This is a genomic window from Serratia sp. M24T3 (assembly GCF_000257645.1).
Taxonomy (GTDB): Bacteria; Pseudomonadota; Gammaproteobacteria; order Enterobacterales; family Enterobacteriaceae; genus Rouxiella.
Genome location: NZ_AJHJ01000011.1, coordinates 57,672 through 115,342, shown reverse-complemented (window position 1 = coordinate 115,342; position 57,671 = coordinate 57,672). Strand labels below are relative to the sequence as shown.

Sequence of the window (57,671 nt, the reverse complement as noted above, 5' to 3'; positions counted from 1 at the left end):
GGCCTCTCCAACGTGGTTACAGCGCCATGCCCCACAGGGGATCAACAGCCTGGCGCAGTTATCGCAGGCCAGGTGGATTGCCCATAGTCGGCTGCGTACCCCGCTGAGTTGGGTGGTGGTCACGCCAGATAAGCAGAGTTGCCTGTTCAACGTTGAGGAAGGAGCCGCCATCATGGCCGATAATGCTGCGGCGCTATTATCGTTTGCGCTTCACGGTGCCGGTGTTGCGCTGTTGCCGGAATGGCTGGTCGCGGAGGAGATTGCTCAACAGCGTTTGTCCGTTCTGCTGCCTGGTTATACTTTTCCACGACAGGGCATCTATGCGGTTTATCCAAATACTCGCTACGTTGCCGATAAAGTCAGGTTATTTATTGACCACTTGCGCGCTGAAACCTCGTTAAACGAAGTGTGATGCAGATCACATTTCATCGGTAATACTTATCCAATTCAAATAATGCATAGTTAATTCCTATTAGCCTGCTGTTAATTCCGCTTTGACAGAATAAATAATAGAAAATAATGACGATGTGAAGACCTTAATTACACATTATCAAAATTGCCGAAATCACTCAGCTTATGGCCGCTTGCAAAGATTGATTAAGCAAAATTATGTCGAATAATTGCCCGTTAAAAGGCGTTAGCGGTTACACCGAGAGCCTCTTTTAGCAATAAATAACCGGCTAATTGATAATGTTAAATCACGATTTAAAAATCCATCGCGGTTGGATGACTTAATTATGAACCTTTTGGTTCATAGTGAGAGGTGCGAAAGTGCATTCGATTGCTTAATTTTATGTATATGTTTTTATTTGATTTTTTAATTATTATCAATTGATATAACTTCGGTAATAATCCCTGTTTTTTAAAAGGAAATATAAAAATAATTGTTTTTAAAGGGTTGGTGTAAGCGATTACACTCTTGTGTTATACATAATAGAAACTTCCACATAACGTTAAAAATCAGCTCCGTTAACCCTGCGTGCTATATTTTTTAAAACAACGCGATTCTGTAAAGTTCTGTATATACTATCCGATAGATAAATTTTATATTATGCGCCGACGAAACACGGCTCTGGGGATTACGACTCTTCTCTGACTTATTAATAGCAGACAACGAAAGCGTAAGCAGGCTTAACTGACAAATCGAAATCTTTCCGTGAATAACAAAACTTCATTTTCAACTCTCGTGTTGCTGTCGATTTTTACACCACTCACAGCCAGCTATGCGCAAACCACTGCGATGGCTGAAAACGCTGTTGCCAAAGAAAATGACAGCACAACGAAAGACAAGAAAGCTGCGGCGAAAGACAGCTCAGTCAAGTCCGATTCTTCTCAGAGCAACACGCTATTGATTGTTGCGCAACAGCAGCAGGGCGGCTTGTCAGAACTCGACACGCCCGCAGCCGTCAGCGTGGTCGATGGTGACGATATTCGTAACAGCAGACCTCAGGTCAACCTTTCCGAAAGTTTGCTTGGCGTACCAGGTTTGCAGGTGCAGAACCGCCAAAACTATTCACAAGATCTGCAATTATCCGTGCGCGGCTTCGGTGCCAACTCAACTTATGGCGTCAGCGGCGTGCGCATCTATGTAGACGGCATTCCTGCGACGATGCCTGATGGGCAAGGGCAGACCTCCAACATCGATTTGGCATCGGTAGATAAAATTGAAGTTTTGCGCGGGCCTTTCTCAGCGCTGTATGGCAACGCTTCCGGCGGCGTGGTTAATGTCGAAACCAAATCTGGCAGCCAGCCGACCACGTTGACTGCCGGAACCTATTTCGGCAGCTATGGCTCATTTCGCAACAGTGTGACTGCATCGGGCGCTACCGGCGATGGCACTCACGCCGGTGACGTAAATTACACGATTTCTGCATCGCGCTTCACCACTCGCGGCTTTCGTGACGACAGTGCGGCGCGCAAGAATCTTGGCAACGGCAAGCTTGGCGTGCGTATCGACGATAAAAGTACCCTGACGCTGATGTTCAACAGTGTCGCGGTCGATGCCAACGATCCCGGCGGTTTGACCCAGTCTGAGTGGAAGGCTAACCCGACACAGTCGCCGCGTGCCGACCAGTACAACACTCGCAAGTCTATTGATCAGACTCAGGTCGGTTTGCGTTATCAGCGTGAGATAACCGATAACGACGAGCTGACCATCATGACTTATAAAGGTGTGCGCCACACCACCCAGTATCAGTCAATCCCCAAAGCAGTGCAGGCCAATCCGGCTTATCCGGGTGGGGTGATCGTGCTCGAGCGGCAGTATCAGGGAATCGATACCCGCTGGAAGCACGAGGACCAGTGGGGCAGTGTGCCGTTCACCATTATTGGCGGGCTGGATTATGAAACCATTACTGAACGTCGCCACGGCTATGAAAACTTTGTGGTGGACAACGGTGTGACCGATTATGGGGTCAAGGGTGACGAGCGTCGCAATGAAAGGAACAAGATGTGGAATCTTGACCCTTATTTGCAGACCACCTGGCATCTCACCGATCGCTGGACGTTGAACGCGGGGTTGCGCTACAGCACCGTGAGTTTCGACTCTAAAGACTATTACATCACCGCCGGTAACGGCGATGACAGTGGCAGCAAACGCTATCACAAAGCATTGCCGATGGCCTCGTTAAGCTACGCGCTAACCCCGGCCTGGAACGTTTATGTTTCAGCGGGGCGCGGCTTCGAAACGCCGACGATCAATCAGCTGTCGTATCGTCCTGATGGCACAAGCGGCCTGAACATCAATCTGAAACCTTCGACCAGTAACACCGTCGAGATTGGCAGCAAGACCCGTATCGGCTATGGCTTGCTGACCGCAGCACTGTTCCAGACCGACACTCAGAACGATCTCGCTGTCGCCACCAGCGGCAGCGGTCGCAGCAGTTATACCAACGTCGGTAATACCCGTCGCCGTGGTCTGGAACTGTCGTTTGACCAGCAGTTCGCCTCGGACTGGCGAGTACATATGGCCTGGACGCTTTTGGATGCAACCTATCGTGATGACGTGACCACTGCCGTCAGCTCGATCCCTGCTGGCAATAAAATGCCGGGCATTGCGCGAAATTCTGCCTATGCTTCATTGGCCTGGGCACCCGAGGAAGGTTTCCACGCGGGTGCAGAAATCCGTTACATGAGCGATATTCAGGCTAATGACGCCAATACCGCACAGGCGCCTGCTTATACGATTACCAGCCTGAACGCCGGTTACCGTCTGGACTGGCGTAACAACTGGTCGTTGGATTTATTCACTCGCGTTGACAACCTGTTCGACCGCCATTATGTCGGCTCGGTAATCGTGAATGAAACCAACGGACGCTATTACGAGCCGGCACCAGGAAGAAATTGGGGCGGGGGCGCAACACTTACCTATACTTTCGAATAATCGCCTAATAAAAGTACATTGGCACCCGCCAGGGAACAGGACAGGGCCTTTAAAGAACCTAGAGCAAGCCACTCTCAGTATTGTTTTAACCGGGTATTGAGAGGGCTTGTCCGAGGAAGGACATTCCGTGTGACGCCGAATGTTTTTAAGATCTCATCTCAGTGCGAGATCGAAGACAATGAAAATCTTGTAAGGTTAATAATATGCAAACTAAAGCTCCGTTATCGCGCATAGTCGTAATAATTACCGCTTTGTTCGCCGCGTTAAGCGGATTATATTTATTGGTCGGCGGAATATGGCTGACAGCAATAGGGGGCTCCCTCTATTACATCATCGCCGGTGCTGTTTATCTGGTGACGGCATGGTTGCTTTTACGCCGCCGTGCTTCTGTTTTGCTGCTTTATGCCGTGTTCCTTTTTGCGACCACCATTTGGGGTCTCTGGGAAGTGGGCTCCGACTTCTGGGCTTTAACGCCGCGTTTAGACGTGACGTTCTTCCTCGGTCTGTGGATCCTGCTGCCAATCGTTTATAACTACATGAGCAACAAGAATGGCTTCGCACGCGCTGCGCTGGCGACTTCTCTGGTGTTCACCGTAGTGGTACTGGTTTATTCAGTATTCAACGATCCACAGGAAATCAACGGGACAATCCCTGCAGCCGATACCACAGTTCAGTCTACTCCAGGCGTTGCCGACAGTGACTGGCCTGCCTATGGCCGTACTCAGGGCGGTACTCGTTACTCTCCACTGAGCCAGATTAACGACAAAAACGTTGGCCAGCTGAAAGAAGCCTGGACCTTCCAGACCGGTGATGTGAAAACAGCACACGATCCGGGCGAGTTCACCGACGAAGTCACGCCGATCAAAATCCGCGACACCCTTTACCTGTGTACTCCACACCAGAAGCTGTTTGCTCTGGATGCGGCTACCGGTAAAGAAAAATGGACTTTTGATCCACAGCTGAAAACTGACCCAACCTTCCAGCACGTAACCTGTCGTGGTGTTTCTTACTACGAAGATCCTGCTGTTGCACAGGGCAACGCGACCAACAGTACTGCTCCGGCAATCTGTTCACGCCGCGTACTGCTGCCAGTGAATGACGGTCGTATGTTTGCGCTGGACGCAGAAACAGGGGCTCGTTGTGCCGACTTTGGCAACAACGGTGAACTGAATCTGCAGAGCAACATGCCTTACTCTTCTGCCGGTCGTTACGAGCCAACTTCACCGCCAATCGTCACCAAAAGCGTGATCATTGTTGCCGGTGCGGTTACCGATAACTACTCGACCAAAGAACCTTCCGGCGTTATTCGTGGTTTCGACGTTCACACAGGTAAACTGCTGTGGGCATTCGATCCAGGCGCTGCTGAACCGAACAAGATCCCGGGTCCGGGCGAAAACTATACGCCTAACTCACCAAACTCCTGGGCTCCAGCGGCTTACGACGCGAATCTTGACTTGGTTTACCTGCCAATCGGCGTGGAAACTCCGGATATCTGGGGCGGAAACCGTACTCCGGACATGGAACGTTACGCGAGCAGCCTGCTGGCTCTGAACGCGACTACCGGTAAACTGGCCTGGGTTTATCAGACCGTGCACCATGACCTTTGGGACATGGACGTACCGGCTCAGCCTACCCTGGCAGACATCACCGACAAGAGCGGCAACAAAGTTCCGGTTATCTATGTTCCAACCAAAACCGGTAACATTTTTGTTCTCGACCGCCGTGATGGCAAGCTGGTTGTTCCAGCTCCTGAAAAACCTGTGCCACAGGGCGCAGCCAAAGGCGACCATACGTCTCCTACTCAGCCGTTCTCTGACCTGACTTTCCGTCCATCAGCCAAGCTGACCGGTAAAGACATGTGGGGCGCAACCATCTACGACCAACTGATGTGTCGTGTGATGTTCCACCGTCTGCGCTACGAAGGTACGTTCACGCCTCCTTCAGAGCAAGGTACGCTGGTATTCCCGGGTAACCTGGGGATGTTCGAATGGGGTGGTATTTCTGTTGATACCGATCGTCAGCTGGCTATTGCCAACCCAATCGCTCTGCCGTTTACCTCTAAGCTTATCCCACGTGGACCAGGCAACCCAATCGAGCCGCCAGCCGGTTCTACCGGTGGTAGCGGTACCGAGTCTGGTATCCAGACCCAGTACGGCGTGCCTTACGGTGTTGAGCTGAACGCATTCCTGTCTCCGTTGGGCTTCCCTTGCAAGCAACCATCCTGGGGCTATATCTCTGGTGTTGATCTGAAAACTAACGATATCGTCTGGAAAAAACGTATCGGTACCGTTCGTGACAGTTCACCAGTGCCATTGCCGTTTAAAATGGGTATGCCAATGCTGGGTGCGCCTACCTCGACTGCAGGTAACGTATTCTTCATCGCAGCAACCGCAGATAACTACCTGCGCGCGTTCAACATGAGCAACGGCGATCAACTGTGGCAGGCACGTCTGCCAGCGGGCGGTCAGGCGACTCCGATGACTTATGAAGTGAACGGCAAGCAGTATGTGGTTATTGCTGCAGGCGGTCATGGTTCATTCGGCACCAAGCTGGGTGACTACATCATTGCCTACGCACTGCCAGATGATGCTAAAAAATAAGTGACTTAACCGCAGCGCAAGCTGTAGACAAGTAACGCTCGAGGCCACTGAACATTCAGTGGCCTTTTTTTATGAAAAATTTTCAAATGATTGTTATTTATAAGATTAACTTACTTAAAAGCATTAGCGTATTAGCCCGATTCACTTTTGAAGCCCTGTCAGTGATGCTGATATCTTCACAGAGAGCTACCATGCCTAACTCGGTCACATCGCCTACTGTTGCTTTTATTCCTGTCGCATCCATGGGCCACACCACCCCATTACCGCCCGCAGGTAATCCGCTGATTACTCATTTGCAAGACGTCGACAACAGCGAAATCTACCCTGTTTCGAGCACCGAAAAGGTCCAGGCAGTTGCAATGCCAACGCTGCAACAATTAAAAGCGGCGGTTGGCGAGGCTCTGTTAACCTGCCGGGTACCCTTTTTATATACCCCCGATCTCAATCAGCTTTCTTCACAACAGGCTCTAGATGTCTTCATGTTTCCAGCAATGTACAACTCGATAAATAAGAATAAGTTATTGAAACAGGAAACACTGGATGCAATGCGGGCTTTTCCCAGAGGAGAAGGGGAAACTAGAACGTCTTATGCCACCAGGCTATGTAATACAATTCCAGGGTTTAGCAGAACTCAGGCCGCGGCCGCAGCCGGTCTTGGGATAGGCAGCATTAATAATGCCTTGGGGCTTCGCAGCGAGTCAGCTGGCACGACTGAACTTCGTAAGCACCCGAGTTACGTCGGGGAATCACCGGTAGACTATGGAAGGCGACTGAAACGCGATTTTCCTGATTTTCCTGGCGCTGATTATGCCATTGTCTCTGGGGCAGCAAGAACCACACTATGGAACTATCCCGAGTTTCAAAAGGAGACTATCGCCGTTGCAGAGGCTAGGCAAAACCCTGAATCTGCGAGAAAAACGGGAGAGTTAAACTTAGAATGGGGAGAAAGGCTGCAGAGGGATTTTAATCTGGACGTCACGGAGTGTTCACGTTTGACCGGGATAAATGTCGGTGTTTTCCGCAACGCACTCTTAACCAAAAGGCGTAGAGAAAAGGCTGAGCAGCAGAAAGCTAAACCTGTACAGCCAAGGGACATTGGCGCGGTAGAGCGTGGCACGGGTAATCCGGTGAATTTGCCAGCTGATTCAGCGCAGCCAATTGACTTTAGCGCGATAGATTATGCCGCCGGTACTCCGGTAAGTTCTCCTGCTCGGTCTTTACATGCTGATTCTATTGATGAAAACATATCGCTAACGGGCAGCTCTTCAACTCGGGATATCGATCAGCTATCTGTTGCTACCAGTGGGCTATCCCTTAATGAAGCCGGGCCCTCCCGTAGAAAAAACAGGCGCAGAGAAAAACTAAAACATGGGCAAACTGCCATGCTGCCGGAGCTGCTTGGCCAATTAAGACAGGTTGAAAAGGAAGATACGCTCTATGTTCTTGACTGGATCAGTGAACAGCAGCTGGTAGGACGCGCGTCAATGGGAATTATGAGTGCAGAAGCAGAAAGTGCCGGAACGCTGTTGATGCAAGAGGTCGTGACGGTGCTGTTAATGACCTTGAACAGTCATCCTCATTTGATCAGTAATGTTTATGAAGCATTTCTGCCCGATGATAATGAGGGACGAGCTGAAATAATCAATATGTTGCCCATTATCATGAATCGTTTAGCCGGATATAAAATGGCACAGTTGATTGCACGACTTAGTGAAAGTCCGTCGATTAAACAAGACATTCTTGAAACTCTAAGGCAGGAACATGTCGCCGATAGACCTTTACCCATGGCTTATATAGAAAGTAATAATTTTTTTGGCAGGGTAAATATTGCTTCTAAGAAAATTGTTGATTTATTTAAATATCATGTCGATGAACAGCCAGCAAACGACGCACTTAATCTACTTTTGGAGAGCTCGGAACGCCTGTTTAGAATGTCAGAAGAGAAATTAAAGGCTGCCGGCTTAACCGATAAGCCGAGCTGGCGAAATATGTTCTCATTACGGGGTAAAAAGCGTGCCAAGACTCACGTGGCAGTTGATACTCCGCATAACCAGGCTGTGATGACTGAAGGAAAACCTGAAATTACCGAAGACTTACTCCGCCAAGCACTGAGCATTGATCAAGAAAAACTGCAAAAATATCAAGATAATACCTTGAGGAATCGTGAAAGGTTTTCTCAAATGCGAGCTGAAATATCCAGAAAATCATCACAAAGCCTGCAACAGTTCACGGCTGTAGCGACATCAATGGCGGCGGTTAATGCTGTCGCGCAAAGTGCCTATCTCGCTGCATCCAGCAGTGCTGAAAAGCAAGCCCAATGGGAAGCTGATAAAGAAAGGCAGTCACTGGCATCGCGTATGGAGCGGGATAATTTCAATGAACAGTTGCGTATGTTGGCCCCAGATCCTGTGCGTTTAGGAATGAATATCGCAATGGAAGGAATGTATCAGGAAATGCGCGGCGATGTTCGGCCTTCGGTAAGAGATATCAGTGAGTTGACCCGAGAAGGCAATGCAAGAAGAAGTGAATATAATGAAAGAGTTGAAGAAAATAATGACAGAGTAAATGACAGGATTGCTGAAAATACAACCTTCGCGGAACAGCAGGTCGATATCATTAGCGCCAGAAATAATGAAATGGAAACCCATACAAAGCAGGTTTGGGGAGACAGAGAGAGCGATATGAATCGCGAGTATCGCCAACTCAGCGAGACTTTAAGGCCAGTTCAAGAATTTGCAGAGGCAGAGGCCTATGTCTCTGATAATGATGTCGAACTACAGCATGTGCTCGCTGAATTTGATTTCATTCGCTATAAAGAAATCCCAAGCGAACCTACAGCAGCGCCGTCCTTAAATTTACAGGATCAGCAAATTGCATTGATGAACACAATAGAAACGCCGTCCTTTAGTCTGCAAGAGGAACAAATTGCATTAATGAACACAATAGATACGCCATCTTTTAGTCTCCAGGATGAACAAATTGTATTTATGAACACAATAGATACGCCACAGGAGCAGCCATCTTCTTCGCAGGAGCCTGCTCGAGCTCATCGCCAGCGCGTGAAAATTGCCATGATGGACCCTATCTATTATCGTAAAAATCAGCCCTAAACTTTTCATTATTAGAGGACTCAGGGCGAGAGAAATAATATATCGTTTTCATGCCACGCCGATCCGGTTTTATACTATTTGCCGTCTACAGTTAAGTTAACTCAACCTGACTCACTATTGGCGAAAAATGAATTTACTGCATCCGCTCCAGCATTATTACCATTCCCGCCCAAGGCTGCTTGTCGCCCTGATATTGGCAATTGTCAGCTTCTTTCTTTTACCTGGCAATCAGCCGCTACTGCAGCGGCTGCTATTAAGCTGGAACGTGCTGGCCTGGCTTTATCTCGTGTTTCTGTGGTGGATGATGCTCAGAACACCCGCCGAGGGTATCGCAAACATAGCGCGTCGGCAGGATGAAAGCGCAAAAACCGTACTGGCACTGGTCTGCGTGGCCTGTCTGGTGAGTATTTTGGCTATTCTATTTGAACTTGGCGCGGTAAAAAATCTGACCGGAGCCAGCAAGATTGAGCATATTACGCTGACCGCCGCCACGCTGGTGGTGTCGTGGCTATTACTCCCCACGGCCTTTACCATGCACTATGCGCACATGCACTATCTCCACAGCAACGGAGAGGAAAAAGTGCTGCTTTTCCCGGATAAAATCAAGCTGCCGGGATACTGGGATTTTGCCTATTACTCTTTCACCATCGCAGTTGCCGCGCAAACTGCTGACGTCGGCACGGGCAATACTGTGGTCAGGAAAATCTCGCTGCTACAGGCGGTTTTATCATTCATTTTTAATCTGGCGATCCTGGGACTTTCGATCAACGTCGGTGCGGGTCTAATGAGTTAATATTTGCCTGATTGAAAAGATTCCGCTTGAAATTCAAGCTTTAAAAAAGGTATTTCTATTTATCTTTATTTTTTTCAGCGTATTTCAAGGCAGGGAAAGAATGAATCTTTGGGTTAAACACACCGTCGCGATTTTGCTGCTGGGATTTACCGTACAGGCGCTGGCAAAAAACTGTATCGAGGTACGAGCCGGGATTGATATGGGTTCAGGTACCACAAAAATTCAGGTCAGCGAGGTCAATATTTGCACCAAAACCTTGGGTAAATTGCTGTTCTCGCAGGATAAGCCGATAGGTTTCAACGAAGATCTGGCCGAGTCGACAAACAATCAGCTGAGTCCGGCGATTCAACAGCAGGGCGCTGCGGCTTTAAAAGAGCTGGTTTCTGCGGCACAAAAATATCATCCAGTGCGCATCACTGGCGTAGCGACCGCGGTATTCAGAACGGCTGCCAACGGCCCGCAGGTGATTAAGCAATTTAATAAACAGGCGCATATTTCGCTGCGGGTGATTTCGCAGGCTCAGGAAGCACAGCTGGGTTTCCTGTCGGCCAAGGCCGCGCTGAACAATCCTAAAATCAAGGATACCGACCTGCTGGTGTGGGATATTGGCGGTGGATCGATGCAGATGACGACCTATCAGCAGAAGAACGGCGTTAAAACGCCGGAGATTTATCTGGGAAAACTCGCCTCGGTCAGCCTGAAAGACATGGTGATTCAAGTGCTGATGGACAAAGATCTTAAGCAGATAAATTCGCCAAACCCGCTAGGCCCGCTAGCGGCCGAGATTCTGCGGTTTGTGAATTTTTATGCTCGTACCCACGTTAATCCACAAATCGTTCAGGCGGCAAAAAGTAAAAAAGTTATTGGAATCGGTGGGGTGCACGGCTATTCGATTAAAGATCAGCTGCATCCGACAAATAATCAGTACACGGTAGCCGACTTGCAACGAGTGGCGAAAGATAAAGTTAATCTGTCAGATGCTCAGTTGTCCGGCGATTACCGCGCGACTGATGTGACTAATCTTTTGCTGGTGGAAGGCTTTATGCAGGCGCTGAATATTTCAGACGTCACCATAGTGAAGGCCAATCTGATTCAGGGTATTTTGCTGCAATAACAACTCCTCCGAACGGCAAAATGTTTGCCGTCCGTTTTTTCCCCTCTCTTCTGTGGGGTATTAATCACAGGCACAAGATTAGTGATAACAATATTTCGCGCAATCAGCTTTTGGCTGTTGTGCACAGTGATTAGTTTTTGCAGCGGCTGCAGTACCTTATCCAAAATGAAAACTGACCCGACCTCGGCCCAGGGATTGCGGCTGGCCCACACCGGCAATCTGGATGCTGAAGTCAACGAGTTGGCACAACCGCTTGTCGATCAACACCAAACGCCGGGTTTAGTGGTTGGCGTACTTTTCCCTGACGGGCAGACCCACGTTTACAGTTATGGCGTGACCGGCCAGGCCGACGGCGGCAAAGTAGGCGGCTCGACGCTGTTTGCCGTGGCCTCGGTCAGCAAAGGATTTTTGGCGGAAATCACTACGCTGATGGTACAGAAGGGCACATTAAGGTGGGATGAAACGCTGGTAACGCTGCTGCCTCGCGGTACACCGTTAAGCCCGGATGCGCGCAAGATTACTCTGCTGCAGTTGGTGACTCATACTTCGGGATTGCCGCGCCAGATGATGACCACTGAGATGCTGGGCGGACTGGTGCAGTATCTGTTTACCGGTGACAATTTCTATCATGCTCTCGACCGGCATAGTCTGGTGGACTATCTCGCCAGCTACAGCGCGCCTGCCGACAAATCCCCGCGCTATTCAAATATTGGTTACGGCCTGCTCGATTATATTCTGGAGCTTCGCAGCGGTAAGCCCGTTCAGGCGCTGCTGGTGGAGAATATTACCGGGCCGCTGCGGCTGTCGCACACCGGCTATCAACCGATTTTATTACCGGGTTATGCGCAGCGGGCAATGGGCCACGCAGGCGATCAGCCAAAGTTTATCCGTCGCGGTAGCCCCGTTCCCGACTGGCATTTTTCCTCATTGATGGTGGGTGCCGCAGGGCTGTATACCAATGCCAATGACCTGCTTGTCTACGCCTGCGCGCATCTTCATGCCACCGGTTTTCCGGCACTGGATGATGCTTTGCACGACTCTCTTCGCGTTCGCTACCGGCGCAACAGCGAGGCGGCGGCCAGCGGCTGGATTGTAGACCGGGTAGGCACGCAAACTATTACCTATCAGGTTGGATTTATCGGCGGTTTCTCAAGCTATATCGGTCTCGACACCCGCCATAAAACCGCCGTTGTCGTGCTGCAAAACAGCTTTAACTGGACCAATAATATCGGCCATAAAGTTTTGCAAAGAATGGGCGAGGCCATGGATGCCAAAAGCGACTATGATGAAAACGGTAAGGTAGAAAGAGGATGCTACCAGGGCAAGGCATTGAATCATGTGATCTTCCCTGTTTATTGATTGCAGTGGCTTTGATTGGAACGCTTTCATCAGATTGCTTATATTTGCTAAAAACACGCAGGAGCAGGTTTTATGTCATCAGGCACTTTTACGTCATCAAATTCAGAGGATTTCCAGCAAGCCGCGGACGATTTTGTCTGGCTGGAAGAGATCAATGGCGAAACTGCCGTAGATTGGGCCATTCAGCAAAGTCAGCAAACTCGCCGTGAATTTGCCGAGAGCGATCGATTTGAAACTATCCGCAGCGATGTATTTGACTGTCTGAATGCTTCGACGCAAATCCCGATGGTCAACAAATGCGGGCACTATTTTTACAACTTCTGGCAGGATGAAAAAAATCCGCGTGGCGTGCTGCGTCGTACCAGTTTTGCCTCTTATCGTACAGAGTCACCCGTTTGGGAAACCGTGCTGGACATCGATGCTTTGGGCGCGGCAGAAGGCACCGACTGGGTTTATCACGGCATTCAGACTCTTGCGCCAGAGTATCGGCGCGGGCTGTTGCATCTCTCTCCCGACGGGGGAGACGCCTCGGCAATTCGCGAATTTGATTTAACTACGCTGAGTTTTGTCGAGGACGGTTTTAACCTGCCGTCGGCCAAAAGCCGCGTAACGTGGATTGACCACGACCGTTTGTTTATCGCTACCGATTTCGGTCCGGGTTCAATGACTACCTCGGGTTATCCGCGTATTGCCAAAATCTGGCAGCGTGGGACGCCCCTCGAAAGTGCGATAACCCAGTTCAGCGCCGAGCCTACCGATATGTCGGTGATGATCGTACGCGATGACACGCCGGGCTATGAACGTAATTTCGTCGGCAGAACCCTTGATTTTTATCATCGCGAAGTCTTTCTGCTCGACGAAACTCAGCAGGAACAAGAGAAAAAGCTGCTGCCGCTCGAGATCCCGCAAGATGCCCGTTTCAGTACCTGGAGGCAGTGGCTGTTGCTTTCTCTGTCATCAGAATGGACTGTCGGCGAGGAAACCTATTCTTCCGGCAGCTTGCTGGTTACTGAATTCGACCGCTTTATGGCGGGCGATCGCAAGTTCAAGATCCTGTTTACGCCGGGTGAGACCACGACGCTGTCAAACTTCTCGATGACCCGTGATTATCTGATCCTCAGCATTATGGATAACGTGGTCAATCGTCTGGAAGTGCTGAAATCCGAGGCCGGACTTTGGACCCGTCAGGGGCTGGGCGATGCGCCGGAGCTTAGCAAAATCAGTGCCTCGGGCATCGATGAAGACACCAACGAGTACTTTATGACGGTGACCGGTTTCTTGCAGCCGACCTCGCTGTATTACGGCGTGCTGGGTGAGCAGGACGGGAAGGCCGCGGAGATAATCAAGCAGGCACCGAGCTATTTTGATGCCTCGAAGTATCAGGTAGCACAGCATTTTGCCGCCTCGGATGACGGCACGGCGGTCCCGTATTTTGCCATCTCGGCCAAAGACATGGTTCTGGATGGCAGCAATCCGACTCTGCTGTATGGCTATGGCGGTTTCCAGGTTTCTCTCGATCCTTACTACCTCGGCGTGACCGGCACTGCGTGGCTCGAACGCGGCGGGGTGTTTGTGATTGCCAATATTCGCGGCGGTGGAGAATTTGGCCCGCGCTGGCATCAGGCTGCATTGAAAGAGAAACGCCTGCGCGCCTATGAGGATTTTTCGTCGGTAGCTAAAGACTTGATTACTCGTAAAATTACCTCGGCGGCGCATCTCGCGGCACAGGGCGGCAGCAACGGCGGCCTGTTAGTCGGCAATATGTTGACACTTTATCCTGAGCTGTTCGGGGCGATTGTCTGCGAGGTGCCATTGCTGGACATGCTGCGTTATACACAAATTTCTGCCGGTGCCTCATGGATTGCCGAGTATGGCGATCCGCAGAAACCGGAAGAGTGGGCGTTTATTAAAGCGTTTTCACCGTATCAGAATATCGATCCGCTAAAAACCTATCCTCCGGTGTTGTTCACTACCGCGACCAGCGATGACCGCGTAGGTCCGGGACACGCCAGAAAGATGGCCGCTAAAATGCAGCAATCTGGCATCGAAAATGTTTATTTTTACGAAAACACCGAGGGTGGCCACAGTGCTGCGGCAGACAAAGCGCAAAACGCCTTCAAGCGTGCGTTGGTCAGCGAGTTCTTATGGCGCTATCTCGGAGAGTAAAAACACTCAATTGTTTCCTAAAGGCTGTTTTTAATTAAAAACTGGCGCGAAATCTCGCGTCAGTTCTTTTTCTGCAATCACAAAATTATGTTGTTTAATCAGGCTAACTTCATGAATTTAATTGTTTTATGAATTTTTGGGACTTGCCAGTCAGTTTGACTTTTCCTAAAAACATTGCCCGCAACGCCGTTAAATGGTTATTATTTGCACCTGTTTGATAATGGTTATCAAAATCATTTCTATTTGTAAATCAACTGCCTGGATACCTTTATTTTGAATAAAATCCTGCTTAACAATGCCACGCGCGTACTTGCCGCAGCGGGTCTGATGGCGGCTTCATTCGCCTCCTTTGCCACGACTTATCCGCTGACTGTTACCGATCTTTCGGGCCAGAAAATCACCATTAATAAAGAGCCTGAGCGGGTGATCGTGCAGGATGGCCGTGACATTTTGTCGTTGGCGTTGTTGGATAAAAGCGATCCCTTCAAGCGCGTAGTGGCGTGGAATAACCTGCTGAAAACAACCGATGCCGGGACCTGGGATATGCTCAAAGGCAAATGGCCTGAATCGACCAAAATCCTCGACATGGGCTTTAGCGACCAGGGGCAGGTTGATTTAGAAACGGTGATTGCCAAGCATCCTGATCTGATGATTGCCCAGCTGCGGGCGAAAAAGTCACTGCAACAGGGCGGGGTGATCGACAAGCTGAATGCCTTGCATATCCCAATCGTTTTCGTTGATTACGATATCAACCCAGCCCAAGACACTGCGCCAAGTATCGATCTTTTAGGTAAGGTATTGAATCAGGAGAAGAATGCTTCTGCCTATACCACTTTCTACAAAGCGCATTATCAACACATTCAGGATGCGATTGCTGCAATCAAAAACCGTCCTAACGTGTTTATCGAACCGCTGGCGGGTCGTTCCGACTCTTGCTGTTTTACTCATGGTGAAACCGGCTGGGGGAAACTGATTGAAGCGGTTGGTGCGAAGAATATCGGTTCAGCGCTGCTGCCGGGTGCAACCGGTGAAGTCGCGCTGGAAAAAGTGATCAGCATGAAACCTGACGTCTATATCTTTACCGGCTCTATCCATCCGGGCAAAGGCCAGACGACCATGATGCCGTTTGGCTACTCCGCAACTCAGGCTGAGGTCGATAAGGAAGCTAAAGTGTTGACCTCGCGCACCGGTGTAGCACAGGTTCCAGCAGTTATGGACCAGCGCGTTTATGCGATTTATCACCAGTTCTATAACCATCCGTACAATATTGTCGGCATGGAATATCTGGCAAAAGATATTTATCCGCAGCAGTTTAAAGATTTGGATCCGTCCAAGACTTACCATGAAATTGTGCGTAATTTCACCCAGTTGCCGGACAAGAACTTTATCTTCGGCTGGCAGCCGAAGAAATAACCGTACACAACTTTACGCCGATCACATTTGTTGACACTCAGTTAATTCATAGATGAAACTATTTGTATTAGTGTGAGTGTCAACTTGGCCATGCTTTCGCGTGGCCAGTAATAAACAGTGATAAGGTGATTCTATGCAATCCGAAGAACAGCGTTTGATTGAAGGGCTATTCAGCCGTTTACAACAGGCAGAATCCAATACCGCACCGCGTGACGCTGAGGCTGAGCGCCTCATTCAGTCTTGTGTGAGCAAGCAGCCTTCCGCGCCTTATTACATGGCGCAGTCCATGATCATTCAAGAAGCCGCGCTCAAGCGAATGAATGCTCAGGTTCAGGAATTGCAACAGCAGGTTGCGCAGCTGCAAAGCCAGGCTCAGAACAGTAAACCGCAAAGTACCGGTTTCCTGGCTGGCCTGTTTGGCGGTGGTAACAGCCAGCCGCAAAATAGCCAATCTTCCGGTAATGCGCCCATTCCAGGCACCCAGAATAACGGCTGGGGTAACAATGCTGCACCGCAACAGCCGGCATATCAGCAAGCGCCTCAACAACCGGCATACCAGCAGGCCCCTGCTGCGCCAATCGGTTCTGGCTTTATCGGTGGCGCATTGAAAACTGCCGCAGGTGTCGCGGGTGGGGTAGTGCTGGCAGACATGCTGACCGGTATGTTCCATCACAGCCAGCCTTCAGAAATCGTCAACATCGTTGAAGATAACTCGGTAAACAACACGACCGAGAATTTCAACCCGGCAATCGATCCGTTGTTGAGCGGCGACAATTCCTGGGATAACCCGGTGTATAACAACGATAATGACAACAGCAATAGCAGTGACAATACTTATTCAGGCTTCCTGAATGACTCTGATGACAGCTTCTTTGGCGGGAATAACGACGACGACGACGATTCATTTTTCTAAAAAATGAAGCCTTGGCGCTCGGTAAAATTGGCATTGCACAATATTTATGTTTGTTCAAAATCGAAGAGTGAGAACTTTATCGCTTTTTGCAATCGGATTTCTGGACAAAACTTAAATCTATTGCTGTACTGTCAATGACACACTTTTTGTGTTTTACATTCACGTTAAGGTAAGTTTGATGTCTAAGATTAAAGGTAGCGTTAAGTGGTTCAATGAATCAAAAGGTTTTGGTTTCATTACCCCTGAAGATGGCAGCAAAGATGTTTTCGTTCATTTCTCTGCTATTTCAAGCAACGGTTTCAAGACCCTTGCTGAAGGCCAGCGTGTAGAGTTCGAAATCACCAATGGCGCCAAAGGCCCGTCGGCTGCTAACGTTATCGCTATCTAACTTTAGCCGAATTCTAAAAAACCCGCAGATGCGGGTTTTTTTTTTGCCTGTTGCTCAGATATCTCAAGTTTGGGGAATCAGGCTTTTTCGGAATGTCGGACGGGCCAGGAATACAAACATCAGGATTGCGATAAAGAAGCAGCCGCAAATGGTCAGCCCCATCGACAGCGCCGAGGTGCCGCCGATACCGGTAAACGGTACGGCGATTGCGCCCAGAGCAAACATGCAAACACCGAGTAAGGCTGAGGCGCTTCCCGCATTGCGACCTTGGCTTTGCATCGCCAGAGAACCGGCGTTAGGTCCAATAATCCCGATATTCATGATTGAGAAGAACAGCGGAACCAGCAGGGCAACCAGCGGTGCATGCACCATCCCGGCAATAACCAGCGCGACTGATGCAACCGCGGCAATACAAAGGCCAATCTTCACCATCATTAGCTCTCCCCACACCGCCGCAAGGCGAGTAGAAATCTGTGCGGCAATCACCAGCCCCATACCGTTGATGGCAAAACACAGGCTGAAGGCTATTGGGCTAAGGCTGTAAATCTGCTGAAGTACAAACGGCGATGCGCCAATGTAAGAAAACATTCCGGCCATAACAAAGCCCTGAGTCAGGCACAGCCCCATAAACTGACGTTCACTTAACAGCATCATTAATGATTTCAGCATCGCTCCGGCACCCCCTGAAGATCGCCGTTCTACGGGGAGGGTTTCGTGCAATTTTGCGTAGGATGCAATAAACAGCATTACTGAAATGACTGCCAATGCGCCGAAAATTCCGCGCCAGCTGAGGAAAGTCAGTAATCCGCCACCAAGAACGGGGGCAATGATCGGTGCCAATCCATTAACCAGCATCAGCAAGCCGAAGAACTTAGTCAGTTCGTGTCCGCTATACAGGTCACGCGCCACCGCACGAGACAACACTGCGCCACCCGCTCCGGCAATGCCCTGCAGCAAACGGGCAATAATCAGCTGGTCGATGTTAGGTGCCAGCGCACACCACAGTGATGCGGCCAATAGCAGAAACAGAGAAAATAACAGCGGCCGAATACGACCAAAACGGTCACTCAGCGGACCAAAAATTAGCTGACCCGCGCCTAACCCCAGCAGTCCGGTGGTGAGGCTAAGCTGGCTGGTTGCAGTAGTAGTATCTAATTCATGCGCCAAAGTGGGCAGAGCCGGAAGATAAAGATCGGTACAAAGGGGTCCAAGTGCCGCCAGTGACCCCAAAACCAAGGCATAGCCTAGGCGCTTGTTTACTAAATGATCGCTCATTAATTTTCCGCTGTGTTTGAAGGAGAATAGTCATTAAAGACTTTGCAAAATAATTGATTATAAATAGATTTTAATATTTCCGAGTCGGCGTGTTTATGCGTTAATCGACGAAATGCCGTGCCCTCGCATAATACCGCCATCATTTCCAGACGCGCCGTGAGTTCTTGTTCACTCATGTCGGGATAATAAGGAGTCATCATCGCCTTGGCTTCATTAAACAATTTTGCTTCGGCATCTCGTAGAATTTTAGCGACAACCTGATTGCGTGTGGCCTCGGCCGTTACTTCCAGCATCAGAGCGTGATCGATTTCGTTCTGTTCCGGGCTGAGTTCCGGGCAATCACCAAACTGACTGTGGTCAATGTTTTGAACACCAATCACTCGATACGCCAAGTTACTCGCCATTTGTTTCAGATTGTGCGCGCCACCGGTCATGATTTGTATTTTTTTGAAGACGATACGCCGTACTATTTCTTCAATAATGGCGTCTTTGTTTACGAAATAACGGTAGATTTGGCCCACGCTGAGTTGTGACATCTTAGCTATCTCAGCCATGCCTGCACCGTGAAATCCGTGCTTGCGAAAACAAAGTCGTGAAGCGGCGACGATCTGGTCCCTGCGCGCACAAACGCGTTGATCTTTAGTTTGGTTAGCGGGATGCATAGTGGCACCTGACAAGTAAAAAATAGCTTCTTGTCTCAAAATCAATAGGTTAACTATGAATATAAGCTTGAGATTAGAAGTGTGAACGTTCATTCTCAATTATAGGGAAGATAGAAGGTAAGGTAAATATTTGTATTATAAATGTAGCAAAAAGAGCTGCGATCGATTGACAGCAGCTCTTTTATATAAGGTTTACGCTAAAACTAGTGTGCGCTATACCAACTCACCAGCATAAACCCGAGCATGGTCATAGCAATCGAGCCGATAAGGTTGAGGGCGATGTTTAACAGCGCAGCGCCGAAGCGGCCGTCTTGCAGCATATACACCACTTCCAGCGAGAAGGTCGAGAAGGTGGTCAAGCCGCCGCACAAGCCGGTGGTGAGCAGCATTTTCCACACCGGATCCCACTGAGTCATGCGGTTAAACAGGGCGATCATCAGGCCGATAATCAACGCCCCGGTTAGATTCACGACTAGCGTCCCAATGGGGATTAGCGAGCTGGTCGGATTTAGTTTCAGGCTGATATACCAGCGCGACACGCTGCCCACGCCGCCGCCAATGAAAACTGCCAGGAGGGTATTAAACATAAATGCCTTTCAATATAGGAGTTAAAGTTTAGAAAGGTTCCGGCGTCATGCTACGAACCTCTCGCGAGATTGCGTAGACATCATTAGCCGGTCAGGGCGGTTTGGGAGGAATGTCATCTCCAGAAAACGGCACGCCAGACAGCGCGCCGCAGTGATTTTAGCGAAATCGAGTCTCAATTTGTAGTGTTATCTGGCCTCTATCCCATCGCTAACAGAATCGCATCGGCGATAGTCTCAACCTGCTCAAGACGCATCAGGCTAGTGCTGGCGCGAATAAACTGCCCCGGTCCAATGCGACTCCGCTCGCCGGGCAACACAGCAATACCGCGTGCCGCCAGAGTGACCAGCGCAAACTGTTCGGAAGGCACGGGGATCAGCACTGATAATCCCTCGCGCGTTGGCAGATGAATACCGCGCACCGCCAGCGCATCGACCAGTGCCTGACGTCGCTCGGCATAGACTCTTTTCGCCTCCACAATACCCGCTTGCGTCACCGGATCGTTAATCAACCACGCCAGTGCGTGTTGCAAGATGCGGCTCGACCAGCCTGCACCGAAATTGCGGAACGATTTGATTTGTTTGATTAAATCATGAGAGCTGGAAATAACCGCCATCCGCAGGTCAGGCCCATAGGCCTTGGAATAGGAGCGTACATGCACCGTGCGTTTTGGCAGATAAGTGCCGAGGCTCAAAGGCTCGGTACTGGCCAGTTCACCAATGCCATCGTCTTCGATAATCAGGGCCTGACTGCTGCGCAAAATCTCCGCCATTTCCGCCATGCGCTCGGAGTTAACGATATGTCCGCAGTGAGAATGGGTGCGCGGCTGGTAGATAAAAGCCGCCGGATTCTTGCCTAGCGCCAGCTGCAATGATTCGGGAATGGGGCCAAACTCGTCGCATTTTACTGCAATGACCTGCGCACCAATATTATCCAGCATGTCCAGCAAGCGCGTAGCCGTTGGGTCTTCGATAGCCACCACAGAGCCTTGCATGATCAGCGTTTGCAGCGTGAGATTCATGGCATCAAAACCGCCGTCGGCAGCCATAAATGCGTCTGCCGCATAGGGCCAACTGGGTAAAACCGCATCAACCAATACCTGCGAGATAGCCTCGCGTTGATAACTGTTAAGATTTTCGGCTTCTACGCTGCTCAACAGCGCCTGATTGAGACGTGGCAAAAGCTCGGGATCGGGGGAGGCCAGCGTCATATCGGCAATGATATGGTCGCCAAAATTGCCGATTTTTTCGAATCTTGCCGGGCGCGGAGAAAGAGTATCGCCGCAGACCCAGACACCGTTACGGCCTCGGCCAGCGATGACTTTTTGTCTTCTGAGCTGTCCCCAGGCGGCGGAAACGGTAGCCGGGCTGACCCCAAGTGCTTGGGCGAGTTCACGTACTGCAGGCAAATGGGTGCCAATCTCGATAACGCCTGAGCGGATCATGGCGGCGGTTTCAATCGCGATGCCGCGCATGGAGCGGTCCTGCAAATGGCCAGCGAACCACTCAGCATCAAGCGTTTTTTCTTTCAGGGTTTCACCCATCAAATCACCTTTTGTTCAGTAACAAAGATTCTATTGTACATATTAATTTATGCTATTAGTATCAAACTTAGTCAACGGAGGCGATAAAATAATCACATCTAGATGAATGTGATCACTCTCCGCTCGGGCATGCAGTATTTGTGAAGATGCAATTTTGCAGACATAAGGGGAAAAACGTGGCGATTACTATCAGGCTGGCCGTTCGTGACTGGGATTATTTTACGCCGCTGGCGTTGGGCGATATCAAACCTGAAGGCTTCAATCTCGAGATTGAACGCATCGGGACGCTGGTGGGTGATTTAGGCACCAGCGACAAATACGACGCCGCTGAGATCTCCTTCAGCCGTTACGCACAGGGTCGTGCCAAGGGCGAAGATGACGTGTTTGCCGTGCCGCATTTTCTGATGCGTGGTTTCCGTCAGCGCTGCATTATCACCCGTGATGACAGCCCATTGACCAAAATTTCCGAGCTGGCGGGTAAACGCATTGGCGTGACCGGTTGGCAAGATTCGGGCAATACCTGGACCCGCACAGTGCTGGGCGTAGACGGCGTGGGTATTGACGATGCTTATTGGTATGCCGGCCGACTGACCGAGGCACACCCGATTGTCGATCGCCTTAACGGCTTTGGTCGCGAAGGGCGTATCGAAGCCTGTCCGGGCGAACGTCCGATGATGGAGCTGTTGAAAGAAGGCTGGCTGGACGCGGTGTTCACGCCGTTTATGCCTGAAGGTTTCTTCAAGTCGGGCTCGGGTTTCCGCCAGTTACAGCCTGATTTCCGCCAGTCAGAGCTCGAATATTTTAATCGCGTTGGTTACGTGCCCGGCATGCACATCCTGGCTATCAAGTCCGATGTCGCCGCCGAGCACCCGTGGTTGGCCGCAGCATTGAGCGAAATTATCGACAAGTCTTATCAGGTTTGGATGGACAAGCGCGCGAAATATGCCGATACCACACCGTGGTTGCTGGATGATATTCGTCGCACTGTGGTGGATTTGCCAGTGACCTGGAATGACAACGGCTTTGAGCAAAACAAAAAAATGATCGACGATTTTGCTAATGAGCTTTATGTTCAGAAGATCACTGCAGTGCGTTTGACGCCAGCGGATCTCTTCCCGGCTTACGCCAAATAACCTGAGCAGGCCGTTTTAACCCTATAGGGCAGAGGAATTAGAATGAAAGTTGCAATGGGCCAATTTGCCGTTTCCCGCGAGTGGGAAACAAACGTCGAAACTTGCCTGACACTGATGGAAAAATCGCTGGAGGCTGGTGCCGATCTGCTGGTTTTGCCGGAAGGTATTTTGGCGCGTGATATCACCGATCCAGATTTGGTACTGAAAGCCGCACAGCCGCTCGACGGCCCGTTTGTCAGCAAACTCGTCGCCGCCAGTAAAGGCAATCAGTTGACCACCATGATGAGCATCCACACTCCGGCTCCAGATGGTCGTGCATGGAACGTATTGATTTCTATCCGTAATGGCGAAATTATTTCTGAATATCGCAAACTTCACCTGTACGATGCTTTTGCCAACAAAGAGTCAAAAAACGTCACTCCGGGCACTGAAGTGCCGCCGCTGGTCGAGGTGGCAGGCTATAAAATTGGCCTGATGACTTGTTATGACGTGCGTTTCCCCGAGCTGGCGCGTCGTTTGGTTCTTGACGGTGCCGAAGTGCTGGTTCTGCCTGCGGCCTGGGTTAAAGGTCCGCTGAAAGAAATGCATTGGGAAGTCTTGGTCACTGCTCGCGCGCTGGAGAACACCAGCTATATCGTGGCAGTCGGCGAGTGCGGCGAACGTAATATCGGTAACAGCATGGTGGTTGACCCACTGGGTGTGGCGATTGCTCGTGCCGCCGAAGCACCAGCACTCGTGTTTGCCGATATCAATCGCGATCGTTTGGCCTACGCTCGTAAAGCGTTGCCAGTACTTGAAAATCGCTGCTTTGGTGTTCCGCAGTTGAAATAGTTTTGGTGTTCCGCAGTTGAAATAGTTTGGTGTTCCGCAGTTGAAATAGTTTTGGCGTTCAGCAAATGAAATAATCTAAATATACTTCGCCATGGCGAGGCAATGAATAAGTAAACCGTTTAACTGAAAACAGTTTGCTCAAAGATAGCGGGTCGTTGGCGTCAACCTAACGATAGCGGCCAGCTAAGCAGGAAGAGTGCGAACCAACACCAGGGAGCACTTTCTCAAAGCCACGATATCAGCGCCGGAAATTGTGGTTAAAAAACTCTAAGGCGCCCAGGATTTCATCACCATGGAAGGTGCAAAAAAATAAGAAATTCACATTCACAACACCAACGCTTGCTTTTACACAGAGGAAATTAAGATGATGGTAAAACAAATTCGTCGTGCCGCCGTTCTGTCTGCTGCATTGCTTTCCGTAAACGCGTTTGCTGCTGAAACCGTTGCTATTCCGGTTGTAAAAATGGACCCGGCCCTGCACGCCAAACTCCCTGCCGATATCCAGAAATCGGGCGTGCTGACTTCGGTCAATAATGGTTCGTTTCCTCCTTATGAAATCGTTACCGGTACAAACTCTTTGGACGGTGCCAGCGCCGACCTGGCAACTTCTATGGGCCAGCTGTTGGGCGTCAAGGTTGAACACGCCTCTGTAAGCGGCCTTTCCGGTATTCTGACCGGGATTTCTTCGGGGCGTTATCAGATGGGCATCGGTCCGATTGGCGATTACCCGGAGCGCCAGGCGAAAAATGACTTCGTTGATTTCGTTAAAGAATATGTGGCCTTCGCGGTACCCAACGGTAATCCGAAAAACATTCAATCTCTGGCCGATACCTGTGGCTTACGCATTGCCGTGATGGCTGCCGGCTCTGCCGAGAAAGTGATTAAACAGCAGTCTGAAGACTGTGTGAAAGCGGGAAAACCTGCCGTTACCGTGCAGTCATTTACTGACCAGCCAACCTCCATTTTAGCGGTTCGCTCCAAACGATCTGATGCTTTCTTCTCATCTCAAGCCCCTTTGACCTATTTCATCAAAGAGTCCAACGGCCAGCTAACACTGGCAGGCGCTGGCAAGTCTAACGGCTTCAATGACATTTTCCAGGGAACCGTAGTGCCTAAAGATTCCGAAATCGGCAAAGTTGTCCTGGCTGCCTATCAGGAACTCTTTACCAACGGCACTTATGCGATAATCATGAAAAAATGGGGTCTCGAGGGCAACATGCTGCCAGCACCGGGCATTAACCTGGGAAAACCAACTAAATGACCGAGAAAACTACCCCTGACCCACGACGTAATGTTGAGTTTGCACACGCGCCGCGTAATTACGGTCGTTGGGTAGCCTGGATTGTGGTGCTGATCATCGCCCTTGATGTGATTATCAGCATCGCGCGCAATCCTAACTTTGAATGGCACGTTGTCTCGCAGTGGTTTACCGAGGCTTCGGTGATCCACGGGCTTGGCGTGACGCTCGGTCTTACTGTGGTATCGATGCTGCTGGGTACTCTTTTGGGCCTGCTGCTTGCGGTGGGGCGGTTGTCGCAAAGCATGCTGCTGCGTCGCCTGTCTGGCCTGTATGTCTGGTTCTTTCGCGGCACGCCGCTGCTGGTTCAGTTGTTATTCTGGTACAACATGTCAACGCTGTTTCCCCACGTGGCAATCGGTTTGCCGTTTATCGGGCCAACCTTCGCCAGCTGGAATACCAATGATCTGATCACGCCGTTAACCGCGGCAATTGCCGGTCTTGCGTTGAACGAAGCTGCTTATATGGCCGAGATTATCCGCGCCGGTTTGCTTTCCGTTGACAATGGCCAGGCTGAAACTGCACAGGCTTTCGGTATGAGCCGTGGCCGCGCGCTGCGCCGAATTATCATCCCTCAGGCAATGCGTTCGATTATTCCTCCGACTGGTAATCAGTTGATTAGCATGATTAAAGCGACGTCATTGGTGAGTGTTATCGCCATGGGTGATCTGCTTTACTCGGTACAAACTATTTATAATCGCACCTTTGAAGTGGTGCCGATGCTGATGGTTGCGGTGATTTGGTATCTGTTAATCACCTCGGTACTTAACGTCGGTCAGTCATTTATTGAACGCTTTTATTCTAAAGGAACTCGCCGAACCGTGGCGGCCAAGCGCCGTCAACCAGGCGCAGCCCAGAAAGCGGTCGTCTCCCACCCAAATCTTGCTCAGAAGGAGGACTTATGAGTCAGAGCCCATCCGATGCGCAAAATTTGCTGGTTACTGCGCGTAATGTGCACAAAAGTTATGGCGATAATGAAGTACTAAAAGGCATCGATCTTGATGTGAAACAAAGTGAAGTCGTGGTAATACTCGGGCCATCTGGCTCAGGTAAATCGACCTTTTTACGCTGTATCAATCACTTGGAAGATATCGATCGCGGTACGATTATGGTTGGCGGGGAGCAAATTGGTTATGAATTGCACGGCGATCAGCTGCGTAAACTCTCCGAGCGCGGCATTGCTCGCCAGCGTCGCGATATCGGCATGGTTTTTCAGCAGTTTAACCTTTATCCGCACATGACCGTGTTGCAAAACATTGTCGAAGCGCCGATTGGTGTGCATAAGCAAAGCCGTCATGAGGCCGAGAGTTATGCGCGCGCCCTGCTGGAAAAAGTCGGGCTGAGTGATAAAGCCCATGCTTATCCTCGGCATCTTTCCGGCGGCCAACAGCAACGCGTGGCAATTGCCCGAGCGCTGGCGATTAAACCCAAACTGATGCTGTTCGATGAGCCAACTTCAGCGCTGGACCCCGAACTGGTGGGGGAAGTGCTTGCTACCATGCGCAGCCTTGCCGATCAGGGCTTGACCATGATTGTCGTCACCCACGAAATAGGTTTTGCCCGTGAAGCAGCAGATCGCGTGGTATTTATGGACGGCGGTTATGTAATTGAAGAGGGACCACCGGAAGAGGTGCTGTTAAATCCACAGCATCCACGTTTCCAGGCTTTTCTGAGCCGTTTTATCTAAATAGTTGAAAAAAATAAAGGTGTGGGAAGATGGATGAAGTTTTTTCATCTTTCCTCGTCTTTTATTGTTGTAAATGTGTTGGTTTCTGGTTAAAGGTAGCACTCAAGGTTTGTTTCAACCAAGGTCACGGGCGTATAATCCCCCCACTTTTTATGTCCCATGGCGCTTTGTAAAATAAAATAATTAAACAAAGAAATGCTTTAACGTGCGGCCCTACAGGCTCATAATGGCTGTATGGTTATAATCCGTACAGGGATGGAATTCAGGTCGCCAGGCGCGGCAATTTTATTCTCCAGCTGTTTAAATCAGCAACCAGTGTAAAGAAGGTATTTATGGAAGGTTTGAGTATTACTAAACTGTTAGTTGTCGGCGTGCTGATTGTGCTGCTTTTTGGTACCAGCAAACTTCGTTCACTTGGCGGCGACCTTGGCGCAGCTCTGAGAGGCTTTAAAAAGGCCATGAATGACGATCCGGCTCCAGTAGCCAAAGCTGACGCGCAGGTTGAACAGCGTGTAGAGCATAAAGACTGATTCATTCTTGAATGAATTTGCTGAAAAAAAGCTGCTTTGATAAGCAGCTTTTTTTATGAGTTTGTGCCAATAGTTTTCAATTAATTTATTTTATAACTCACGGATGCGGTGATATTCTTCTGCGCGTAATTATATTTTACGTTGCGATTTAGGGTGAAAACCTTGCCACTGTAGTGAATGAGAACATTAAAATTATTGTCGGCTTCAATTTTATAAACTGTCCCGGTACCTTCCAGAATCAGAGTTTTACTATTTAACTGGCTAAGTATTGCTGAGTCATTGACCTTTAGATCTCCAGCCAGATAGTATCGATAAATAATGGGTAATGTGGCTCCGCCATGTGAGTTTTTAGTCATGTAAAGTCACATTTGGTCATTTATTTTATATCTTCTCTGAAGTTCTTCTTTAGCATAATTATTGGGATAACTAATTATTACCCAAGCGACGGTTAAGGGAAAAAGGAGCGACAAAGTTATTTTATATTTCCGCTTAATAGCCATTTTGTATTGCATACGCTATTCCATCTCTGATGTATCCTTGGTCGGTAGGATCGTCACCGAATGGCGGCTCGCTATACCAGCTGCCCCGTAATTGAAATTGCCAAATTTATCCCAGTATGGATCGAACTGTTTATAATCCCAGGGGCCGCGATTCCTGACCTTTTGATAGAACCAATAATAGGTTTCAGCAGTGGCCATATCTCGTGAGTTTCCGTTTTCACGTGCTTCACGCATATTATTATTTAAAACTTCCCCGTCAGGCCCTGATATTGGAGGATATGCCATTATAATCAGTATCCTTTCTAATTAATGGTGAGGGCGTTAGTGTATCAGTACTTTATTAATTTAACTGGCGTGAGTTCACATGATTAATATTGAGCTGGAAATGGGCTCGTGCAGTGAGTTAATGTAATTTGATTGTTTGGAATTATTGAAGTCTAAATGGAAAAGCTGCTTTGATAAGCAGCTTTTTTTATGGAGGCTCGATGATGAATTAACGAATCACCTAACTTCGATGCCTTTGGCTTGCAGGTCGGCGTGATAAGAGGAACGAACGAAAGGTCCGCAGGCGGCGTGGGTAAAGCCCATCGCCAGCGCTTCTTCTTTCATATATTCAAACTCATCGGGGCTGACGTAACGCTGAACCGGAAGGTGGTGACGGCTAGGCTGCAGGTATTGTCCTAACGTTAGCATGGTCACACCGTGACGACGCAGGTCACGCATAACCTCAAGAATTTCTTCATTAGTTTCGCCCAGACCCACCATTAAACCTGACTTGGTCGGTACTTCAGGATGCGCTTCTTTAAAACGTTCAAGCAGCTTCAATGACCACTCATAGTTGGCACCGGGACGAACCTGACGATAAACACGCGGCACGTTTTCGAGATTATGGTTGAACACGTCTGGCGGAGTTTCGTTAAGAATTTCCAGAGCGCGATCCATACGTCCACGGAAATCGGGAACCAGCGTTTCAATCTTGATGGTCGGATTCTTCTCGCGGATAGCACTGATACAGTCGGCAAAGTGCTGAGCACCGCCGTCGCGCAAATCATCGCGGTCAACCGAGGTGATCACCACATAACGCAGGCCCATATCGGCGATGGTTTGCGCCAGCTTGCCAGGTTCATTGGTGTCAGGGGCGATAGGGCGGCCATGGGCAACGTCACAGAATGGGCAACGACGAGTACAGATAGCGCCGAGGATCATAAAGGTTGCGGTACCGTGGTTAAAGCATTCTGAAAGGTTAGGGCACGCGGCCTCTTCACAAACGGAGTGCAGACCATTCTTGCGCAATGCCGCTTTGATGCCCTGAATACGAGAGGAGTCGGCAGGAAGTTTAATTTTCAGCCAGGCCGGTTTGCGAAGCATTTCCTGCCGGTCTGTGACCACGGTTTTCACCGGGATTAACGCCATCTTATCAGCATCGCGGTATTTGACGCCGCGTTCCATTTGGATCGGTTTACTCATAATCTTGCAGTTTCCAGTTTCGTCTCTCGCAGGCGAGATTTTTTATGACATTCAATGAACTAGCTGCTTCATTAAAAAATTGCTAGAAATTATATCATTGAAGCGGGGCTGCATTCAGCCCTCTCACGAAGATAAAGCGCGAAATTATGTTATTTATTTGTTGAAAAATTATTAATTTTATAAATTTACTTATAATTCATGAGGTTATTTTAAGGTTACTATTGCGAAATCGGCGAGTATTTTCTCCGTACTCGGGCCGCTTAAAACGCTGAGGTTGGGCTGAGTCGGCGCAACGAGAGGCAAAAGAGTGAGAGTAGGGGCGTAGGCAGAGCCGTTTAGCGTCCCGCTTATACCAATAGCTACGCTACCGACAGCAAAGCTGCTCTAAAAATCGTAGCCTATACCGTAAGTGGTGTTTTTCCACCTATTATTACAGTCGGTAGCGCTGTAATAATAAGTCTAAGAATACTCATATTGAAACAGTAAGCTTGCCATGTATAAAAATAAATCAATGCCACCTGCGGGCACATCTGCGCAAGTGAAACCGATAAAATTGTTTTATGGTATGGAAGCAGCCAGGGGAGATTATGAACATAAATATAAAAATCAGCACGGAAACCTTAATAATCCCAGATGGATTAGAATTGATGATTTAAATGCCGGTTTGGGCTTAACATCAACAGCTCTTATGACGGGTTATATAATCGATGATATCAAAAAAGGTATTGATGTTGGAGGTGCAAATGCAAGCGTTCTTATTAAAGAATACCCATGACTTACTGATAAAGAAGCTATAGATCTTTTAAAGAGTTGGTCTAAATATCTTAAAAAGAATTATGAATATCTAAGTTTTTCTCATATGGGTGAAACTAAAACTGCATTAGATTTTTTAGGTAAAAATGTTGATTCTACTGATATGGGAGCTAATGGTTCAATTAGGCATAAGTATCAAATAATTTTCGATACTTTAAAAAATAAATTTAAAGGCAGCAATAAAGCTGGACACAAATTAATGCGCGATAACCTTGTAATTTACAGAAATGAAAAATCTGTAATGCGCGTAACTCTTGCATTTATAAATGCATTTTTCAGAAAAACCTCTAAATTGGGGCTTGACTGGGCTAATAGTAATGGTTCTCAACTTTCAGGCGTAAGTTTTATGAACTATTATGTCGACAAAACAACAGGAACATATTCAGATATTATGGCAGAAGGGCAAGTAAAACGTGCAAGGTACACAAGCGCTAATATTCGAGATTTGAATCTATCTGATAAAGCTTACTACATAACCTTTTCCGAAATCAGGCATGCTATGAGGAAAAAATATAATTATGAAAGTGTTGACCATTTATAAAAATGATATTTCGCTATTTTAAAGCGTGCGAGTAAATATCCAACTGCGTAATTAAAAATTATATAGTTGGATATTAAACGCTTTTACTTGGTCGTAGTTTCTGTCGGTAATCCGAATGAATAATCTACCTGGTGATAACCCAGCTGCTTGTTAAATGCTTTGACTAAAACAGGCATCACTTCATCCACCGAAAGCCCGGGCTTTTCGAGACTGGCCTGCGTCATTTGCAACCCGGCATAGCCACATGGATTGATGCGCAGGAACGGCTCTAAATCCATATCAATATTCAGCGCCAGCCCGTGCAGTGAGCAACCTTTGCGGATGCGTAAACCTAACGAGCAAATCTTTTTACTGTTTACATAAACGCCTGGCGCATCGGCTTTTGGATAAGCTTCAATATTGAAAAAGGCCAGCGTATCGACGACGGTTTGCTCAATGGCGGTAACCAACTGACGCACGCCAATTTTTCTGCGTTTGATGTCAATCATCACATACATTACCTGCTGGCCTGGTCCGTGATAGGTAACCTGACCGCCGCGATCGCTTTGGACGACCGGAATATCGCCGGGGAAAAGTACGTGTTCAGCTTTACCGGCCTGACCTTGAGTAAAGACTTTAGGGTGTTCGACCAGCCAGATTTCATCTTGTGTTTCGGGAGTACGGAGATCGGTAAAGACGTGCATGGCATGCGAAACAGGCTCGTAAGGTTGCAGGCCAAGCTGGCGGAGGGTGATACGTTGTTGCAGTTTTTCTCGTTGCACGGCAGTTATCGTCATTCTGATAATAGGGCAATATAAAGAAAATCAGCGTAACGCGATGCGCTACGCTGACTCATTTTCTCTAATCTTAGAGAACCATACGTACAATTTCAATGTTACCCAGCTCATCGTACAAGGTTTCTACCTGATCGATATGCGTTGCCGTGATGGTAATTGAAACTGAATGGTAGTTGCCTTTGCTGCTTGGCTTCACCTGCGGGTTGTAATCGCCAGGCGCGTGACGTTGCACGACTTCCACAACCTGGTCAACCAACTCGGGCTGCGCCAGACCCATCACTTTATAAGTGAATGAGCAGGGGAATTCGAGCAGTTCGTTAAGTTTGGTTTTCATGTGCACTCCCGCGTAGTTACTGCTATTAAAATGTATAAATCACAACTCCCGACAAAGCGGGAGTTGTGATTAGAATTATATACTATTCATGTGGGGTTAAAGCGCACATTTTCAACCCCATTAGCAGGGTTTTAGCCAAACCAATGATGGAACATCAGTTTAATATAATCCACGATGCGGCTAACGAAGCCACCTTCTTTGACTTCGTTCAACACTACCAGCGGGCGTTGGTCGATAGTTTTGCCATCAAGCTGGAAGTTAATCGAGCCAACTACCTGATTCTTCAACAATGGTGCATGCAGCTCAGTATTATTAAGCACATAGCTGGCTTTCAGATCTTTCATCCGGCCGCGCGGGATAGTCAGGTAAGCGTCTTTATCTACGCCCAACTCTACGCGATCGGTATTGCCAAACCAGACTGGCTCGGAAGCGAAATCTTTCCCGGCTTTCAGCGGTGCAACAGTTTCAAAGAAGCGGAAGCCCCAAGTCAGCAGTTTTTTACTCTCGACTTCACGACCTTTGTAGGTATGACCCCCCATTACTGCAGAGATCAAACGCATCTGACCTTCAGTGGCAGAAGCAACCAGGTTATAACCGGCAGATTCAGTATGACCGGTTTTAATACCGTCAACCTGCAGGCTGGAATCCCACAGCAGACCGTTGCGGTTCATCTGGCGGATATTGTTGAAAGTAAACTCTTTCTCTTTATAGGTTGCATACTCTTCAGGCACGTCGCGGATCAGCGCCTGGCCAATCAACGCCATGTCGCGCGCCGAGCTGTATTGACCTTCTGCGTCAAGGCCGTGAACAGTGCCAAAATGAGTGTTTTTCAGACCCAACGCATTCACGTAGTTGTTCATCAGGCCAACAAAGGCGTCTTGGCTGCCCGCGACATAATCGGCCATCGCGACACAGGCATCATTGCCTGATTGCAGAATAATGCCGCGGTTAAGCTCGGAAACCGGTACGCGATCGCCAGGCTTGAGGAACATCAGAGATGAGCCTTTGAACACCGGATTGCCAGTCGCCCAGGCGTCTTTACCTACGGTAACCACGTCACTAGGAGTGATTTTTCCTGATTTAATGGCTTGCCCGATGACATAGCTGGTCATCATCTTGGTCAGGCTGGCAGGATCGCGTCGGGCATCGGCGTTCATTTCGGCAAGAACTTTGCCTGAGTTGTAGTCAATCAGAACGTAGGCTTCGGCATCGATTTGCGGAACGCCAGGGATCATCGTCTTCAGATTAATATCGTCAGCAAAGGCGGCAGACGCTGAGCTTAGAGAAATGACGGTGCCAAGCGCAATGCCCTTGACTAAACGAGAAGGAGTAGCAAGTTTCATGATTGAGACAACAACATCCGTAGGGTAAATTAAAAACGTGCCACACTATAGCAGAACAGACACAATCAGACATCTGGCAATACGTGGGGTTGCGGTAATTTACTGAATTTTACAACCGGTTACCCACTTCGTTCTTGGCACCGTGACTGCGTTGGCTGCGCGAATTTAGCCGAATTACTTACCTGTGTAAGCTCATCGGATAAACCCGCTACTTTCTTTTTTACATCGCCGAAGCTGAAACTACAAACGACTGCTGCTGGGCTTCGCTCGACAGGCGCTGCTGGAACTGGGCGGCCTGCTGGCGAGTAAACGGCCCTAACTGTACGCGATAGGTGCTGCCGTTAGGCTGTACTTTTCCCGGCACGCCAAAACGTTTGCTCAGGCTTTTCTGCCACAGCTCGGCATTTTGCGGATTGCTCAACGCGCCTACCTGTACCATGTAATTACCGCCGGAAACCGGTGCAGACTGGCGAGTCGCGGGGCGAGTCACCGCGGGTGCTGCAACTACCGGAGCCGCGGCTGCAACAGCCGTGGAGGAAGAACCCGAATCTGCTGCAGAATCATCGGCAACCGCAGCCGGTTCGCTGCTTTCCAGCACACCTGATGGCAACGGTTTCGGCGCTCCCAGGAAGCTGCTACCGCCGGTTGCCGCGGTGGTACCTTGCGCGCTGTCGCCACCGGATGAATCATCCTGTGTATTCAGCGTGCTGTTATCGATCGGGCGAACAGCCGCACCGATAGCCGGAGGAGCTGACTGCGTCGGCGTGCCTAAACCTGTTGCACCCAGACTCGGACGAGCGGGCAGGGCATAGGTTTGTTTGGCAACAGTCGTCCCGATGGTGCCGGGGCCAGACATCGTGCCGTCAGGCGCGACGTTGATAATATCGAGTTTGACGCGGGTGCTGGTGGTCAGATTCAATCGCTCAAATGCCGCCTGTGACAAGTCGATGATTTTGCCGGGAGTGAACGGGCCGCGATCGTTGATGCGTACGACCAGCATACGGCCATTGGCCATGTTGGTAACGCGCACGTAGCTTGGGATTGGCAGCGTCGGGTGTGCCGCGGTCATCGCCGATGGGTCAAACTCTTCGCCGCTGGCTGTAACATTGCTGCCGGCTTCGGTGCCATACCAGGTTGCGGTGCCGGTCTGGGTAAAACGCGAAGCATCCTTGATGATTTTGTAGCTGTTACCGTTGGCGCTGTAATCGTTGTTGGCATTCGCGTTCAACGGTTCATAGACGGGATCGGCACCGCCAATCTCAACTACCGGACCGTTGTAGGCGGGCTCTGGTGCGGCCTGCTGCGGTTGGTTGTCTGGAGAACTACAGGCACTCAATAACAGCCCGGCGATAATCGCCCCTACCCACTCCTTGCGCATTGCTCACCCCTATAGATTTTTTGATAACATTTTTCGATGAGTATGTATCGACATGACGATACCAAACCCAGCCATTAGCACGATTAGCGCTGACCCACCATAACTTACCAAAGGCAAAGGCACCCCGACTACCGGCACTATACCACTCACCATGCCTATGTTAACGAAGACATAAACAAAGAATATCAGCATCAACCCTCCCGACATCACTCGGCCGAAAGTCGTTTGTGCTTTGGCGGCGATCATCAGACCACGAGTGATCAGGCCCAGATAGAGCGCCAGCAGCACCAGTACGCCTTGCAGGCCTAGCTCCTCGGCCAATACGGCGAAGATAAAGTCGGTGTGGCGTTCGGGCAGGAACTCAAGCTGGGACTGAGTACCGTGCAGCCAACCTTTACCGGAAAAACCGCCTGAACCGATGGCAATTTTTGACTGAATAATATGATAACCGGCTCCGAGCGGGTCACTTTCCGGGTTGAGCAGCATCATCACGCGGTCTCGCTGATAGTCGTGCATCAGGAAGAACCATAGAATCGGAATAAAGGCGGCAACCAATACCGCAGCACAGGCAATCAGTTTCCAGCTCATACCCGACAGGAACAGCACGAAAATACCGGATGCGGCAATCAGTATCGCTGTACCGAGGTCGGGCTGTGCGGCAACCAGCAGCGTCGGAACAAACACCAGCACCAGCGCGATTGCGGTATTTTTTAACGACGGCGGGCAGATATCACGGTTGATAAAGCGCGCCACCATCAGCGGAACGGCGATTTTAGCCAGCTCCGAGGGCTGAAAACGCACGAAGCCAAGATCCAGCCAGCGCTGTGCGCCTTTACTGACCTGTCCAAAGACATCAACCAATACCAACAGGAAGATGCAAAAAATATACAGGTACGGCGCCCAGCTTTCATAAACCCGAGGCGGAACCTGCGCCATAACCAGCATGATCACCAGACCCCCGGCAATCTGGGCAAGTTTGCGTTCCATCATGCCGACGTCCTGACCGCTGGCGCTCCAGATAACGAAAGCGCTATAGGCCAGCAAGGCCAGTACAATCAATAGCATAGTAATGTCGATGTGCATCTTGTGCCACAGCGACCCTTGTTTTTGGCTTTCAGTCATTCTACGTTAATCACCTTCGATGCCGGGCGGAGCAGGAGCTTCGGCCGGTAATGTCGTCGTATTATCGCCCAATAGGATATGGTCGAGGATCTGTCGGGTAATCGTGCCCACTGCTGGTCCGATACCGCCGTTTTCCAACACTACGTTAACGGCAACGGTAGGGTTGTTATACGGCGCAAAAGCGTTCATCAGCTTGTGGTCACGCAGATGCTCTGCGATTTTATGTGCGTTATAGGTCTCATTGGCTTTCAGGCCATAAACCTGTGCTGTACCGGATTTCGCCGCCGCTTTGTATGGCGCATCCATAAAGTATTTGCGTGCCGTGCCGTTTGAACGGTTTGCCACCCCGAACATGCCGTCTTTGGCCAGTTCCCAGTAACCGGAGTGAATATCACCAATCTGTTTCACTTCCTGCTGCTGGTAAGGCACTTTCGTCGCGCCATCCTGGGTACTGAGCAACAGGTGCGGCGTTTTAACGTTACCGTCGTTGATAAGCGTAGTCAGCGCTTTGTTATTCTGAATTGGCGTGGCGGTCCAGTAACCCTGACCGATACCCACCGGGATGGTATCGCCTTGATACCAAGGCTTTTTAAAGCGTTTCAGTTTCCATTCGCGGGTCGGCATATTGCCGTTGCGCTCTTCGGAAAGATCGATACCGGTGTATTCGCCGTAACCAAACTTACTCATCCACTCCGACAGGCGATCAATCCCCATGTCGTAAGCCACCTGATAAAAGAAGGTGTCTGCAGACTCTTCCAACGCTTTGGTGACGTTTAATCTGCCGTGGCCCCAGTGTTTCCAGTCACGATAGCGTTTGTCCGAGCCGGGAAGTTGCCACCATCCGGGGTCAAACAGCGAAGTATTTTTGTTGATAACCCCTGCGGTGAGCGACGACACGGCGATGTACGGCTTGACCGTCGAGGCCGGAGGATAAAGCCCCTGGGTCGCCCGGTTAATCAGCGGACGATCCGGGTCGTTCAGCAACGTGTTGTATTCCTTGCTGGAAATGCCGTCAACAAACAGGTTCGGATCATAACTCGGGTTAGATACCAGTGCGCGAATGCTGGCATCTCGCGGATCGGTCACCACTACCGCCGCGCGGCTGCCACTGAGCAACTGCTCGATATACATCTGCAGCGGCAGGTCCAGCGTTAACGTAATGTCTTTGCCGGCCTGCGGTGGCGCTTCGTGTAGCTGCCGGATCACTCGGCCGCGATTGTTGACTTCAACCTCGGCATAGCCGGTTTTACCGTGCAGCGTGCTTTCGTAATAACGTTCTATACCGAGCTTGCCGATGTCATGCGTGGCGGCGTAGTTAGCAAGAATACCGTCTTTGTCCAGCCTTTCAACGTCGCGATCGTTAATTTTTGAAACATAACCAATCACATGTGTCAGGGAAGAACCATAGGGATAGTAACGGCGCTGATAGCCTTTGACTTCAACGCCGGGGAATTTGAATTGATTGACGGCGAAACGCGCCACTTGCACCTCGTTCAAACCGACCTTAACCGGGATCGACGTGAAGCGCCGAGCGCGCTTGCGTTCTTTATAAAAGTTATCAATATCTTCAGAGGTGAGATCGACAATCGCCGTCAACGCAATCAGCGTATTTCTGATGTCATCGACCTTTTCCGGCATCATCTCAAGTTGGTAGATGGTGCGGTTTAACGCCAGCGGTGTGCCGTTTCTGTCGTAGATAATGCCACGGCTGGGAGCAATGGGAACCAGCTTGATGCGATTATCGTTGGATCGCGTTTGATAATCCTCAAAACGCACCACCTGGATAGTGTACAGATTGTAAATCAGTATGCTACTAAGTAGCAGAATGCCAAAAAGCGCCACCAGTGCACGGCGCACAAACAGGGCTGACTCAGCCGTATAGTCGCGAAAAGGGTTACGATCTATTTTCATCCCACTACTTAATTTACTGTGCTGCTGATATTGACCAACCGCTTACTCGCGGTGATACGGATGATTAGTGGTAATACTCCAGGCACGATAAAGGCTTTCGGCTACCAGAACCCGAACCAGCGGGTGTGGCAGCGTGAGCGGAGACAGCGACCAGCTCTGTACCGCAGCCTCTTTACATGCTGGTGCCAGCCCTTCAGGACCGCCAATCAGCAAACTGACATCTCTGCCATCCTGCTTCCAGCGCTCAAGCTGTTGGGCCAACTGTGGCGTTTCCCAGGGCGTCCCGGGAATATCCAGCGTAACGATCCGATTGCCTTTTCCAACCACAGACAGCATCTGCTCGCCTTCTTTTTCAAGAATGCGTTTGATATCAGCGTTTTTCCCGCGTTTACCCGCGGGCACTTCAATCAGCTCAAACGGCATGTCTTTTGGGAAACGACGAAGATAATCGGTGAAGCCAGTCTGCACCCAATCGGGCATTTTCGTACCTACGGCGACGAGTTGCAGCTTCACAAATTAACCCCAAAGCTTCTCAAGTTCGTACAGCACGCGGCTTTCTTCTTGCATGACGTGAACGATCACTTCACCCAGGTCAACGACAACCCAGTCAGCTTCGTTAATACCTTTGATACCGTGCGCATCAAGGCCCGCGGCCTTTGCTTCTTCAACCAGGTGTCCGGCAATAGAAACAACGTGGCGGCTTGAAGTACCGGTACAAATCACCATGCAGTCAGTGATGCTTGATTTGCCAGCCACATCGATAGTTACGATGTCCTGGGCTTTTAGGTCATCAACTTTGTCGATGACGAATTCTTGGAGCGCTTTACCTTGCAAAGATTCCCCCTGGGGATATTGAGTAGTTCTGGAACCGAAAATGAAGCGGCGGAGTATAACACGCGATGCTTACACGCGTAATTTATTCACGACGTAAAGTGTTCGCTATACAGCCCCTGAGATTCGATATAGCGCTCAACCGAGAAGGGAAGTAAATCTGAGCAATCGCGGCCCTCGTGACGACGCTGACGAATTTCTGTAGCAGAAATATCCAGCAGCGGAGTATTGGCCTGATAAATAAAGCCATGAGGACGTTGCCTGAGCTGACCGGCATCTTCTATTTTGTGCGCATCGTACCAACGCTGTAACTCTGGAGTTTCCAGCTCGCGGGCATATCCCGGACGAGCTAGAACCGCCAGATGACACACGTCGAGTAAAGACTCCCAGCGGTGCCATTTGTAAAGCGTAAGTAATGAATCTTGACCAATGATAAACGCCAATGGCTGTTTTGTGCCATGTTCTTTACGTAACGTTTCAAGAGTTTCGATGGTGTACGAAGGGGTATCGCGCTGCAGCTCGCGTGAATCCACTGAAAACAATGGGTTACCTTCAACTGCCAGTTGAGCCATTCTCAACCTTTGCGCCGAAGTTGCCTCGGGTTGCGGGCGATGGGGCGGCACGTTATTAGGCAGTAAAATCACTTTTTCGAGCTGGATTTCATGGGCAAGCTGTTCAACTGGTCGTAAATGACCGTAATGAATGGGGTCAAAGGTGCCGCCAAACAGCGCCATCAGTTCAGTTTTATCACCAACAATGGGGGTCATCACAGGGTTCCTGAATCAATAAAGCTCGGCGGAAGCGGTTTTCCACACAGCAGCATTGAAAGGCTCTCAAGTTCGGGCCAGACCGATTGACCATAGTCCTGTTTCAAGCGGATTTCCATTTGCGTCAGCAATTGAACGGCCTTGTTGAGCTGTTGCAACGATAAACGCTGAAGCGCCTGAGTAACCAGTGCACGACGGTTTTGCCACACTTTGTACTGATCGAAAAGGTTACGCAGCGGCTGATCATCCATTTTACGACGCAGGTTGAGCAGCATTAGCAATTCGCGTTGCAGAGTACGCAGTAAAATTACCGGCTCGCTGTCTTCTTGCTGTAATTGACGCAAAATATGCCAGGCGCGTTTGCTTTTACCGGCAAGGACGGCATCAAGCCAATGGTAGGGCGTGAAGTGTGCCGCGTCGTTGACCGCCTCTTCCACGCGGGGCAGCGTCAGTTTGCCATCAGGATAAAGCAGTGCCAATCGTTCAAGCGACTGCGCCAGTGCCAGCAGGTTACCTTCATAGCAATAACACAGCAGCTGATTGGCCGGATCGTCAAGCTCAAGATCCAGCGACTTGGCGCGTTTGGCGACCCAGCGCGGCAACTGTGCCTGTTCGGGAGTCTGGCAGGTGACAAAAACTGTACGATCGCTGACCGTTTTAAACCAGGCGGCATTTTCCTGCGCTTTGGTGATTTTACTGGCCCGCAGAATCAGCAGAATATCGTCGTGCAGCAGGCTGACCAGCGTTTTCAGCTGTTCGGCGATAGGCGCGGTTGGCCCGTTTTCCGGGAGATGCAGTGTCAGGGTCTGGCGACTGGCAAACAGGCTTAGCGCCTGACAGCTGCTGAATATAGTGTCCCATTCAGTATGGGCATCGAGGATAAAGCTGAAATGTTCGTTAAATTCTGCAGCATTTGCGACCTGACGCACAGCGTCCTGGCTCTCCTGCAACAGAAGGGGATCGTTGCCACAAAGCAGATAACAAGCGCGCAGCCCCTCTCGGAGCTGCGCGGCAAGTTGTTCAGGGTAAATACGAATCATTGAACAGTAGTGCTGGCCGCAGGGGCTTTTCCAATACTGATCACTTCAGGCTTCTCGCTAACCTGCGCTTTTTTCGACATCTCGGCGGCGTGAACCGTCAGGAATTTACGAATCAATTGCTCGGAAGCCTGCTCGCGCATTTCTTTGTCGATGATATCCTGCTCGGCATCTTTTGCTAACGCTGCCAATGGGTTATCAAAGAACGCGCGGTATACGGTTACGCTAATCGGATAAATATCTCTACCCGGCATCACAACCTGAGCCCTGACGACCATCTGTTTCGAGTATTCAGCCGTTTTACCGTCTTCAAATATCGATGCCGTTACCTGACTCTCCGACGCGCCTACAATACGCAGCTCAGGGAGGCTTTTCTTCGTAGAAGCCGTTGGTTCAACTACCGTGACGTCGCTCAGTCTTAACTGATTGCGAATTTCACGTGTAAGCGGGCCATACGGGTCATAGCTGTTGAGCGTAATGGTTTTAAGCTCATCAGGTACGCTACCAGAACCGCGCAGGTGAAAACCACAGCCCGAAGTTACCAGAACGATAGCGCCTAACAACAGCATCAAAATACGATGTCGCATAATATTTTCTCGCAAAAAAAGCCTCCTTGGCTTAACCCACTACCAGATTAAGCAGCTTGCCTGGCACGTAGATTACCTTGCGGACTGTAACCCCATCCAGATATTTTGCGACCAGATACTCTTGTGCCGCCAATTCGCGAACCTGTTCTTCTGTCGCGTCTGCGGCAACGGTTATCTTGGCACGTACTTTACCATTTACCTGCACAACTACCAGTTTAGAGTCTTCGACCATGGCTTTTTCATCTGCCAGCGGCCATGGCGCGGTATCGACATCACCTTCGCCACCCAGAATCTGCCACAGGCTGAAGCACACGTGCGGAGTGAATGGATAAAGCAGGCGAACCACGGCCAGCAGGGCTTCTTGAATCAGCGCGCGATCCTGGGAAGTTTCCTGAGGCGCACGGCCCATTTTGTTCATCAGCTCCATAATTGCCGCAATAGCAGTGTTGAAAGTCTGACGACGGCCAACATCATCGGTCACTTTAGCAATGGTTTTGTGCAGATCGCGACGCAGGTCTTTTTGCTCGGCGGTCAGAGAGGCAACATCCAGAGCCGGTGCTGCGCCTTTTTCGCTGTGCTCGTAAGCCAGTTTCCACACACGTTTCAGGAAGCGGTTAGCCCCTTCAACGCCAGACTCTTGCCATTCCAGCGTCATTTCTGCCGGAGAAGCAAACATCATGAACAGACGTACGGTATCAGCACCGTATTTCTGTACCATGACTTGCGGGTCGATACCGTTATTTTTGGACTTGGACATTTTGCTCATGCCCGCGTACACCAGCTCGCGCCCTTCAGGGTCGGTGGCTTTAACGATACGGCCTTTCTCGTCACGCTCAAGGGTAGCATCGATTGGGGAAACCCAAACGCGTGCGCCGCCTTCGTTGAGATAGTAGAAGGCATCAGCCAGTACCATGCCCTGACACAGCAGGCGTTTGGCAGGCTCGTCGGAAGTTACCAGGCCAGCATCACGCATCAGCTTGTGGAAGAAGCGGAAGTACATAAGGTGCATGATGGCGTGTTCGATACCGCCAACGTATTGGTCAACCGGCAGCCAGTAATTGGCCGCGGCCGGGTCCAGCATGCCTTGGTCGTAGTCCGGGCAAGTGTAACGCGCGTAGTACCACGACGATTCCATAAAGGTATCGAAGGTATCGGTTTCACGCAGGCCAGGCATGCCGTTAACGGTGGTTTTTGCCCACTCGGGATCGGCTTTGATCGGGCTGGTGATGCCGTCCATAACGACGTCTTCCGGCAGAATAACCGGCAGCTGATCTTCTGGCGTTGGAATAACGGTACCGTCTTCCAGTGTGATCATCGGGATTGGCGCGCCCCAGTAACGCTGGCGTGAAACACCCCAATCGCGCAGGCGATAGTTAACTTTACGCTCACCGACGCCCAGGCTAACCAGCTTGTCGGCAATGGCGTTGAAGCCTTGTTCGTGGTCCAGGCCGTCAAACTCGCCGGAATTACACAGCACGCCTTTCTCGGTCATGACTTCAGCCTGAACATCAGGCACGCTGCCATCGGCGTTCAGAATCACAGCTTCGATCGGCAGATTGTATTTGGTAGCAAATTCCCAGTCGCGTGCATCGTGGCCAGGAACGGCCATTACCGCGCCGGTGCCGTATTCCATCAATACGAAATTGGCGACCCAGATTGGGATATTTTTGCCAGTCAGCGGATGCACGGCGAACAGGCCCGTTGGCATGCCTTTTTTCTCCATGGTCGCCATTTCTGCTTCGGCTACCTTGGTATTACGGCATTCATCGATAAAGTCGGCCAGCGCTGGCTGTGAAGCCGCTGCCTGCAATGACAAAGGATGACCCGCCGCAACGGCTGCGTAAGTGGCACCCATAAAGGTGTCAGGACGCGTGGTGTAAACGGTGAGTTTTTCATCGCTGTTCTCAACGTCGAAAGTGATTTCGACGCCTTCGGAGCGGCCAATCCAGTTACGCTGCATGGTTTTGACCTGTTCAGGCCAGCTCTCAAGCGTATCCAGATCGTTCAGCAGTTGGTCGGCATAAGCGGTGATTTTGATAAACCACTGTGGGATCTCTTTGCGTTCCACCTTGGTATCACAGCGCCAGCAGCAGCCGTCAATAACCTGTTCATTAGCCAGAACGGTCAGGTCGTGCGGGCACCAGTTAACCGCCGAGGTCTTTTTATAAACCAGACCTTTCTCGTAAAGCTTGGTGAAAAACCACTGTTCCCAGCGATAATATTCTGGCTGACAGGTCGCCAGTTCGCGATCCCAGTCATAGCCGAAGCCCAGCAGTTTAAGCTGGTTCTTCATGTATTCGATGTTTTCGTAAGTCCACGGAGCGGGTGCCGTATTGTTTTTAACGGCTGCGCCTTCAGCAGGCAGACCAAATGCGTCCCAGCCGATCGGCTGTAGAACGTTTTTACCAAGCATGCGCTGATAACGGGAAATCACGTCACCGATGGTGTAGTTACGCACGTGGCCCATGTGTAGACGGCCTGATGGATAAGGCAACATGGAGAGGCAGTAGTATTTCTCTTTGCCTGGCTGCTCGGTAACTTTGAAGGTCTGCTTCTCTTGCCAGTGAAGTTGAACCTGTGACTCTATATCTTCTGGACGGTATTGCTCTTGCATGGCGGCCGATGGTCCTGTGAGTGAAAAACAGCTACATCCGTAGCCCTATTTCGTTAATCAATTAACAAATGATGCGTTAATAACAAAAGTTTCAAACAGATCCGCATAGCATAGCTGATAAGCGGCAACGGCAACAACACCAAGCGTTGTGCCAGAGACTTTTTATCCTGATCTGTCGGGATTTATTTTTAGGACAAAACGGAAACTGTGCTCTGCCTCCGCCTGATTCAGTTATTCACGACTAAAATAAATTGATGAGGTTCAAAGTGAAAGCATTGTTTTGAGCCACAAACCGTTTTATGAGCATTAAAAGTATGTGTGTGCAACAAAACGGTACGCGTTAAGCCGCACTCAAAGGAGAAGCTATGACTACTGAACAACAGGACTATCGCCAACTAATGGCATCATTGACTGAACGCCTGCGGGGCGGGGAGCGCGATATTGACCTGTTAGTGCGTGATGCGCGAGAAAGTCTGATTAACGAGGACAAACTGTCATCGGTAGAAATTGACCGCCTGACTTTGTCAGCACGGCGCGATCTGCAAGAGTTCGCCCGCATCTATGGCGAATATGCACCCAGTCGTCGTGCTGCGCCGCTAGCCTCAGTGCAACAAAGTGAAGAGCAGGACAGCGTTTTTCTGCGGGTCATCAAGGAAAGTCTATGGCGCGAACTGGCCGATATTACCGACAGAACCCAGCTTGAATGGAAAGAGGTGTTCAAGGACGTCAACCATCATGGCGTATATCACAGCGGAGAAGTGGTCGGGCTGGGGGAATTAATCTGCGAGAAATGTCACTTCCATCTGGCCGTTTACACTCCAGAAATACTTAGCAAATGCCCGGAATGCGGGAATGACGAGTTTTCCCGCAGACCATTCGAACCTTAAAATATCCTTCGTAATTGACGCTACAGCCGCGTTGGATACTCCCGCTCACCCCAGTGACTTACTTATGTAAGCTCCTGGGGATTATCAAGCTTTCCGCCTTGCTGTAGCGCCAATAACTTTGGAGATTTTTGGAGCAAGCGCTGCGTTAGATGCTTCTGCTGCAACTTTAATGCATTTAGATATCAGTGCAGGATCTTCGCCAGGAAGTCCCGCGCGCGCTCAGATTCAGGATTGTTGAAGAAGTCGTCTTTATTGCGATCCTCAACAATTTTTCCTTCGTCCATAAAGATCACTCGGTTGGCCACTTTACGTGCAAAGCCCATCTCGTGGGTTACCACCATCATCGTCATGCCTTCATTGGCCAACTCAACCATAACGTCGAGTACTTCGTTGATCATTTCTGGATCCAGTGCCGAAGTCGGTTCATCAAACAGCATGGCAATAGGGTCCATACACAGCGCGCGGGCGATAGCCACACGCTGCTGTTGGCCACCGGAAAGTTGACCAGGAAACTTATGGGCGTGAGCAGACAGGCCAACGCGTTCAAGCAGTTTCAAACCTTTCTCTTTGGCAGCCGCCTTGTCGCGCTTGAGCACTTTGACCTGCGCCAGCGTCAGGTTTTCGACAATCGACAAATGAGGAAACAGCTCGAAATGCTGGAATACCATTCCGACTTTGGCACGCAGCTGCGCCAGATTGGTTTTTTTGTCATTTACCGGTGTACCGTTGACCAAAATCTGGCCTTTTTGCACCGGCTCCAATCCGTTGACGGTTTTGATAAGCGTCGATTTACCCGAACCGGAAGGACCGCAAACGACGACAACTTCACCTTTCTTAACTTCGGTGCTGCATTCGGTCAGTACCTGGAAATGACCGTACCACTTAGAGACATTTTTCAGCGAAATCATGAAAGGGTCCTTTTCTTCAAATAGCTCACCAGCAACGAAGCAGAGAGGCTGATAACAAAATAGACAAAACCGGCAAACAGGATCATTTCGACCTGTGTTCCGTCACGCTCGCCAATGTTGGTTGCCGTGCGGAAGAAGTCCGCAAGACTGAGAACATACACCAGAGAGGTATCCTGGAATAAAACGATCGCCTGAGTCAGCAGCAGCGGCACCATGGCGCGGAAAGCCTGTGGCAGAATAATCAGCTGCATCGATTGCCAATGGGTCATGCCCAGCGCCAGCGCGGCGGAAGACTGACCGCGAGCGATACTTTGAATACCGGCGCGAATAATTTCCGAATAATAGGCTGCTTCAAACAGTGCGAAAGCGATCATTGCCGAAATCAGGCGAATATCCGTTTTTGGCGACAACCCAAGCACCTGTTGCAGGAAGTTTGGCACCACCAGATAAAACCACAACAGCACCATCACCAGCGGAACGGCGCGGAAAAGGTTAACGTAAATTCTTGCAAACCAGCTTATTGGCTTGAAAGACGACAGACGCATTACCGCTAAAACGGTACCCCACAGAATGCCGAAGACGATAGCAATCGCCGTAATCTTGACGGTAATCACCATACCCTGCATCAGGTAGGGCAGGCTTGGGACCACCGAACTCCAGTCGAATTGATACATAAATTATTTACTCCCCACATTGCCCGGCAGGCGGATCTTGCGCTCAACCTGTTGCATGATCAGCATAATAACCGCATTGATGAGGACGTAAGCCAGCGTGATAGCGGCGAAAGATTCATAGGCATGGGCCGAGTAATCCAGCAGTTTGCCAGCCTGTGCTGCCATATCAACCAGTCCGATAGTGGAGGCGATGGCCGAGTTTTTTACCAGGTTCAGCATTTCGGAGGTCAATGGCGGAACAATGACGCGATAGGCGTTGGGCAACAGCACGTAGCGATAAGTTTGCGGCAGCGTCAGCCCCATCGCCAGGCCAGCAGCCTGCTGGCCTCTTGGTAAAGACTGGATCGCGGCCCGCACTTGCTCGCAAACGCGTGCCGCGGTAAACAGGCCGAGGCAAACCATTGATGAGACGAAGAACTGCACGTTGGGGTCCAAATCCTGCTTGAACCACATTCCAATATTTTCGGGCAGCAGCTCGGGCACCACCAGATACCAGATGAAGAATTGCACGATCAGCGGGACGTTACGAAATAACTCTACGTAACAGGTGCCGAGGGTGGAAAGAAAGCGGTTAGGCACGGTACGCAGGATGCCAAATACCGAGCCGACGATAAAAGCGATAACCCAGGCGCAGACTGACAGCGCTACGGTGACCTGAAAACCAGACCAGATCCAGCCGAGATATGTGGTGTTTCCAAAGGGGGCTTGTTCAAGAAAGATGCCCCAATTCCAGCCTGAAGACATAAAAAACTCCAATTATGTATTGCCTTGGCAAGTGATGACGTTAGCAGATGAGTATTGCTTGTTATAAAGAATGGCGGGGTGGGGAACGACCACCCCGCATTCCTCCTGCTTTCGCAGGTTCCTGTGCCTGTCTGCACGTCGAACACTGTTGTATCTATTAAAGCGCTTTATCGTTTGGCGCTTTGAACAAGGCTTTCATGTCATCGGACAGTTCGAAGTTCATGTTCAGATTTTTTGGTGGAATAGGCTTTTTGAACCAGGTTTCAAACCATTTTGAGGCCTGACCTGAGTTTTCGGCCTGCACCACGGTGTCATCAACCAGTTTCTTGAACTCTGGATCGTCTTTGCGCAGCATACAGCCGTAGGCTTCTTTCGACTGTGGCGTACCCAGAATTACCCAGTCATCAGGCTGCTTGGCTTTGGCACGTTCGCCGGCCAGCAGGGCATCGTCGAGCATAAAGGCCGCAGCACGACCCGTTTCCAGCGTGCGGAATGAGTCACCGTGGTCTTTGGTGCTGATGATTTTCATGCCCATTTTCTTCTCGTCGTTCAGCTTGTTAATCAGAACTTCAGAAGTGGTGCCGGAAGTAACAACAACTGTCTTGCCTTTCAGATCGTCGAAGTCTTTGATAGGAGAACCTTTCTTGACCAGCAAACGGGTGCCGATCACGAAAATGGTGTCAGAGAACGCCGCCTGCTTCTGACGCTCGAGGTTATTGGTGGTTGAACCACACTCAAAGTCATAGGTGCCGTTTTGCAACAGCGGAATACGGTTCTGTGAGGTGATTGGCAACATCTTCACCTGTAGATTTGGCGCATCGAGTTTCTTCTTGATGGCATCAACAATGGCATTTGAGAAGTCCTGCGAATATCCCACCACTTTCTGTTCGTTGTTGTAATAAGAGAAGGGAATCGATGATTCGCGGTGACCGACAACGATCAAACCGCTGTCTTTAATTTTTTTCAGCGTACCAGTCAGGTCTTCGGCATGGGCTAGGCTACTTGCGGCGACACTTGCCAGCAGTACCGACAACACCAGTTTGCGCATTTGCATGGTCCAACTCCTTTGCTTAGTGATGGATCCTTTTAACAGGATCAAAGATGAATCCGACGGTAATTAAGAATCTTTTTATCAGAGTGCTGCGTCATTGCTTACGATCTCTGCACTGAGAAGATAGCGTAATGTGAACATTGTGAAATCGTTATGTTTCTTTTTTGAGACGAAGCGCGCACCAAATTCAAGCAATGAAAGCCTGTTGCACCGTGATGGTGACTATTAAATGCTCAAAATGTGTCAAAACGATGCGATCAGCGAAAAAAAGTTTATAAATAAGATATCTTTCAACAAGATGTAGCAAGATGCATGCCAGTTGAAAGTATTAGACGAATTTATAGTCAGCTTTGCCCGGTAAGCACGGTGAATGTAAGTGAGAATTTAAAGGTAAAACGGTAGCTTAAAGCGAGGGAGCAAAAATAGGCTGCACTGAAAACAGGCAGAGACACCGTTAAGTGTCCCTGCCTGGTTAAATTGCAATGATTAGCAAAGTTGAATTAGCTTTTACGTCGACCCAGCACCACGGTGGCAGCCGCAAACAGCAGGGTTAAAATCCACACCGGCCAAGACCCGACGCGAGCATAAGGAGTTATTCCCTGCGTTGGCGTGACTTTGACTTCAAGCACCTGGCGAGTGAACTGTGGAATTTCGGCAATTACGTTACCTTCGGCATCAACTGCGGCTGTAACACCATTGTTGGTGCTACGCAGCAGCGGGCGACCCAGCTCCACTGCACGCATGCGTGCCATTTGGAAATGCTGCCACGGACCGATTGAATGACCAAACCAGGCATCATTGGAAACGGTCAGCAACAGGTTGGTTTCCGGATGGAAGTTCTCTCGCACCTGTTTACCCTCAACAATTTCATAGCAAATTGCGGTGGTGATATTTAGCCCGGCTACGTGCAGCGGTGGCTGGATATAATTACCGCGACTAAATGACGACATCGGCAGATCAAAGACGCCTGACAGCGGGCGTAGCAGGCTTTCCATCGGGACATACTCGCCAAACGGCACCAGGTGATACTTGTTGTAACGGTTAGGATCAGGATAGCGATACTGTTCCGGCTCGCCCAATGCAATCACGCTGTTGTAAGTCTTCTCACCGCTCTCGGTACGCTGATAGTCCACAATACCGGTAATCAGATTGCTGTGATGCGAACGGGCCAAGTCATCCATCATGGTTAAGAACTGCTGCTGATCCGATTCGATATCCGGGATAGCAGATTCAGGCCAGATAATAAGCTTTGCCTTGCCTAAGTAAGGGCGAGTCTCATCAAGATACGTCTGCAACGTTGATATCAGAGCTTTTGGATCCCATTTCATCGATTGCGGAATATTACCCTGCACCATTGCGACATCCAGGGTTTTATCGGGCTGTGGCGTGAACCAGTGAACTTTGGTCAGCGGCCACGGCAACAGCAGCATTGCTAGCGCTATTACCGCAGGAATGGCCTTGCGCTGATGCGCTGCATACACCAGCAAACCGCTAAGAGACATCAGTACAAAGGTGATGCTTTCGACGCCGCCCAGCGGAGCGAGGCCTTTCAGAGGGCCGTTAATCTGACTATAGCCAAACTGCAACCACGGGAAGCCGGTTAAAACCCAGCCGCGCAGGAACTCGGTGACCTGCCACAAAGCCGGGGCCGCCAGGGCAAGTTTCCACCAGGTAGTTTTTGGCCACAGCCTGGCGAGCAGGCCGCCAAATAGCATGGTGTAAAGCGAAAGGTAAACCGCTAGCAGCACAACCAGGAAGAGGTTGATAGCTTCCGGCATCCCGCCGAAGGTGGCAATGCTGACATATACCCAGTTTACGCCGCTGCCAAATAGCCCCATTCCCCAGAAGAAACCCAGCATGGCGGACTGGCCAGGGCGTCGGTCAAGAGTAAGCAGCAGCAGACCAAACAGCGACACAATGGCCGCAGGCCAGAAGTCATAGGGGGAAAATGCCAGGGTGCCGCAGGCACCAAAGAGTATCGCCAGCAGGATTCTCACCCGCTGACGTTCATATAAACCCTTCATATCTCAGACCAAAATTGTGCGAGTAGTAAAGGCGACAAGAATCGTATTGCCATGAATAAATTAATCTTCCAGTTTCGGTTGCGGCGCTTCGTCCGGTATTTTTACATGAACCTGAATGATACGGCGGCTATCGGCCATGGCAACTTTGAATGAGTAACCGTCGATTTCGATAGTTTCACCGCGGGCAGGGAGGTGCCCAAAAGATTGCATGACCAGGCCGCCAATGGTGTCGACTTCGTCATCGCTGAAGTTGGTATTAAACACTTCATTAAAGTCTTCGATTGGAGCCAGGGCACGAACGGTATAGGTATGGCGGCTGAGCTGGCGGATGTCGAGATCTTCCTCGTCATCGTATTCGTCTTCGATTTCGCCGACGATAAGCTCAAGAATATCTTCAATGGTCACCAGACCGGAAACGCCACCAAATTCGTCAACCACGATGGCCATATGGTAGCGCTGCGAGCGGAACTCCTTGAGCATGCGGTCTACGCGCTTGCTCTCAGGCACAACGACTGCAGTTCTCAGCACTTTGTCAATGCTGAATGGCTCAGACTCTGTGCGCATGAACGGCAGCAGATCTTTGGCCAGCAGAAGGCCTTCAATATGGTCTTTATCCTCGCTTATCACCGGAAAACGAGAGTGGGCTGACTCGATTATGACGTCGAGACACTCTTCGATAGGCTGGTTACGTTTGAGCGTAATCATTTGTGAACGAGGGATCATGATGTCACGCACGCGCTGCTCGGCAATATCCATCACGCCTTCCAGCATGTCACGGGTATCGGGATCGATCAGATCGTTTTGTTCGGAATCACGGATCAGCTCTACCAGATCGCTACGGTTTTTGGGTTCACCGTGGAAAAGCTGGCTGAGCATAAGAGAAAAGAAGCCCTTCTTGGGACTGGGACTGTCGCTGTTTTGTGGATGGTCATCGCTCATGGCGTTGGGGTGGTGATCTCATATTTAACGGATAAAAATGTCCATCTTGATTGACGCCGCTGCTGTGTTGGCGGCGGTGCGAAAAAATCAGGACATACGATACTGGCTAACTTAATGCTTTTATTGCTGTTCGTCGAGCAGCCTGTTTATCTAAAAAAGCTATTCGGCGGGCAATAAAAGTTATTCATCTAATAATAAATACGGGTCCGGATGCCCCAGAGATTGCATAATTTCAATCTCGATGGCTTCCATCTCTTCGGCTTCTTCATCAACGATGTGGTCATACCCTAGCAGATGCAGACTGCCGTGAACAACCATATGCGCCCAATGCGCATTAAGCGCCTTGTTTTGCTCGCGGGCTTCCAGCTCGACGACCTGGCGACAAATCACCAAATCGCCCAGCAGTGGCAGCTCCATGCCCGGAGGGGCTTCAAACGGAAAAGACAGCACATTGGTTGACTTGTCTTTACCGCGATAGGTCATGTTCAGCTCATGGCTCTCCGCTTCATCAACGATGCGGATAGTCACCTCTGACTCTTCCTGAAACTGTGGAAGCACGGCTTCCAGCCACTGCTGGAAGTCGCTTTCTGCCGGCAAACCTTCACTGCTCTCGCTGGCTATCTGTAAATCTAGAATTACCTGATGACTCATGTATTGCTCTGTTCAGGGGTGGGTTGGGATGTATAGCTTTGTGATTCATGTTTACGCTGTTTTGCTACTTCATCGCGGCGTTTTTGATCTTCTTCTTCCCAGGCTTCATAAGCGATAACGATACGAGCAACCACCGGATGGCGCACCACGTCTTCGCTGTGGAAGAAGTTAAAGCTCAGTTCTTCAACCCCGGAAAGCACCTCGATAGCGTGGCGCAGGCCTGACTTCTGATGACGAGGCAAGTCAATTTGCGTCACGTCACCGGTAATCACCGCTTTAGAGTTAAAGCCGATACGGGTCAGGAACATTTTCATCTGTTCAATCGAAGTATTCTGGCTTTCATCCAGGATGATAAAGGCATCGTTAAGTGTACGCCCGCGCATATAGGCCAGCGGTGCAACTTCAATGACATTGCGTTCGATCAGCTTTTCGACTTTTTCAAAGCCGAGCATTTCAAACAACGCGTCATACAGCGGACGCAAATATGGATCAACTTTCTGGCTCAGATCGCCAGGCAGGAAACCGAGTTTTTCACCCGCTTCAACCGCCGGTCGAGTTAGCATAATACGGCGCACTTCCTGACGTTCCAGCGCGTCAACCGCTGCTGCAACTGCCAGATAGGTTTTACCGGTACCCGCCGGGCCAATACCGAAAGTGATATCGTGGTCGAGAATATTGGCAATATATTGCGCCTGATTGGGCGTGCGTGGCTTGATCATACCGCGTTTGGTTTTGATGATCACTGCCTTGCCGTAGTCAGGTACGCTTTCTGCGGTTTGTTCCAGCACGCGGCTCTCTTTGATAGCCAAATGTATCTTCTCGGGATCGATGTCCTGAGTTTCGCCGCGCAAAGGAGCCGTGTCGACGTACAAGTCGCGTAAAATAGTCACGGCTGCGTCAACAACCAGATTCTTGCCAACCAGTTTAAAGGCGTTATCACGACGATTGATCTCGATGCCCAACCGGCGTTCCAGTTGTTTGATGTTGTCATCAAACGGCCCGCAAAGACTCAGCAAACGCTGATTGTCCTCGGGCTCCAGCAAAATCTCTTGTGTTACAACGTTCAAACTATTCCTCTGGGCCACTTTGGACCTGTTGAATGTGTATCTTGGCAACGGGGCTGCAACCACCGCCTGATTAACTAATCATACATGCCCTTGGGAAAATATTCCCTGTACCGCATGTGCTGTATTAAACAATATGCGGCCTGTCTCGAAAAAATAAACCCTGGCTGTCATCTTTCATCCCACAGTATTGCCGGTTTCTTGGGTTTGCCCCGTTCATTTCATTAGTCAGCTCGCGAAGATTTGCTCAGTTGTCTCCTATCTGTGTAATGAAATCAAAAGATCGCCAGTCTTTAAAATAAATAAAGGGCGCCGGAGCGCCCTTTGCAAAAGTAAGGCCGAATTAAGGCTGATAGATGCCAACGCCGATGTCGTTTTCTTTGCGGGTGCGAGCAATGATGACCTGTGGAGAAGCATGCTGGCGCAGGTCCATCTGCTCTTCGGTGCGCACCACAATCCCGCGCAGCGAGTTGGTCAGCACGTCAACGATTTCGAGGTCTACGAATTTACCGACCATCTCTGGAGTGCCTTCGAAGTTAACCACCCGGTTGTTTTCGGTACGCCCGGTCAGCTCCATGATGCTCTTGCGTGAGGTGCCTTCAACCAGAACGCGCTGTACGGTGCCGATCATTGCTCGGCTGATGCGCAGAGACTGTTGGGTTATACGCTCCTGCAGCTGATAAAGGCGCTGTTTTTTCTCTTCTTCGCTGACGTCATCGACCATGTCGGCCGCCGGCGTGCCGGGACGGGCAGAGTAAATAAAGCTGTAGCTGACATCCATGTTGACGTCGGCAATCAGTTTCATGGTCTGCTGGTGGTCTTCGTCTGTTTCACCCGGGAAGCCGACGATGAAGTCAGAGCTGAAGGTAATGCCCGGACGCGCCTTGAGAATTTTGCGCAGAGTGGATTTGTACTCAAGCACTGTGTGCGCGCGTTTCATCATGGTCAGTACGCGGTCTGAGCCGCACTGTACCGGCAGGTGCAAGAAGCTCACTATTTCTGGCGTATCTTTATAGACCTCGATGAGATCGTCAGTAAACTCGATAGGATGGCTGGTTGTGAAGCGAATACGATCGATGCCGTCAATGCTGGCCACCAGGAGCAGAAGCTCGGCGAAGGAGCAAATACCGCCGTCGAAGCCCGGGCCGCGATAGGCGTTTACGTTCTGACCCAACAGATTGACCTCGCGCACGCCTTGTGCCGCCAGCTGGGCGACTTCGAACAGTACGTCATCGCTTGGACGACTGACTTCTTCACCTCGGGTATAAGGCACCACGCAGAAGCTGCAATATTTGTTGCAGCCTTCCATGATGGAGACGTAGGCGGTCGGGCCGTCGGCGCGCGGTTCGGGCAGGCGATCAAATTTTTCAATTTCCGGGAAGCTGACGTCAACGATCGGACTTTTGCTACCGCGCACGTGGTTAATCATTTCTGGCAGACGATGCAGGGTTTGCGGGCCAAAAACAATGTCAACATAATGGGCGCGCTGGCGGATCAGCTTGCCTTCCTGCGAGGCCACACAGCCACCTACGCCGATAATGATATTCGGATTGGCCTTTTTAAGCAGCTTCCAGCGCCCAAGCTGGTGGAACACTTTTTCCTGTGCTTTTTCACGAATTGAACAAGTGTTGAGCAGCAGCACATCAGCCTCTTCGGCATTTTCAGTCAGTTCGAAACCGTGAGTACTGTTAAGCAGGTCGGCCATTTTGGATGAATCATACTCATTCATCTGACAGCCCCAGGTTTTAATATGCAGTTTTTTCTTCATTGACATGCCATTACTCAAAAAGCGTTAAACAAAACACCCCTATACTCTACTTCAGGAGTGGGGCCTTAGAGCCTATTAGAAAATACGTTGGGTATGTGGTTGCGAATAGACTCTACGAAATGCCGGAGTTTACCGGACTGCGTAGTTCTGGAGAGGTATTGTAATCCCACATTAACCGAGTGGCTAGTGCGGGGGAGCAGGTTACGGCCTGATACTCACTGAAAAATCGGGTACACTTCGCAAAATTCAGAGTGAGTGCAACCTCATTTAATAATGTTAAAGAAGAATGTGATGGAAACTGTCGTGGTGAATTCTGAGGGTGTTAACACAGAAAGCGAAAATCCTTTTGCAGGGCTGGTGGATGAAGGTAAGACTTTCGACGTCATCGTGGTCGGTGGAGGCATGGTCGGTGCGGCAACAGCTCAGGGATTGGCTTTACAGGGATTAAACGTCGCAGTCATCGAAGATAAGGCTCCTAAGGCTTACGCGGCCGATGATGCCATCGATCTGCGCATTTCTGCCATCGGATGTGCTTCGGCCCGCCTGCTGGATAAACTGGGTGCCTGGGAAAATGTCAGGCAGATGCGCCACACGCCGTATCGCCGGTTGGAAACCTGGGAACAGCCTGGGTCCGAGGTGTTATTTGATGCTCAGTCGCTAGGCCTGCCGGAGCTGGGCTTTATGCTCGAGAACCGCGTATTGCAACTGGCTCTGTGGCAGCAAATGCAACAGCAGCGCAATTTGACACTGCTTTGCCCGGATAAACTCAAACAGTTAAACCATCAGGCTGATGGCAGCTGGTCGCTGGAACTGGTTAGCGGACAGCGGCTCAATGCGCGTCTGGTCGTTGCCGCCGACGGTGCGAATTCTTTGGTGCGCCAACAGGCGGGTATCGGCATTGACGGCTGGCAGTATCGCCAAAACTGTATGCTGATTAACGTCCAGACTCAGTCTCAGGATCTCGATGTCACCTGGCAGCAGTTTTTCCCGTCAGGCCCTCGCGCCTTCTTGCCATTGTGGGGAAATCACGCCTCGCTGGTTTGGTACGACAGCCCGCAGCGAATTCGCCATCTGCAATCGTTGAATATGCAACAGTTGACTCGAGAGATCACGCAGGCCTTCCCGGCTCGGCTGGGGGCGGTTCAGGCGCTGTCAGCGGGCTCCTTTCCACTAGTGCGCCGCCACGCGCAGCGTTACGTTTCTCCGGGACTGGTTTTAGTGGGCGACGCAGCGCACACCATTAATCCGCTGGCCGGGCAGGGCGTTAACCTCGGTTATCGTGATGTCGAAGCTTTGCTGGACGTGATCGCGCAAGCCAGAGAGAAAGGAGAGGATTGGGGAAGTGAGCGAGTATTGCTACGCTATCAGCGCCGTCGCCGGGTTGATAACCTGATGATGCAAAGCGGCATGGATCTTTTCTATACCGCATTCAGTAATACTCTGCCGCCGGTGCGGATGCTGCGCAATCTCGCGTTGATGGCCGCACAGCGCGCAGGTAAGCTGAAATCCAAAGCGCTGGAGTATGCTTTAGGGTTGTAACCTCTCCAGGACCGTGGGAAAGGGCAGCAGGGCTTTGGCTTTGTTGCCTTTTTTATTGCCGACTATTTATCAGAAAGGGATAGCGAATAAGGCGGTATGTAGTTTCAAAACGCATAAAAGCAAAAAGCCCGCCGAAGCGAGCTTTTCTAAATTTGGCTGGGGTGCCAGGATTCGAACCTGGGTATGCTGGTATCAGAAACCAGAGCCTTACCGCTTGGCGACACCCCAATGGTGTTACTACATACTTCTTACTGATAATTACTCTTGACTCATAACCATTTAGACTTAAATGGTGGCTACGACGGGATTCGAACCTGTGACCCCATCATTATGAGTGATGTGCTCTAACCAACTGAGCTACGTAGCCAATTTTTAACTATCTCAATCGTTATTGCAAGCTGTTTTCAACATTAGTTTCTAGTTTAACTAATAGATTTCAAACAGTTAACAAACTGAAAGTGGCTGGGGTACCTGGATTCGAACCAGGGTATGCTGGTATCAAAAACCAGTGCCTTACCGCTTGGCGATACCCCATCTTATTACTTTCAAATTGTTTTATTTTCACTGTGTCGTTCAAAGAACAGGACAATGAAAAAATTGGCTGGGGTACCAGGATTCGAACCTGGGAATGCTGGTATCAAAAACCAGTGCCTTACCGCTTGGCGATACCCCATCCGTGCAAACCGAGTGAAATGGTGCGGGAGGCGAGACTTGAACTCGCACACCTTGCGGCGCTAGAACCTAAATCTAGTGCGTCTACCAATTTCGCCACTCCCGCAAACATGAAAGAAGAATGGTGGCTACGACGGGATTCGAACCTGTGACCCCATCATTATGAGTGATGTGCTCTAACCAACTGAGCTACGTAGCCGTCTTCTCTCTGCTCAACCTTCATCGGCGTTGCGGGGCGCATTATGCGTATATGGCAGTTTTGCGTCAACAAGTTTTTTGCCAAAAAACCGCAGATGAGGTCCATTTGTGCAGGTTATGACCGCTACGGCGATAAAATCGACAAAAGATAGTATTTTCAATCAATTTAAACTAAAAAAAACGGGCCACCTAGGGCCCGTGATATTCATAAAATGTCGGTTATTTATAAGCGGATGAATGAACGCCTACAGCACGACCAGACGGATCGTTCATGTTTTTGAATGACTCGTCCCACTCTACCGCTTTCGGCGAAGAACAGGCTACGGTCGGGCCACCTGGCACACATTCAGCTGCGTTCGGCACCGGGAACAGCTCTTCAAAGACGGTGCGGTACAAATACCCTTCTTTTGAGGTCGGGGTGTTGTACGGGAAGCGGAAATGCGCAGTTTCGAGCTGTTGATCGGTCACCTGCTGCGCCGCCACTTCTTTTAAGGTATCAATCCAGCTGTAACCCACGCCGTCAGAGAACTGCTCTTTCTGGCGCCAGGCCACGCTCTGTGGCAGATAAGACTCGAAACACTCGCGCAGGATGTGTTTTTCCATTTTGCCGTTGCCGCACATTTTATCTTTCGGGTTGATGCGCATCGCTACGTCGAGGAATTTTTTGTCCAGGAAAGGTACGCGAGCTTCTACACCCCAGGCTGACATCGCCTTGTTGGCGCGAGCGCAGTCATACATGTGCAGGGCCAGCAGTTTACGCACGGTCTCTTCGTGGAACTCCAGCTCGTTGGGGGCTTTATGGAAGTACAGGTAGCCGCCAAACACTTCATCGGCACCTTCGCCCGACAGCACCATTTTGATGCCCATTGCCTTGATTTTACGTGACATCAGATACATTGGCGTAGACGCACGAATGGTGGTCACGTCGTAGGTTTCGATGTGATAAATCACGTCACGAATTGCGTCGAGGCCTTCCTGCACGGTGAAATGAATTTCATGGTGCACGGTGCCCAGATGGTTTGCCACTTCCTGGGCAGCACGCAAGTCTGGTGAACCTTCAAGTCCCACCGCAAACGAGTGCAGCTGCGGCCACCAGGCTTCGCTTTGATCTTTATCTTCAATACGGCGACCGGCAAATTTCTTGGTAACGGCAGAGATAATAGAAGAGTCCAGACCGCCAGACAGCAGCACGCCATAAGGCACGTCAGACATCAGATGGCTTTTGACTGCTTCTTCCAGTGCTTCTTTCAGCTCGACTTTATCGGTCACGTTGTCTTTAACGTTGTCGAATTCGAACCAGTCACGCTGGTAATACTCAACAATTTTACCGTCCTGACTCCACAGATAGCTGCCCGCCGGGAATTCTTTAATGCTGCGGCAAACTGGAACCAGTGATTTCATTTCTGAAGCTACATAAAGGTTGCCGTGTTCATCATGACCCATATAAAGAGGGATGATGCCGAGATGGTCACGGCCAATCAGGTAAGCGTCTTTTTCTGTGTCATACAGAATAAACGCGAACATACCCTGCAGCTCATCAAGGAACGCCGGACCTTTTTCCTGATAAAGTGCGAGGATCACTTCACAGTCAGATTCAGTCTGGAACGCATATTTGTCGCCGAGAGCGGCACGCAGCGCCTGATGGTTATAGATTTCGCCGTTAACAGCCAGAACGTGAGTTTGTGCTTCGTTGTACAGTGGTTGCGCGCCGTTGTTGACGTCAACAATCGACAGACGCTCGTGACAAAGA

Annotated in this window: 49 protein-coding genes, 6 tRNA genes and 1 riboswitch (2 of these 56 cut by a window edge); of the genes, 21 read left to right on the top strand and 34 right to left on the bottom strand. The window is 50.1% G+C overall.

What is annotated here, in order from left to right; translation table 11 throughout:
• The 11 genes from SPM24T3_RS11505 to cspE all read left to right on the top strand — a co-directional run.
• Window positions 1–412, top strand: partial view of a LysR family transcriptional regulator gene (locus tag SPM24T3_RS11505; protein ID WP_009636922.1) — the 3' end only. Its footprint begins 497 nt before the window's first position; 412 of the gene's 909 nt are visible here — the last part of the coding sequence; the start codon falls outside the window, past its left edge; it ends in the stop codon at window positions 410–412.
• A gap of 744 nt (window positions 413–1,156) precedes the next feature.
• Window positions 1,157–3,382, top strand: a complete 2,226-nt coding sequence (gene pqqU, locus SPM24T3_RS11500; RefSeq protein ID WP_009636921.1) for a TonB-dependent receptor PqqU — start codon at window positions 1,157–1,159, stop codon at window positions 3,380–3,382.
• A gap of 203 nt (window positions 3,383–3,585) precedes the next feature.
• Entirely contained in the window at window positions 3,586–5,982 is a 2,397-nt protein-coding gene (locus SPM24T3_RS11495) for a glucose/quinate/shikimate family membrane-bound PQQ-dependent dehydrogenase (protein WP_009636920.1), read from the top strand.
• A gap of 71 nt (window positions 5,983–6,053) precedes the next feature.
• Complete coding sequence (locus SPM24T3_RS11490) at window positions 6,054–9,092, top strand: hypothetical protein (RefSeq protein WP_009636919.1); 3,039 nt, start codon at window positions 6,054–6,056, stop codon at window positions 9,090–9,092.
• 127 nt (window positions 9,093–9,219) lie between these two features.
• Window positions 9,220–9,885 carry a DUF1345 domain-containing protein gene (locus tag SPM24T3_RS11485; protein ID WP_009636918.1) on the top strand — a complete coding sequence of 222 codons (666 nt, stop codon included), beginning with the start codon at window positions 9,220–9,222 and terminating at the stop codon, window positions 9,883–9,885.
• 100 nt (window positions 9,886–9,985) lie between these two features.
• Window positions 9,986–10,999 carry a Ppx/GppA phosphatase family protein gene (locus tag SPM24T3_RS11480; RefSeq protein ID WP_009636917.1) on the top strand — a complete coding sequence of 338 codons (1,014 nt, stop codon included), beginning with the start codon at window positions 9,986–9,988 and terminating at the stop codon, window positions 10,997–10,999.
• Between the two features lie 165 nt (window positions 11,000–11,164).
• Entirely contained in the window at window positions 11,165–12,358 is a 1,194-nt protein-coding gene (locus SPM24T3_RS11475) for a serine hydrolase (protein ID WP_009636916.1), read from the top strand.
• A 72-nt stretch (window positions 12,359–12,430) separates the two neighbouring features.
• Window positions 12,431–14,524: a prolyl oligopeptidase family protein gene (locus SPM24T3_RS11470; RefSeq protein ID WP_009636915.1), complete on the top strand. Its 2,094-nt coding sequence runs from the start codon at window positions 12,431–12,433 to the stop codon at window positions 14,522–14,524.
• A 285-nt stretch (window positions 14,525–14,809) separates the two neighbouring features.
• The gene (locus SPM24T3_RS11465; RefSeq protein WP_037378293.1) at window positions 14,810–15,937 is read left to right on the top strand and encodes an ABC transporter substrate-binding protein; all 1,128 of its coding nucleotides are present in this window, start codon (window positions 14,810–14,812) and stop codon (window positions 15,935–15,937) included.
• Window positions 15,938–16,070: 133 nt separating this feature from the next.
• Window positions 16,071–16,850: a DUF2076 domain-containing protein gene (locus tag SPM24T3_RS11460; RefSeq protein ID WP_009636913.1), complete on the top strand. Its 780-nt coding sequence runs from the start codon at window positions 16,071–16,073 to the stop codon at window positions 16,848–16,850.
• Window positions 16,851–17,028: 178 nt separating this feature from the next.
• Window positions 17,029–17,238 carry a transcription antiterminator/RNA stability regulator CspE gene (gene cspE / locus SPM24T3_RS11455; RefSeq protein ID WP_009636912.1) on the top strand — a complete coding sequence of 70 codons (210 nt, stop codon included), beginning with the start codon at window positions 17,029–17,031 and terminating at the stop codon, window positions 17,236–17,238.
• Between the two features lie 63 nt (window positions 17,239–17,301).
• Here cspE and SPM24T3_RS11450 read toward each other — a convergent pair whose 3' ends face one another.
• From SPM24T3_RS11450 to SPM24T3_RS11435, 4 genes are all read right to left on the bottom strand, one after another.
• On the bottom strand, window positions 17,302–18,513 hold the full coding sequence (locus SPM24T3_RS11450) for a multidrug effflux MFS transporter (RefSeq protein WP_009636911.1): 1,212 nt from the start codon (window positions 18,511–18,513) through the stop codon (window positions 17,302–17,304).
• Entirely contained in the window at window positions 18,513–19,175 is a 663-nt protein-coding gene (locus SPM24T3_RS11445; protein WP_009636910.1) for a TetR/AcrR family transcriptional regulator, read from the bottom strand. The genes SPM24T3_RS11450 and SPM24T3_RS11445 overlap by 1 nt, the downstream gene beginning before the upstream one ends.
• Before the next feature lie 203 nt (window positions 19,176–19,378).
• Entirely contained in the window at window positions 19,379–19,762 is a 384-nt protein-coding gene (crcB, locus tag SPM24T3_RS11440; RefSeq protein ID WP_009636909.1) for a fluoride efflux transporter CrcB, read from the bottom strand.
• A 67-nt stretch (window positions 19,763–19,829) separates the two neighbouring features.
• A riboswitch (Fluoride riboswitch) is annotated at window positions 19,830–19,892 on the bottom strand.
• A 67-nt stretch (window positions 19,893–19,959) separates the two neighbouring features.
• Entirely contained in the window at window positions 19,960–21,303 is a 1,344-nt protein-coding gene (locus SPM24T3_RS11435; protein ID WP_009636908.1) for an aminotransferase class I/II-fold pyridoxal phosphate-dependent enzyme, read from the bottom strand.
• 176 nt (window positions 21,304–21,479) lie between these two features.
• Between SPM24T3_RS11435 and SPM24T3_RS11430 the strand changes: the two genes are divergently transcribed.
• The 6 genes from SPM24T3_RS11430 to tatA all read left to right on the top strand — a co-directional run bounded on the left by SPM24T3_RS11430 (window position 21,480) and on the right by tatA (window position 26,781).
• A complete protein-coding gene (locus SPM24T3_RS11430; RefSeq protein ID WP_009636907.1) occupies window positions 21,480–22,436 on the top strand; it encodes a nitrate ABC transporter substrate-binding protein in 957 nt (318 codons plus the stop codon).
• Between the two features lie 42 nt (window positions 22,437–22,478).
• Complete coding sequence (locus SPM24T3_RS11425) at window positions 22,479–23,267, top strand: deaminated glutathione amidase (RefSeq protein ID WP_009636906.1); 789 nt, start codon at window positions 22,479–22,481, stop codon at window positions 23,265–23,267.
• A gap of 364 nt (window positions 23,268–23,631) precedes the next feature.
• Window positions 23,632–24,528, top strand: a complete 897-nt coding sequence (locus SPM24T3_RS11420) for an ABC transporter substrate-binding protein (RefSeq protein WP_009636905.1) — start codon at window positions 23,632–23,634, stop codon at window positions 24,526–24,528.
• Window positions 24,525–25,469 carry an amino acid ABC transporter permease gene (locus SPM24T3_RS11415; protein ID WP_009636904.1) on the top strand — a complete coding sequence of 315 codons (945 nt, stop codon included), beginning with the start codon at window positions 24,525–24,527 and terminating at the stop codon, window positions 25,467–25,469. Before SPM24T3_RS11420 ends, SPM24T3_RS11415 begins: the two co-directional genes overlap by 4 nt.
• Window positions 25,466–26,251: an amino acid ABC transporter ATP-binding protein gene (locus SPM24T3_RS11410; protein ID WP_009636903.1), complete on the top strand. Its 786-nt coding sequence runs from the start codon at window positions 25,466–25,468 to the stop codon at window positions 26,249–26,251. The genes SPM24T3_RS11415 and SPM24T3_RS11410 overlap by 4 nt, the downstream gene beginning before the upstream one ends.
• Window positions 26,252–26,583: 332 nt before the next feature.
• A complete protein-coding gene (gene tatA / locus SPM24T3_RS11405; RefSeq protein ID WP_009636902.1) occupies window positions 26,584–26,781 on the top strand; it encodes a Sec-independent protein translocase subunit TatA in 198 nt (65 codons plus the stop codon).
• Between the two features lie 515 nt (window positions 26,782–27,296).
• On the opposite strand, the gene SPM24T3_RS11395 is transcribed toward tatA, so the two are convergent.
• Both SPM24T3_RS11395 and lipA read right to left on the bottom strand, forming a co-directional pair.
• Window positions 27,297–27,566 (bottom strand): Rhs-Related protein, encoded by a 270-nt coding sequence (locus SPM24T3_RS11395; RefSeq protein ID WP_009636900.1) that lies wholly within the window; start codon window positions 27,564–27,566, stop codon window positions 27,297–27,299.
• A 216-nt stretch (window positions 27,567–27,782) separates the two neighbouring features.
• Window positions 27,783–28,748 (bottom strand): lipoyl synthase, encoded by a 966-nt coding sequence (gene lipA, locus SPM24T3_RS11390; protein ID WP_009636899.1) that lies wholly within the window; start codon window positions 28,746–28,748, stop codon window positions 27,783–27,785.
• Window positions 28,749–29,241: 493 nt separating this feature from the next.
• Between lipA and SPM24T3_RS11385 the strand changes: the two genes are divergently transcribed.
• Together SPM24T3_RS11385 and SPM24T3_RS11380 are read left to right on the top strand one after the other, a co-directional pair.
• Window positions 29,242–29,523, top strand: a complete 282-nt coding sequence (locus SPM24T3_RS11385; protein ID WP_009636898.1) for a hypothetical protein — start codon at window positions 29,242–29,244, stop codon at window positions 29,521–29,523.
• A gap of 84 nt (window positions 29,524–29,607) precedes the next feature.
• Window positions 29,608–30,102, top strand: coding sequence for a hypothetical protein (locus SPM24T3_RS11380; RefSeq protein WP_009636897.1), 495 nt, complete (start codon window positions 29,608–29,610; stop codon window positions 30,100–30,102).
• An 83-nt stretch (window positions 30,103–30,185) separates the two neighbouring features.
• Here SPM24T3_RS11380 and lipB read toward each other — a convergent pair whose 3' ends face one another.
• The 12 genes from lipB to leuS form a co-directional block, all read right to left on the bottom strand.
• A complete protein-coding gene (gene lipB / locus SPM24T3_RS11375; RefSeq protein ID WP_050956158.1) occupies window positions 30,186–30,878 on the bottom strand; it encodes a lipoyl(octanoyl) transferase LipB in 693 nt (230 codons plus the stop codon).
• Window positions 30,879–30,948: 70 nt separating this feature from the next.
• Window positions 30,949–31,212 (bottom strand): DUF493 family protein YbeD, encoded by a 264-nt coding sequence (ybeD, locus tag SPM24T3_RS11370; RefSeq protein ID WP_009636895.1) that lies wholly within the window; start codon window positions 31,210–31,212, stop codon window positions 30,949–30,951.
• Between the two features lie 131 nt (window positions 31,213–31,343).
• The gene (gene dacA / locus SPM24T3_RS11365) at window positions 31,344–32,555 is read right to left on the bottom strand and encodes a D-alanyl-D-alanine carboxypeptidase DacA (RefSeq protein WP_009636894.1); all 1,212 of its coding nucleotides are present in this window, start codon (window positions 32,553–32,555) and stop codon (window positions 31,344–31,346) included.
• A gap of 220 nt (window positions 32,556–32,775) precedes the next feature.
• The gene (gene rlpA, locus SPM24T3_RS11360) at window positions 32,776–33,933 is read right to left on the bottom strand and encodes an endolytic peptidoglycan transglycosylase RlpA (RefSeq protein ID WP_009636893.1); all 1,158 of its coding nucleotides are present in this window, start codon (window positions 33,931–33,933) and stop codon (window positions 32,776–32,778) included.
• Between the two features lie 9 nt (window positions 33,934–33,942).
• Window positions 33,943–35,055 (bottom strand): peptidoglycan glycosyltransferase MrdB, encoded by a 1,113-nt coding sequence (mrdB, locus tag SPM24T3_RS11355; protein ID WP_009636892.1) that lies wholly within the window; start codon window positions 35,053–35,055, stop codon window positions 33,943–33,945.
• Between the two features lie 6 nt (window positions 35,056–35,061).
• Entirely contained in the window at window positions 35,062–36,966 is a 1,905-nt protein-coding gene (gene mrdA / locus SPM24T3_RS11350; protein WP_009636891.1) for a peptidoglycan DD-transpeptidase MrdA, read from the bottom strand.
• 42 nt (window positions 36,967–37,008) lie between these two features.
• A complete protein-coding gene (rlmH, locus tag SPM24T3_RS11345; RefSeq protein ID WP_009636890.1) occupies window positions 37,009–37,479 on the bottom strand; it encodes a 23S rRNA (pseudouridine(1915)-N(3))-methyltransferase RlmH in 471 nt (156 codons plus the stop codon).
• 3 nt (window positions 37,480–37,482) lie between these two features.
• A complete protein-coding gene (rsfS, locus tag SPM24T3_RS11340; RefSeq protein WP_009636889.1) occupies window positions 37,483–37,800 on the bottom strand; it encodes a ribosome silencing factor in 318 nt (105 codons plus the stop codon).
• Window positions 37,801–37,886: 86 nt separating this feature from the next.
• Window positions 37,887–38,564 carry a nicotinate-nucleotide adenylyltransferase gene (nadD, locus tag SPM24T3_RS11335; protein WP_009636888.1) on the bottom strand — a complete coding sequence of 226 codons (678 nt, stop codon included), beginning with the start codon at window positions 38,562–38,564 and terminating at the stop codon, window positions 37,887–37,889.
• Window positions 38,564–39,604 (bottom strand): DNA polymerase III subunit delta, encoded by a 1,041-nt coding sequence (gene holA / locus SPM24T3_RS11330; RefSeq protein WP_009636887.1) that lies wholly within the window; start codon window positions 39,602–39,604, stop codon window positions 38,564–38,566. Before holA ends, nadD begins: the two co-directional genes overlap by 1 nt.
• Window positions 39,601–40,188: an LPS assembly lipoprotein LptE gene (gene lptE, locus SPM24T3_RS11325; RefSeq protein ID WP_037378277.1), complete on the bottom strand. Its 588-nt coding sequence runs from the start codon at window positions 40,186–40,188 to the stop codon at window positions 39,601–39,603. Before lptE ends, holA begins: the two co-directional genes overlap by 4 nt.
• 31 nt (window positions 40,189–40,219) lie before the next feature.
• Entirely contained in the window at window positions 40,220–42,802 is a 2,583-nt protein-coding gene (leuS, locus tag SPM24T3_RS11320; protein WP_009636885.1) for a leucine--tRNA ligase, read from the bottom strand.
• Window positions 42,803–43,167: 365 nt separating this feature from the next.
• On the opposite strand from leuS, the gene SPM24T3_RS11315 reads away from it, so the two are divergent.
• Window positions 43,168–43,689: a zinc ribbon-containing protein gene (locus SPM24T3_RS11315; protein WP_009636884.1), complete on the top strand. Its 522-nt coding sequence runs from the start codon at window positions 43,168–43,170 to the stop codon at window positions 43,687–43,689.
• 182 nt (window positions 43,690–43,871) lie between these two features.
• Here SPM24T3_RS11315 and SPM24T3_RS11310 read toward each other — a convergent pair whose 3' ends face one another.
• The 9 genes from SPM24T3_RS11310 to miaB form a co-directional block, all read right to left on the bottom strand.
• Entirely contained in the window at window positions 43,872–44,597 is a 726-nt protein-coding gene (locus SPM24T3_RS11310) for an amino acid ABC transporter ATP-binding protein (RefSeq protein WP_009636883.1), read from the bottom strand.
• Complete coding sequence (gene gltK, locus SPM24T3_RS11305) at window positions 44,594–45,271, bottom strand: glutamate/aspartate ABC transporter permease GltK (protein ID WP_009636882.1); 678 nt, start codon at window positions 45,269–45,271, stop codon at window positions 44,594–44,596. The genes SPM24T3_RS11310 and gltK overlap by 4 nt, the downstream gene beginning before the upstream one ends.
• Before the next feature lie 3 nt (window positions 45,272–45,274).
• Complete coding sequence (locus tag SPM24T3_RS11300; protein ID WP_009636881.1) at window positions 45,275–46,015, bottom strand: amino acid ABC transporter permease; 741 nt, start codon at window positions 46,013–46,015, stop codon at window positions 45,275–45,277.
• 157 nt (window positions 46,016–46,172) lie between these two features.
• Entirely contained in the window at window positions 46,173–47,069 is an 897-nt protein-coding gene (locus SPM24T3_RS11295; RefSeq protein WP_009636880.1) for a glutamate/aspartate ABC transporter substrate-binding protein, read from the bottom strand.
• Between the two features lie 497 nt (window positions 47,070–47,566).
• On the bottom strand, window positions 47,567–49,090 hold the full coding sequence (gene lnt, locus SPM24T3_RS11290) for an apolipoprotein N-acyltransferase (RefSeq protein ID WP_009636879.1): 1,524 nt from the start codon (window positions 49,088–49,090) through the stop codon (window positions 47,567–47,569).
• A 60-nt stretch (window positions 49,091–49,150) separates the two neighbouring features.
• Window positions 49,151–50,029 (bottom strand): CNNM family magnesium/cobalt transport protein CorC, encoded by an 879-nt coding sequence (corC, locus tag SPM24T3_RS11285; protein ID WP_009636878.1) that lies wholly within the window; start codon window positions 50,027–50,029, stop codon window positions 49,151–49,153.
• Between the two features lie 180 nt (window positions 50,030–50,209).
• The gene (gene ybeY / locus SPM24T3_RS11280; protein ID WP_009636877.1) at window positions 50,210–50,680 is read right to left on the bottom strand and encodes an rRNA maturation RNase YbeY; all 471 of its coding nucleotides are present in this window, start codon (window positions 50,678–50,680) and stop codon (window positions 50,210–50,212) included.
• Window positions 50,677–51,765 (bottom strand): PhoH family protein, encoded by a 1,089-nt coding sequence (locus tag SPM24T3_RS11275; protein ID WP_192807947.1) that lies wholly within the window; start codon window positions 51,763–51,765, stop codon window positions 50,677–50,679. The genes ybeY and SPM24T3_RS11275 overlap by 4 nt, the downstream gene beginning before the upstream one ends.
• Window positions 51,766–52,087: 322 nt before the next feature.
• Window positions 52,088–53,512, bottom strand: coding sequence for a tRNA (N6-isopentenyl adenosine(37)-C2)-methylthiotransferase MiaB (gene miaB / locus SPM24T3_RS11270; protein ID WP_009636875.1), 1,425 nt, complete (start codon window positions 53,510–53,512; stop codon window positions 52,088–52,090).
• Between the two features lie 402 nt (window positions 53,513–53,914).
• Between miaB and ubiF the strand changes: the two genes are divergently transcribed.
• A complete protein-coding gene (ubiF, locus tag SPM24T3_RS11265; RefSeq protein WP_237713035.1) occupies window positions 53,915–55,051 on the top strand; it encodes a 3-demethoxyubiquinol 3-hydroxylase in 1,137 nt (378 codons plus the stop codon).
• Window positions 55,052–55,204: 153 nt separating this feature from the next.
• Here ubiF and SPM24T3_RS11260 read toward each other — a convergent pair.
• From SPM24T3_RS11260 to asnB, 7 genes are all read right to left on the bottom strand, one after another.
• Window positions 55,205–55,279, bottom strand: a tRNA-Gln gene (locus SPM24T3_RS11260).
• A 62-nt stretch (window positions 55,280–55,341) separates the two neighbouring features.
• Window positions 55,342–55,418: transfer RNA gene (locus SPM24T3_RS11255), tRNA-Met, on the bottom strand.
• 92 nt (window positions 55,419–55,510) lie between these two features.
• Window positions 55,511–55,585, bottom strand: a tRNA-Gln gene (locus SPM24T3_RS11250).
• A 64-nt stretch (window positions 55,586–55,649) separates the two neighbouring features.
• Window positions 55,650–55,724: transfer RNA gene (locus tag SPM24T3_RS11245), tRNA-Gln, on the bottom strand.
• Window positions 55,725–55,744: 20 nt separating this feature from the next.
• Window positions 55,745–55,829: transfer RNA gene (locus SPM24T3_RS11240), tRNA-Leu, on the bottom strand.
• Window positions 55,830–55,845: 16 nt separating this feature from the next.
• Window positions 55,846–55,922 (bottom strand) — tRNA-Met (locus tag SPM24T3_RS11235).
• Between the two features lie 218 nt (window positions 55,923–56,140).
• Window positions 56,141–57,671: the 3' portion of an asparagine synthase B gene (gene asnB, locus SPM24T3_RS11230; RefSeq protein ID WP_009636873.1), read on the bottom strand. The gene runs 134 nt beyond the window's last position; only the last 1,531 of its 1,665 coding nucleotides appear in the window; its start codon lies off the right edge, out of view; it ends in the stop codon at window positions 56,141–56,143.

Excerpts from the sequence above, each read along its gene's own strand:
- SPM24T3_RS11470 (WP_009636915.1), top strand. The coding sequence starts at position 12,431 with ATGTCATCAGGCACTTTTACGTCATCAAATTCAGAGGATTTCCAGCAA.
- SPM24T3_RS11480 (WP_009636917.1), top strand. The coding sequence starts at position 9,986 with ATGAATCTTTGGGTTAAACACACCGTCGCGATTTTGCTGCTGGGATTT.
- leuS (WP_009636885.1), bottom strand. The coding sequence starts at position 42,802 with ATGCAAGAGCAATACCGTCCAGAAGATATAGAGTCACAGGTTCAACTT.
- SPM24T3_RS11420 (WP_009636905.1), top strand. The coding sequence starts at position 23,632 with ATGATGGTAAAACAAATTCGTCGTGCCGCCGTTCTGTCTGCTGCATTG.
- SPM24T3_RS11310 (WP_009636883.1), bottom strand. The coding sequence starts at position 44,597 with ATGATTTCGCTGAAAAATGTCTCTAAGTGGTACGGTCATTTCCAGGTA.
- SPM24T3_RS11435 (WP_009636908.1), bottom strand. The coding sequence starts at position 21,303 with ATGGGTGAAACCCTGAAAGAAAAAACGCTTGATGCTGAGTGGTTCGCT.
- mrdA (WP_009636891.1), bottom strand. The coding sequence starts at position 36,966 with ATGAAAATAGATCGTAACCCTTTTCGCGACTATACGGCTGAGTCAGCC.
- SPM24T3_RS11490 (WP_009636919.1), top strand. The coding sequence starts at position 6,054 with ATGAAAAATTTTCAAATGATTGTTATTTATAAGATTAACTTACTTAAA.
- tatA (WP_009636902.1), top strand. The coding sequence starts at position 26,584 with ATGGAAGGTTTGAGTATTACTAAACTGTTAGTTGTCGGCGTGCTGATT.
- SPM24T3_RS11485 (WP_009636918.1), top strand. The coding sequence starts at position 9,220 with ATGAATTTACTGCATCCGCTCCAGCATTATTACCATTCCCGCCCAAGG.
- lipB (WP_050956158.1), bottom strand. The coding sequence starts at position 30,878 with ATGACGATAACTGCCGTGCAACGAGAAAAACTGCAACAACGTATCACC.
- SPM24T3_RS11295 (WP_009636880.1), bottom strand. The coding sequence starts at position 47,069 with ATGCAAATGCGCAAACTGGTGTTGTCGGTACTGCTGGCAAGTGTCGCC.
- dacA (WP_009636894.1), bottom strand. The coding sequence starts at position 32,555 with ATGAAACTTGCTACTCCTTCTCGTTTAGTCAAGGGCATTGCGCTTGGC.
- rlpA (WP_009636893.1), bottom strand. The coding sequence starts at position 33,933 with ATGCGCAAGGAGTGGGTAGGGGCGATTATCGCCGGGCTGTTATTGAGT.
- ybeD (WP_009636895.1), bottom strand. The coding sequence starts at position 31,212 with ATGAAAACCAAACTTAACGAACTGCTCGAATTCCCCTGCTCATTCACT.
- SPM24T3_RS11385 (WP_009636898.1), top strand. The coding sequence starts at position 29,242 with ATGTATAAAAATAAATCAATGCCACCTGCGGGCACATCTGCGCAAGTG.
- SPM24T3_RS11415 (WP_009636904.1), top strand. The coding sequence starts at position 24,525 with ATGACCGAGAAAACTACCCCTGACCCACGACGTAATGTTGAGTTTGCA.
- SPM24T3_RS11460 (WP_009636913.1), top strand. The coding sequence starts at position 16,071 with ATGCAATCCGAAGAACAGCGTTTGATTGAAGGGCTATTCAGCCGTTTA.
- corC (WP_009636878.1), bottom strand. The coding sequence starts at position 50,029 with ATGAGCGATGACCATCCACAAAACAGCGACAGTCCCAGTCCCAAGAAG.
- lipA (WP_009636899.1), bottom strand. The coding sequence starts at position 28,748 with ATGAGTAAACCGATCCAAATGGAACGCGGCGTCAAATACCGCGATGCT.
- SPM24T3_RS11315 (WP_009636884.1), top strand. The coding sequence starts at position 43,168 with ATGACTACTGAACAACAGGACTATCGCCAACTAATGGCATCATTGACT.
- SPM24T3_RS11300 (WP_009636881.1), bottom strand. The coding sequence starts at position 46,015 with ATGTCTTCAGGCTGGAATTGGGGCATCTTTCTTGAACAAGCCCCCTTT.
- SPM24T3_RS11450 (WP_009636911.1), bottom strand. The coding sequence starts at position 18,513 with ATGAGCGATCATTTAGTAAACAAGCGCCTAGGCTATGCCTTGGTTTTG.
- SPM24T3_RS11410 (WP_009636903.1), top strand. The coding sequence starts at position 25,466 with ATGAGTCAGAGCCCATCCGATGCGCAAAATTTGCTGGTTACTGCGCGT.
- lptE (WP_037378277.1), bottom strand. The coding sequence starts at position 40,188 with ATGCGACATCGTATTTTGATGCTGTTGTTAGGCGCTATCGTTCTGGTA.
- cspE (WP_009636912.1), top strand. The coding sequence starts at position 17,029 with ATGTCTAAGATTAAAGGTAGCGTTAAGTGGTTCAATGAATCAAAAGGT.
- nadD (WP_009636888.1), bottom strand. The coding sequence starts at position 38,564 with ATGACCCCCATTGTTGGTGATAAAACTGAACTGATGGCGCTGTTTGGC.
- mrdB (WP_009636892.1), bottom strand. The coding sequence starts at position 35,055 with ATGACTGAAAGCCAAAAACAAGGGTCGCTGTGGCACAAGATGCACATC.
- crcB (WP_009636909.1), bottom strand. The coding sequence starts at position 19,762 with ATGTTTAATACCCTCCTGGCAGTTTTCATTGGCGGCGGCGTGGGCAGC.
- holA (WP_009636887.1), bottom strand. The coding sequence starts at position 39,604 with ATGATTCGTATTTACCCTGAACAACTTGCCGCGCAGCTCCGAGAGGGG.
- gltK (WP_009636882.1), bottom strand. The coding sequence starts at position 45,271 with ATGTATCAATTCGACTGGAGTTCGGTGGTCCCAAGCCTGCCCTACCTG.
- SPM24T3_RS11475 (WP_009636916.1), top strand. The coding sequence starts at position 11,165 with ATGAAAACTGACCCGACCTCGGCCCAGGGATTGCGGCTGGCCCACACC.
- lnt (WP_009636879.1), bottom strand. The coding sequence starts at position 49,090 with ATGAAGGGTTTATATGAACGTCAGCGGGTGAGAATCCTGCTGGCGATA.
- SPM24T3_RS11380 (WP_009636897.1), top strand. The coding sequence starts at position 29,608 with ATGGGTGAAACTAAAACTGCATTAGATTTTTTAGGTAAAAATGTTGAT.
- ubiF (WP_237713035.1), top strand. The coding sequence starts at position 53,915 with ATGGTCGGTGCGGCAACAGCTCAGGGATTGGCTTTACAGGGATTAAAC.
- SPM24T3_RS11445 (WP_009636910.1), bottom strand. The coding sequence starts at position 19,175 with ATGCATCCCGCTAACCAAACTAAAGATCAACGCGTTTGTGCGCGCAGG.
- SPM24T3_RS11425 (WP_009636906.1), top strand. The coding sequence starts at position 22,479 with ATGAAAGTTGCAATGGGCCAATTTGCCGTTTCCCGCGAGTGGGAAACA.
- ybeY (WP_009636877.1), bottom strand. The coding sequence starts at position 50,680 with ATGAGTCATCAGGTAATTCTAGATTTACAGATAGCCAGCGAGAGCAGT.
- miaB (WP_009636875.1), bottom strand. The coding sequence starts at position 53,512 with ATGAAGAAAAAACTGCATATTAAAACCTGGGGCTGTCAGATGAATGAG.
- SPM24T3_RS11395 (WP_009636900.1), bottom strand. The coding sequence starts at position 27,566 with ATGGCATATCCTCCAATATCAGGGCCTGACGGGGAAGTTTTAAATAAT.
- SPM24T3_RS11495 (WP_009636920.1), top strand. The coding sequence starts at position 3,586 with ATGCAAACTAAAGCTCCGTTATCGCGCATAGTCGTAATAATTACCGCT.